Origin of the sequence: Pontibacter indicus (genome assembly GCF_900156345.1) — a bacterium.
Taxonomy (GTDB): domain Bacteria; phylum Bacteroidota; class Bacteroidia; order Cytophagales; family Hymenobacteraceae; genus Pontibacter; species Pontibacter indicus.
Genome location: NZ_FTPP01000001.1, coordinates 1960514 through 2015371, shown reverse-complemented (window position 1 = coordinate 2015371; position 54858 = coordinate 1960514). Strand labels below are relative to the sequence as shown.

The following is a 54858-nucleotide window of genomic DNA, read 5'->3' as shown; positions in this document are numbered from 1 at the left end:
CCTCTTCCCATCCCGAACAGAGAAGTTAAGCCCGGCTGCGCCGATGGTACTGGGGTCACACCCGGGAGAGTAGGTGGCCGCCAACCCCAACAACCCACAGCCCCTGATTCTCAAAAAGAGTCAGGGGCTGTGCCCGTTTTAAACCAATACCTATATGAAAGGGGGGAAGCAAAGGGTGTAATCGGGGAGAAAATCACAGACCAAAGAATTGAGCTCGGTAGGAAGTAAAATTGTTTTCCCTTGAATTCACCTCAACAACGAGCTGGAGCGTATGGTAATGTTCAACCTATACGTTGTATATTACAGTCATCCTCTCTAACTTGTTGACATGGCATTTCTCTATCCCTCGTTCCTCTGGGCTCTTGCTGCGATCTCTATTCCAATTGTGTTGCATCTAATACAATTACGTCGCGCAAAACGTGTAGAGTTCAGTAATGTTAAGTTCATACAGGTTTCTAAAGACCTTACAGCAAGTCAGCGGAATCTGAAAGAATTGCTTATCCTTGCCTCTCGTATTTTATTTATTGTATTTCTCGTTCTGGCTTTTGCACAGCCTTTCCTGCCTGCTTCTGAAAAAGTACAGCCTATTGATTCCTCGCAGGTTACCATCGCCCTCGACAATTCCTTGAGTATGCAGAACCTGCATGCTGATGAAGACCTTACTCTATTGACAGTAGCTGCTGATCAGGCAAAGCGTGTGCTGGACATCTTTCCTTCCACTACAGCTATCAGCGTAAATACAAATTCAAACTACAATATGGCTGCTACCATTGGTTCTGCTGATGCAGTAAATACGTTGGACCAATTGTCGCATTCTACCCGACCTTTTGTAAGTCAGCAGGTGATGAACGCCAACCAGGCTGGTGCTGAACATGTATTTCTTTTCTCTGATTTTCAAAAGTCCTTCTTCGAGCCTTCACTGTTAAGTCAGATTGACAGTAGTCGTATTTATCACCTGGTGCCTTTAAAGGCGCAGGGCACTTCTAATGTGTTCGTAGACTCTGTATACCTTGCTGATGAATTCGTCCGTCCTGGCACGGAAGGAACGCTTTATGTCAGGTTATATAACGCAGGGGAGAAAGCTATACCTGACTGTCCTGTAAAACTGGTGGTAGACAATGTACAGCTTGCAGCTCTAAGCATTGACCTGCCTGCAAAGCAGATTACAGAAACAGCGATCAACTTTACAATCCGAGGGGAAGGGAGTAAGCAGGCTTGGGTAGAGGTTGAGGACTATCCGGTTGAATTTGACAACCTCTATTATTTTGTACTCCAGCCCTCCAGCCGACTTTCTATTACAGAAATCAGTGGAGATGACTCGAGTCCACTGCAGCGTTTGTACCGTAATGAGCCTTTGTTCCAAACGCAACGCTTCTCACCCAATAATATCGACTATGCGCATCTCAATGGCTCTGACATTATTGTATTGCAAGGTATAGAAGAGGTGCCTACCGCACTCGTTTCAACACTTGAAACATTTGTGCAATCGGGCGGAACGCTGGCCATCATTCCGCCCGCGACGGAGCGAGGTAATTCCTATACGGCCTTGCTGCAGTCGCTTGCTATACCTGCCAGCCTCAGTGCGGGGAGTAGCACAAAGACTTCGCTAGCCATTCCAAACCGTGACAATCCTTTTTTTAAAACCATTTTTGCTGATTACGACCCTAAGATGCAGATGCCTGCGTCTGTCAGAAAGCTGGTATGGTCGCGTTCTTCGGAAGACATCCTGAAATACAGAGGGGGAGCACCATACCTGTCGCGTTTCGATAGAGGACAGGGAAAGGTATACCTGTTGGCCGCGCCGTTGCAACCTGATCAGAACGAGTTGGTGAATCATGCGCTCTTCGTGCCCGTCATGTACCGATTGGCTATTAGTAGCTACAAGCAGGAACAGCAATTGGCTTATCGATTGCAGAATATGACGATCACTATACCTGTTCAAAAGCAGGCAGGCGGTGAGAATATTTACAAGTTGGTGAAAGACAGCACAGCTTTCATACCGGAGCAGCAAGTAAGGGGAGGACGCCTGGTTTTCAACGTGCCGCCAGACCTGGAAGAGGCTGGTTTTTACCAATTGCAGCTTCAGGACAAAACAGTGGGCAGCTTCGCATTCAACTACGATAAACAAGAGTCGTTGCTGGAGCAGTATAGCCCGGAAGAGCTGAGAAACTTTCTGCCCAAAGATCAACGGCAAGTACACATTTACGACTACAGCGACACCTTTACGGTAAAGAGCGAGTTTGAAAAACGATTTTTTGGCGTCACGCTTTGGAAATATTGCCTAATATTGTGTCTGATTTTCTTGATGGCAGAAATAGCCCTAATCAGATTCCTCTAACATGAAACTTCTTCTCAAAGCAGTCCGCATTTACGATTCCACGTCACCTTTTCACCTTCAGCGCCAAAACATCCTCATTGAGAATGGCACAATCACTTCCATTGGAGGTGATGATCACGAGGCCGACCAGACCATTGAAATGGAAGGGCTTTGCGTGTCGGCAGGCTGGGTTGATTTGTATGCACAGGTAGGGGAGCCGGGGCTGGAACACAAAGAGGATATAGAATCTTTGGCCGCCGCTGCCGCAACGGGTGGTTTTACGGATGTACTGTGCATGCCGAATGTGCAGCCCATCGTGCAATCCAAGGGCGCCATCAATTTTATCAAGGCAAAGTCAGCAGGCCTTCCGGTTAATTTACTGCCGGCCGGTGCTGTAACAGTAGATACGCAGGGCAAGGAACTGACCGAGATGATCGACCTGCAGCGAGCCGGTGCCGTAGCGTTCAGCGATGGTGCTAAACCAGTGCAGGGAGCCGAGGTAATTGTGAAGGCACTGCAATACCTGCAGCCCTTTGACGGCGTGCTGATGAACCGACCGGAACACACACGCCTGACAGAGTACGGGCAGATGCACGAAGGGATTGTGAGCACCCAACTCGGCATGAAAGGTATACCTGCGCTAGCCGAGGAAGTAATGGTAACGCGTGACTTGCAACTGTTAGCGTATACAGGAGGACGGTTGCACTTCTCGCTTGTATCGACTACTGCTGCTGTGGAGGCTATTCGTCAGGCCAAAGCCAAAGGCCTGCAGGTAACCTGCGATGTAGCGAGTTACCAGGTTGCCTACACCGACGACACCATCGCACCTTTCGACACCAACTTCAAAGTATCTCCTCCTTTCAGAGGCGAAGCGGATAGAGCGGCTATCCTGCAGGGACTTGCTGACGGCACCATTGACGCGATCGTGTCCGGGCACCAGCCGCAGGACACGGAGAGCAAGAAGCTTGAGTTCGACCTGGCTGAGTTTGGGATCATCAACCTCGAAACCGCTTTTGCTGTGGCCAACAACAGCATGGGCGATGCACTTCCGTTGGAAAAATTGATCGAAAAGTTAACCAATGCTCCCCGCCAGATCCTGCGTCTGCCTGCCTGTGGAATAGCGGAAGGTGAGAAGGCTTGTCTGACCCTGTTTCATCCGGACCTGACCTGGACCCCTACGCCGGAAAGCACCCGCTCTAAATCCAGAAACTCTCCTTTCCTGGGGCGTGAACTCACAGGCAAGGTAATAGGCCTTGTTAATAAGGGACATTTAGTACTTAATCATTCTTTTTAATATATTTATAGCTATATTCTTGTCAGCAGTCGGCCTGACCCGAATAAGCGAATAACAAAACTGGATCAAATGATTGGAAGAGTGGGAGTGCGCTACGGCGTACTGTGCGGATTAGCTTCTTTTGCCATCATCCTGGCCTTATACCTGATGGGGTATAACGCACTGGGGGATGCAGGGCGCTGGAGTTACCTGCCTTTGCCTATCTTTATTTTTATGGGACTGCGTTACTTCAAATTATTTCACGATGCCGAAATTGGTTTCTGGAAAGGAGTGCGCGTGAGCCTATCGGTTACTTTTTATACCGCCCTCAGTGCTGCCATGCTGCTATACCTGATGCTATACCTGGTAGGTCCCGAGATCATACAGCAGCATGTGGTGGAGCTGAGGGCGCTGCTTGACCAGAGCCGGGAAGCGCAGATTAAACTGATAGGCGAGGAAAACTTTGAGCAGGCTTATAAAGAGTTGGACAATTTATCGCCAAGTATGTTGGCTACACACGATTTTTTGAGCAGGATGGTAGTAGGGACGTTATTTTCGATAGTAGCTGCTGTATTTTTCAGAAAGTAATTCATCTTCACATAAACCCTACACTAACATGACTGAAACCCAACCTTCTTTATCCTCTGTAGCGCTTAAGTATGGCCTGATGGGCGCGCTGGCATCTGTTGTTTTCACTGCTATCCTGCTAATCGCTGGCGTGAACGTAAGTGGCTGGATAGGCTCTTTAGGCTATCTTATCCTGATTGCCTTTATGGTGATTGCCATGAAGGAATACAAAAAGCAAAACCACGGTTATATGTCCTATGGCCAGGGCCTGGGTATAGGCACGCTGGTAGCACTCGCTTTCGGTGTGTTGGGCGGTGTGTTTATGTATATCTATACCTCCTTCGTTGATCCGAACTACACTGCCACCATGATGGACAAGCAGCGTATCGAGCTGGAGGAGAAAGGTATGAGCGACGAGCAGATCGAGCAGGCAATCGCCATTGGCGAGTCCGTGTCCAGCCCTGTAATGATGATTGTGTGGTCTATCGTGGGCTATCTGGTAATCGGTTTCCTGATTTCGCTTATAGTATCCGCCGTGATGAAGAACAATCGTCCGGAGTTTGAATAAAAAGCATGCAATACCCTTATGATATATCAGTGGTGGTTCCTCTTTTAAACGAAGAGGAATCGCTGCCTGAACTGGTCCGTTGGATCAAGCGTGTGATGCACGCGCACAGTTTCACTTACGAGATCATCCTGGTAGACGACGGTAGCACCGACCGTTCCTGGGATGTGATCACAGAATTGAGTGCCGAAGACAATACTGTCAAAGGTATCAGCTTTAACCGCAACTACGGCAAGTCTGCCGCTCTCAACGAAGGCTTCAAGCGCTGCTCGGGCGAAGTAGTCATCACCATGGACGCCGACCTGCAGGACAGCCCGGAGGAAATCCCTGCCCTGTACGATATGATCAAGCACCAGCGCTATGATCTGGTGTCCGGCTGGAAGCAGAAGCGCTTCGACCCGATCAGCAAAACAATTCCAACCAAGTTATTCAATGCGGCAACCCGGAGCTTGTCCGGTATCCAGCTGCACGATTTTAATTGCGGGCTCAAGGCCTACCGCCAACTGCTCGTAAAGAGCATCGAGGTGCACGGCGAGATGCACCGCTATATACCTGTTATCGCCAAGTGGCACGGCTTCACCCGCATCGGCGAGAAAGTGGTGCAGCACCAGGAGCGCAAGTACGGCACCACCAAGTTCGGGCTCGAGCGTTTTGTCTACGGCTTCCTCGACCTGCTGTCTATCACGTTTGTGAGCCGTTTCAAGAAGCGCCCGATGCACTTTTTTGGCACATTGGGCACGCTTTCCTTTGTAGTTGGTCTGGGCATTACGCTCTGGTTAATTATCCAGAAAGTGTTCACGCTATACCCGGAAGGCCGTGTGCGCGATGTGGTAGACCAGCCTTTGTTCTATTTGTCGCTGGTGGCCGTTATTCTGGGGGTGCAGCTTTTCCTGGCAGGCTTCCTGGCCGAGATGATGTCGATGACGTCCAGCAAAAAGAATGAATACCTGATCCGGGATCGGGCAGGATTGATCAAAAAATAATGGCAGGAAGGCGTATCGTGCTAGTAGGGCCTGCGCACCCTTTGCGGGGTGGGGGTATGTCTACGTTCAACGAGCGCCTGGCCGTAGCCTTTCAGGAGGCTGGCGACAAAGTAGAAATCGTATCGTTCAGCCTGCAGTATCCTTCCTTTCTGTTTCCCGGCAAAAGCCAGTTCACCGATGAGCCCGCGCCACAGGGCATCACCATCAAATCGCTGATCAACTCCATCAACCCGATCAGCTGGATTCGCGCCGGAAACTACATTCGGCATCAAAAACCGGATCTGGTCATTTTCAGGTACTGGCTACCCTTCATGGGGCCAGCCCTAGGCACTATTGCCCGTATCGTGAAGCGCAACAGGTATAGCCGCATCCTAGCCATTACCGACAACGTGGTGCCACACGAAAAGCGGCCGGGCGATGTGCCTTTCACGAAGTACTTCCTAAGTGCTTGCCATGGTTTTTTGACCATGTCGCGGGCGGTGCAGCAGGATCTGCAGCGTTTCGAGCCAAACAAACCCAACCTATACCTGCCGCATCCGCTCTACGACAACTTTGGGCCTGCCGAAAGCAAAGCAGAAGCCTGTGCTGCTCTGGGGCTGGACCCAAACGTGAGGTACCTGCTCTTCTTCGGTTTTATCCGGGCCTACAAAGGACTCGACCTGTTGCTGGAGGCGATGGCTATGCCTGCGCTGCAGGCTGTACCTGACCTGAAACTGCTGATAGCAGGTGAGTTTTACGAAGACGCAAAGCCTTACTACGAACTGATCGAAAAGCACGGGCTACAGGACCGGCTCGTGCTCCGAACAGATTTTATACCCAATGCCGAAGTGCGTCACTATTTCTGCGCAGCAGATTTGGTGGTGCAGCCTTATAAGCACGCCACGCAGAGCGGCGTAACACAAGTTGCCTACCATTTCGACAAGCCGATGGTGGTGACCAATGTGGGTGGCTTAGCGGAATTGGTGCCGGCCGGAGAGGTGGGATATGTAGTGGAACCTGATCCCCAAGCAGTAGCGTCTGCCATTTCTGATTTCTATACCTCAGCGAAAGCGGAAACCTTTGTCCGAAACATCGCCAGGTATAAGGCGCGGTTTAGCTGGAGCCGCTTCGTGGAGGCGGTATACGAACTAGCTGCGAAGGTATAGTGAGAATGCTTTAACCGGGCCATCAGCTACCAGATTGGCAAAAATCCGTGCGCAGGGCAAATAGGACAAGTGCAAACAGGATGACCGCCCGCTATGGCCTATTATTTCTATACCTGTTAAAAACAGTACACGGTAAATCATTTCTAAAGACGGCATGCACCATGACTGGTCCAACAAGTAAATACTACTTGGTACCAGCTTGCTGGCAGAAAATTTATTCTGGATCGCTCTTTCGTTATATTTCCTGATAATATCAGTGTCCATATCTGGAAAAATAGGCTGTAATATTTTATGGATTAATTTACCCTTACGCTTGTCATAACATCAAACATACTTTATATTTAATGTCTGAACTCGCTGTGAAGCTATTTGATAACTATGCGTAAACGCCCCGCTTACCTCACTCTCGTTCTTTTTCTAAACCTGCTGCCTTTCACCATTCTTGCACAGACTGACACCAGTTTCGTAAGCAATGCGGTTTCGGACGCTCTCAGGCAGTACCGCACCGCGGTTGGGGTGCACGCACATCTCTATAACGGACCAGAGTACTTTGTGCCTGTTAAAACCTATGTAAAAGGGCATCAATTCTATCAGGACAAAATCTACCAGAATGGTGCCGTAAAGTATGACGGGACCTGGTTTGAGGACGTGCCGATGCTCTATGACCTGGTGCTGGACGAACTCGTGATTGTAAACCATGGCAGCGGCCAGGCCCAGCGACTGGTGAAAAGCCGGGTGGATGCCTTTAACCTGCATGGGCACAACTTTGTCAGGTTGCAGGCCGACAGCACAACTAGCGTTTCTATTCAGCCAGGTTTCTACGATATGCTCCACAGCGGTAGTGTGCAGGTGCTGATGAAGCGTGAAAAGATACTCTTTGAACGGGCTAGCACCGAAGGTATGGAGGGAGAGTACAGGGATATCGATAAATTTTTCCTGGTGAAAGACGGTGTATACCACCAGGTGAGCAGCAAGCGCTCCGTGATGCGGGTACTGCAGGACCAGAAGAAGCCCCTGAATAAATTTGCCAGCGCCAACAAGCTCCGCTTCCGCAAGAACCGGGAAAATGCGATCGTGAGAATTGCAGAGCACTACGACTCGCTCCAGCAATAACCTGACGCGACACCAGTCTATCTCAACATCTGTTTAAGCTCTCTCACTACATATGACCCATTTTTACAGAGTATTTTTGCTGGTATTGCTGTACTGTATAACAACGGCAATGCCTGCAGTGGCCCAACAGCGGACTGAGGCTCCGCTTATCAGCGGTTCGTTCCGTAACATGACTTTTCAGGAATTTGCGCAGCGGCTGGAAACCCGATTGCCTTACAAGTTCTACTTCGAACAGGCAGTGGCCGACAGCATCAAGGTGGATCTGGAGGTAGAAGGAGAGCCGCTCAATCTGGTGCTTGCCCAAATTCTGAAGGACACAGAATACAAATTCGCCATCACGGAGCAGCGCCAAATCTTCATCACGCGGCAAAACCCGATCATGACCAGCCTGCCTTCCAACTTCTTCAAGGATGAGGAGGAGGCGAGGAGAAGCAGCCAGCTTGCCGCGCCAGCCTACCTGCCGCAACAGCAGGAAACCAAGAAACGAATTCAATCTGAGATAAAGCTTTATGAGATCGGCACCCCGAACGGAAACAAAACCGGCCGGGCGAACCTGGCAGGCACGCTGCGCGACGCCAATACCGGAGAGCCGATCATTGGCGCCCATATTTACATCGAGTCTCCTTCCATCGGCACCGCATCAGACCAGTATGGTTATTACTCCCTGTCCCTCCCAGTGGGGCGACACGAACTGAATATCCGCGCGGTTGGGCTTAAAAACACAAAGCGCCAGGTAATTCTGCACAGCGACGGTAAACTCGACATTGAAGTGGAAGAAGATATCCGCACTCTGAAAGAGGTACTGGTGGAGGCCGAAAAAGACCGCAACGTAACAGGTTTGCAGATGGGCATGGAGCGACTCGACATCCGCACGATTCGGCAGGTGCCAACAGCATTTGGCGAGACGGACATTCTGAGAGTAGTGCTGACGCTGCCGGGCGTGAAATCGGTGGGTGAGGGCACCACGGGTATGAACGTGCGCGGCGGCTCTACCGACCAGAACCTGATCTTGCTCAACGATGCTACCGTTTACAATCCCTCGCACCTGTTTGGTTTCTTCTCCGCTTTCAACCCGGATGTGATCAAATCAGTGGAGCTTTACAAGAGCGCCGTGCCCGCCCGCTACGGTGGCCGCCTGTCGTCGGTGCTGGAAGTAACCTCACGGGAAGGCAACAAAAAGCAGTTTAGCGGAACAGGAGGTATCGGACTGCTGACAAGCCGTCTGACACTGGAAGGGCCGATCATCAAAGACAAAACCTCCATTCTGGTAGGGGGACGCTCCACCTACTCTGACTGGCTGCTCAAGAAGATTCCGAACAAGTCCTTCAGTAACAGCGAGGCTTCTTTCTATGACATCAACACGCACATTAGCCACGAGATAAATGAAAAGAACACCGTATACCTGAACGGTTATGTTAGCAAGGACCGTTTCAAGCTCGCGGCCGACACGCTGTACCGCTTCCAGAACCAGAACGCCAGCATCAAGTGGAAGCACAACTTCCACAACAAGCTCTACAGCGTGGTGACGGGCACCTACAGCCATTACGGATACGACATCTCGAACGAGGAAAACGCTGCAAACGCTGCTACTATGGACTTTGGAATCAGCCAAACGGGTATGCAGGTTGACTTCAACTACTTCCCGGACTCCAGGCATACCCTGGATTTCGGTGCCAGCGCCATCCGGTATGAGGTGAACCCAGGCAGCCTGAAGCCCAACCACAGCGAGTCGCTCATAGCGGCAGACAAGCTGCAGCAAGAGAAGGCCGTGGAGAGTGCCTTGTATATTTCAGACCGCTACGACATCAACCAGAAACTTTCTGTATCGGCAGGTCTACGCTACTCTTTCTTCACGGCGCTCGGTGAGCGCGATGTACTGCAGTATGCGCCAGGTATACCGATGTCGGTATACACGATCGTGGACACGGTTTCCTATGGCAAAGGCAAATCCATCGCCACGTACCACGGCCCTGAGTTCAGGCTCTCGGCCCGCTACGTGCTGTCCGATAACTCCTCCGTGAAGGCGAGCTACAACAGACTGCGCCAGTACGTGCACATGCTCTCCAACACCGCCACCATGGCCCCTACCGATACTTGGAAGCTGAGCGACAGCAACATCAAGCCGCAGGTTGGCGACCAGGTAGCCATCGGTTACTACCGCAACCTGCGCGCCAACACCATCGAGTTCTCGGCGGAGGCCTATTACAAATGGATGCAGGATTTCCTTGACTACAGGAGCGGCGCCAACATTATCATGAACCACCACATCGAAACAGATGTGGCCAATGCGGAAGGCAAGGCTTATGGCGTGGAGTTAATGCTCAAGAAAGCAACCGGCAAAATGAACGGCTGGATAAGCTATACCTATTCCCGCACCCTTGTTCGCCTCAACGACCCAACCATCTCGGAGGTGATCAACAGAGGGGAGTGGTATGCGAGCAATTACGATAAGCCCCACGACTTGACCATGATCAGCAACTACCGCTTCAGCCAGCGTTTCAGCACCTCGCTTAACTTCACGTACAGCACAGGCCGCCCGATTACGCTGCCGCTGGCCAAGTACTACGACGGTGGCTCGCACCGCATCCTGTACTCTGACCGCAACCAGTACCGCATCCCGGACTTCTACCGCGTAGACCTTGCCTTGAACATTGAGGGCAACCATAAGATCGCGAAACTGGCGCACAGCTCCTGGACAGTGGCCGTGTACAACCTGACGGGCCGCAAGAATCCTTACTCTGTTTATTTCAAGTCACAGAATGGACAGATCAGAGGGTATAAAATGTCCATTTTCGGGAGTCCGATCCCTACCATCACCTATAATTTTAAGTTTTAATCTCCATGAAGATCCGGAACTGGAAAAACCCAATTGTCTGGCTTGTGATGCTGCTTGTGAGCGGTTGCGTCGAACCCTATTTTCCTGAAGTAAAAGAGTCGACCAGCAACTTTCTGGTAGTCAATGGTTTTCTGAACGCCAATGGCCGCACCTCCATACAGCTGCTCCGATCCCAGAGCCTGAACGAAACCGAAGCCCCGCCCGCCGAAGAAAGTGCCACTGTGGTGGTGGAATCGGAGAATGGTGAGCGCTACGGTCTGCATGAAACAGGTTATGGCACCTATACACATCCTAACCTGCAACTCAGTACAGACACGAAATACAGGCTGTACATCCGCACCAAAAACGGTAATGAGTATGCATCGGATTTTGTGGAGGTAAAGACAAGTCCTGTAATAGAAGACGTCAATTGGAAGGCAGAGGACGGCGAGGTGAAAATCTACGTTAGTTCTCAGGACTTAAACAATAAAACTCACTATTATAAATGGGAATATGAACAGACCTGGCAGTTTAGGACTGCTTTTTATTCTGTCTTTATATATGAAAATGGGCAGATACGACAACGGTTGCCAGATGATAGTCCTATCTATGTTTGCTGGAAATCAGAAAACTCTACCCGGGTAGAGATAGGTTCGTCCGTAAAGTTGAGCGAGGACAGGATCAGCAACTACAGATTACTTTCTATACCTTACAATTCAGAGAAAGTAAGTATGAAATACAGCATACTGGTCAAGCAGTACGCGCTGACACGTGAGGCATACGAATACTTGGAAATGCTTAAAAAGAACACGGAAAATATCGGAACGCTGTTCGATCCACTTCCTTCGCAGTTGACAAGCAATATTCGGAGCCTTTCAAACCCCGATGAAAAAGTTATCGGTTACATATCGGCTACCACCATGGAAACAAAAAGAATATTTGTTGACAGCCGTGATCTTCCGCGCGATTGGCGACTATATTACCCAACCTGTGAAATTGATACCGTTATGAATAACATGTTGCACGAGCGGTTTGAAGGAGGTAGTCTGGTACCAGTAGACGCGATATATGGCAGTACACCGGACCCAATTGGCTATACCGCTGCTGCGCGCCCCTGTGTAGATTGCACTGTGCAGGGTACCAATGTGAAACCAGCTTTTTGGGAATAATGCTATACCTGAATCAAATGCCCGAAATGATGAAAAAACCGCGATATAACCAACCTCAGTCTGGCAGAAGAAAGTATGCGCTGCGCACGCTGCTCTGCCTGGCCATAGGTATAGCAGGTATAGGAAATGCAAGCGCACAGGCTAGCCAGGATAATGAGGCCGTGAAAAGCCTGCAGAAGCATCGGCAGGCCTCGCTGCAGGAGAAGCTATACCTGCACATCGACAGGCCGGTGTACGCCTGCGGCGACGAGCTGTGGTTTAAGGTATACAACGTAGACGGCAGCCTGCACCGCCCGCTCGACATGAGCAAAGTAACGTATGTGGAGCTGCTCGATGCGGACCAAAAGCCTGCCTTACAAGCCAAAGTAGCGATGAAAGACGGGGCAGGGAGCGGCTATTTTCAGCTTCCCAGCACGCTCCAGACGGGCAGCTATACCGTGCGGGCCTATACCAGCTGGATGAAGAATTTCGATCCGGCCTTCTACTTCCAACAGCAGGTTACCATCATCAACACCTTTGAGCAGCTCCCAAAGCAGGAGGCTCCGAAAGCCAAAGGCTACACCTTGCAGTTTTTTCCGGAAGGCGGAAATTTAGTGACAGGTATAGCAGGTCGTGTCGCTTTTAAGGTGACAGAAAGCCAGAACGGGAAAGGCGCTGCGCTGACCGGCCAGGTGCTGGACCAAGAGGGAAATGCAGTGGCAGCGCTTACGCCGCATAAGTATGGAATGGGCCGTTTTAGCTTCACACCAGAACAGGGCAAGCGCTATACTGCAAAACTGCAGTTGCCGGATGGAAGCACGATGGAACAGGCGCTGCCACAGGTACACGAGCGCGGCTATACCTTGCAACTGGCCGACAGCACAGACCAGCACCTGCATCTAGCGGTGCGCTCAGCAGGCAGACCGGACGAACACGTATACCTGCTCGGGCATACCCGTCAGCAGGTAGTCAGCTCAGAAAGAGCATTGCTCCAAAACGGAAAGTATGTGTTTAGAGTGGACAAAGCGACGCTGGCAGACGGCATCACGCACTTCACGGTATTCAACACAGCGGGGCAGCCCGTAAGTGAGCGCCTGTACTTCAAATACCCCACAAAAGAACTGGCCCTTCAGGTATCGGCGCCACAGCAGTACAACCTGCGTGACAAGGTGAGTGTGGAGTTGCAGGCCTCTTCCCAAACGCCGGCCAGCCTGTCTATGGCCGTGTATAAACTCGACTCGCTGCAGCTACAGCCACAAGGGCACATTGCCAGCTACATCTGGCTCGAGTCGGACCTGAAAGGCGCGATCGAGAGTCCCGCTTACTATTTTTCGGACGCAGGTAGGGAAGATCGTCAGGCTATGGACAACCTGATGCTGACCAATGGCTGGAGCCGTTTTAAGTGGGAGAATGTGCTGGAGAAGGACGTGCCGAAGCATGCCTATTTGCCGGAAAACCATGGCCACCTACTCTTTGGGAAAGTCACGCATAAAAGCTCCGGACAGCCCGCTCCGGGTATTATGACCTATCTGGCATCGCCGGGCCGTCCCATCCGCTTTTACAATGCCCAAAGCAATGCCGATGGCAAGTTGCTGTTTGAATTGAAGGACTTTTATGGCAACAAAGACCTCGTGCTGCAAAGCGATTTCACCAAAGACAGTACCTATCATTTTGAGTTGCTCAGCCCTTTTTCTACTCGCTATACCTCGGGGCCGCTCTCTCCGCTTCAGCTAACAGAGGCGAGAAAGGCAGATATTACAGAACGCCACATGCAGGTCCAAGTGGAGCATGCTTACTATGGCGGTTACCGCAACAGGTTCCATACGCCAGGTATAGACAGCACGGCATTTTACGGGCAGCCATCGGAGAGCTACCTGCTAGATGATTACAAGCGCTTTAAGGTGATGGAGGAAGTGATGCGAGAATATGTGCAGGCCGTTCAGGTGCGTACACGAGGCCGAAACTTTCACTTCATGGTCATGAATCGGCCTTACAAATCGATTTTCCGCCAGGATCCGATGGTGCTGCTGGACGGTGTACCCGTGTTTAACATCAATAAAATCATCGCCTTCGATCCGTTGAAGGTGAAGCAGCTGGATGTGATTGCCAGCCGTTTCTTCCATGGCCCATTGTCCTACGACGGTCTGGTGAGTTATCATACTTACGGAGGTGATCTGGCGGGCTTTGAGCTGGATTCCAGGGCGCTGATGCAGGCATACGAAGGACTTCAGCAGCAGCGCGAGTTCTACGCACCAACCTACGAAACACCGGAGCAGAAGAGTAGCCGACTGGCAGATTTCAGAAACCTGCTGCACTGGGCCCCGGACATCACGCTGGAGCCTGGCAAGGAAGAACAGGTGAGCTTCTATACCTCCGATCAGCCGGGGACTTACCTGGTGGTGGTGCAAGGGCTGACGGCGACAGGCGAGACCGGCTACCAACTGCTGCAGATCAAGGTAAACGGACCGGTTGCGCAAAAGCATTAATCAAATCCTACAGGTATAAGAAAGCCCCTGCTGGTATCAACCGGCAGGGGCTTTTTATGTGGAGTCAGCTATACCTTAGAGCATTTGCACACCGGTGTAGGTATAAGGACTTATCTTTTTCAGCTCGGCCTTGATGGCATCACTCACCTGCAGTGTGTCGATGAAGTTGGAGATGGTCTGCTCGGTAATCTTTTCGTTCTTGCGGGTCAGGTCTTTCAGGGCCTCGTACGGCTGCGGGTATCCTTCGCGGCGCAGCACGGTCTGGATACCTTCTGCCACAACAGCCCAGTTCTCTTCCAGGTGATGGCGCAGCGCCGCCTCGTTCAGCTCCAGTTTGCCAATGCCGCGCTCCAGCGACTTCAGAGCGATCACCACGTGCGCCAGCGGCACACCGATGTTGCGCAGCACAGTAGAGTCAGTGAGGTCGCGCTGCAGGCGGGAAATGGGCAGTTTGGCCGACAGGTGCTCCAGCACGGCGTTGGCTATACCTAGGTTTCCTTCGGCGTTCTCAAAATCAATTGGGTTTACCTTGTGCGGCATGGCCGACGAACCAACTTCGCCTGCTTTGATCTTCTGCTTGAAATAACCCATCGACACATACTGCCACACATCACGCGAAAAGTCGATCAGGATGGTGTTGAGGCGCTTGATGCCATCAAAGTAGGCGGCCAGGTTGTCGTAGTGCTCGATCTGGGTAGTATACTGGCTGCGGCGCAGGCCCAGTGCCTCCTGCACAAAGCGGTTACCAAACTCCGGCCAGTTCACATCCGGGTAAGCCACGTGGTGTGCATTGAAGTTACCGGTAGCTCCGCCAAACTTGGCTGAGAACGGAACCTGGCGCACTTGGTCCATCTGTGCTTCGAGTCGCTCGGCAAACACCATGATCTCTTTGCCCAAACGGGTAGGGGAGGCCGGCTGCCCGTGAGTGTGGGCCAGCATCGGGATGTCCTTCCAGGTGTGCGCCAACTCTACTAGTGTTTGGTGCAACTGCTGGTAAAGCGGCATCAGCACACGGTCGTCAGCCTCACGCAGCGAGAGCGGTATGGCCGTGTTGTTCACATCCTGCGAGGTGAGGCCAAAGTGGATGAACTCCTTGTACTGGCCTAGGCCAAGTGCGTCAAACTTCTCTTTGATGAAATATTCGACCGCCTTCACATCATGATTCGTGGTCTTTTCCGTTTCCTTGATGCGCAGCGCGTCTGCTTCAGAAAATTGCTCGTAAATTGCCCGCAGTTCCTGAAACTGATAAGGGGCTACACTGGCCAGTTGTGGCAGCGGCAGCTCACAGAGCGCTATAAAATATTCCACCTCTACCAGCACACGGTAGCGGATCAGTCCGAATTCAGAAAAGTAGGCGGCTAACTCTGTTGTGTTGCGGCGGTAGCGACCGTCCACCGGAGATATGGCCGTGAGTGATGTCAGGTTCATGCAAAGAGAATGTTTCGTTGTTCAAAGATAAGCTTAAAGCCATCGTGCGCCAAATCGCGCAGGAGCTATTTAGCAGTCACTAAGCTTAAAACAGCGCAAAAATACCCGGCTTTCTGCAAAAAGAGCACGATTGTCTCTTTTACTAACAATTTGCTGTAAGGTGCTGCAAATGAAATGATTGGCCCTGTTTTTGTAAGATGGAGTGCTGTTAAGCCCACCTCCGTACATCCAAATCCGGCTATGGTCGTATGCGGGTTAGATAACACAAACCACACGCTGTTACGTATGCGTGATGAAGTACTATATTATAGTGGTACTATATTTTAAAACTTAATCTAATTAGCGTAATTCGCATCCTGATATTTTGAACCAGCGATTGAAACAAAGCATACTGATTGGGGCCGGCGTTGTCGTGGGCCTTTTCCTGATCCTCCTGATTTCCCTGTTTGCATTTAGAAGTAGCCTGCTGAGCTATACCGTGAATCGTGTGGTGGAGAAGGTGGAGAGCCGCTACCCAGTAGATTTAACGATCGGGAGCGCTAAGTTTAACGGACTTACTTCGGTCGTGCTGAGCGACATAAGCCTTGTGCCGCACGGGCAGCCACAGCTCTTTAAAACAGACAGCGTGCACGCCTCGGTGGGTTTTCGCTCCCTTTTTAAAGGGCGCATCGTGCTCCGCGGGCTCAATGTTTCCAACGGCTACCTGACGGCTATCAAGGACGGGGACCGCAACAACTTCTCGTTCCTGTTTAAAAATGGCAGCGCGCAGCCAGTTGACACCACTGCCAAGGGTGGGCGCAATTACGGCGCACTCCTCAACCGCGTGCTCGAAACGGCTTTCGATAACGTACCCGACCAAGTGGATTTCAACAACCTGAACGTCTCCTATACCTCTCCCAATCGCAAGATCGACATCAAGATGCCTTTCCTAACGATCGAGGATGGCAAGATAGCCTCGGAGGTTTCCATTCGCACCGATTCGCTTACGAACAACATGTTTGTGAAGGGGACGATCAACCCGCGCGATTACAACATCAAAGCCAGCCTTTATACCTCCGACACGCTGGGCATCCGGCTGCCTTATATCCAGGAGAAATTCAGCGGAACGGTGGCCTTCGACACCCTGCACCTGGGCATGACCGATAAGCGCTTCCGGCGTGACAAGCTCACTGTTAAAGGCACTGCCATGGTGAATAACCTGACCGTGAACCACGAGAAGCTGGCCGACGAGCCGATCTTCCTGCGCGAGGGTGCCGTTAACTATGTGGTTTCGCTTGGTCAGAACCTGTTTGTGGTGGATAGCCTGACAGAGGTGCGGGTGAACAGGGCCCGCGCCAACGTATACGCTTCCTATAGCAATGCCAATTCCAAGGTCATCGACCTGAAAGTGCGCACCGAAGAGTTGCCTGCCAACGACTTTTTCGAGTCGCTGCCAACCGGACTTTTCGAAACGCTGGAAGGTATACAGGCAGAAGGAAAATTGCAGTATAAAATGAAATTCCACGTGGACCTCGACAGTGTGGAGCGGGTGGTATTTGACTCAGACCTGGATGCCTCAGAAGACTTCAAGGTGGTGAAGTGGGGGAAGGCGAACCTCGACAAACTGAAGGGACCCTTTATGCACACCATGTACGAGTACGGCAAGCCAATTCGTACGTTCATGGTTGGTCCGGCCAACCCCTTCTACGCACCGCTCAACCAGATTTCGCCCTACCTGCGCAACGCTGTACTCACGGCAGAGGACGCAGGATTCTACAGTCACAAAGGGTTTCATGAAGAGGCTTTCCGCCAGGCCATTGCTACAAACATCAAGAAGCGCGAGTTTGTGCGCGGCGGCAGTACTATCTCCATGCAACTGGTCAAGAACGTGTTCCTGACACGCAAGAAAACTGTGTCTCGCAAGGTAGAGGAGGCCATCATTGTGTGGCTGATTGAGAATGAGCGGATCATTTCGAAGAACAGGATGTTCGAGATTTACCTCAACATCATTGAGTGGGGGCCGGATGTATACGGTGCCAAGGATGCCTCGCGTTTTTATTTTGGCAAGCAGCCTTCCGAACTCAACCTGGCCGAGTCCATTTTCCTGACCAGCATCATCCCGAGCCCAAAGCGCTACCGTTCCTCTTTTGACAGCTACGGCAACCTCCGTAGCTGGAAGTCCGGCTACTACCGCCTGATCGGGGGCATTATGGCGCGGCGCGGGCTGATCTCGCAGGCGGAGTACGAAAACCTGCAGCCGAACGTGCGGCTTTACGGACGTGCCCGCGACCTGATCGTGACGGCGCCGGACGCAGAGTACGAGGACACAACGGAATTTGAACTGGAAACAATCGATATGCTGGGCTTTTAGGCCTGCGCTATACCTGAAACAACGGCCGGTGCTTGTAATTGCGCCGGCCGTTGTTTTGTTTTGAGCCGGTAACATCGGCCATCTTTCTCAACAAATTAAACATACCTGTGAGTACACCCCAGATACCCTTGCCTGAAGATCCTAATCACCAAGAGAACAAGCCTCGTTTTGGGCTGCGAAGCGTGCAGGAGCTACTTGTGCGTGCCAGCTTCGACTGGTTTCTGCTGGCGCTGATCGGCATGATCGTGCTGGCCTGGCTCTGGCCGGAAGGCGGTATAGATCGCGAACCTGTCTCACTCAGTGATGTGGCAGGTATAGGTGTCTCACTGATCTTCTTCTTTTACGGACTTCGCCTGAGCCCAGAAAAGCTTCGGGCTGGCCTTGGCAGCTGGCGACTCCACCTGGTGGTGCAGGCCTCAACCTTTTTGCTTTTCCCACTGCTCATTATGCCCCTGCACGGGTTTTTTGAAGGCACTCAATATGAACTGCTCTGGCTCGGGGCTTTCTACTTGGCGGCTTTGCCGTCTACGGTTTCTTCTTCGGTGGTAATGGTGTCGATAGCGGGGGGCAATATTCCGGCGGCTATCTTCAATGCCAGTATTTCGAGTTTGGTAGGCGTGTTTATCACACCGCTGTGGATGGGGCTATACCTGACGGCCGGCTCCGGTGACTTCGACATGGGGCAGGTGATGGGCAAGCTGGTGCTGCAGGTGCTGCTGCCGGTTGCGCTGGGCATTGTGCTGCACCGGTATTGGGGAGCTTTTGCAGAGCGCAACCGCAAGCAACTGCGCCTGTCCGATCAAATCATCATCTTGCTCATCGTATATACCTCTTTCTGCGAATCTTTTGCCCGCGATATGTTCAGTGGCTATAGTGTTGGCAACCTGCTGTTACTCGGGTTGGCTATGATTGGCCTGTTCTTGTTGGTGTACGGCATTGTTCATGTCATCAGTCAGATGATGAACTTCAGTCCGGCTGACCGTATCACGGCTATTTTCTGTGGCTCCAAGAAGTCGCTGGTGCACGGTACGGTTATGGCCAAGGTGCTTTTCCCTGATGCCAACATGGTAGGCATCATGCTGCTGCCGATCATGATCTACCACGCCCTGCAGCTCCTGGCCTCCAGCGTGATCGCGCAGTCCATCGCCCGCAGGTATGGCCTGTCGGTGAAAGGCGAGTAGATCCAAATAAAAAAAGGGCTGCCCCATGCGGACAGCCCTTTTAGTTTCTTTTTGGCTAAATAGTTGAGGGTTATTGCTATGCAACCTGCTTGACAGGCTTTTCTTTCTTGATTTCCTCTTCTTTCAGTAATTTCTTATCCAGTATGAACGGTCCGAACGGCAGGAGCGATGCAACCACGGCAGCCGCTACTTTCTTGATAGACCAGTTATGCGTCAGGGTTACTTCCAGCACCGACATCATGTACAGCACAAACAGCACTCCGTGTGCCCAGCCTGTGTACTTCACGGCCTCAGGTATACCGGCCATGTACTTCAGCGGCATGGCGATGCCCAAAAGTAGCAGGTAAGATACACCTTCATAAATACCAATGGTGCGAAGTCTTGAAATAGGGGTTCTCATATTGTAATGCTTTTGTTCTGCTGCAATTTAGCACTTAACAGCCGAGTAACCTTAATCGTGCCATCGGAATGCAGAAAATTACGACAGACGGCAGGTATGGCCGCCAGGGGAAAAGCAAACAGGCTGCCTTTGGGGCAGCCTGTTGTGATTAGAAGCAGTTGATAATTAGTTTACAGATATTGGGGCAGCTAGAAATTCAACTTTTTCTCCAGCATCATTTGTGCCTTCAACAGACCAGTCACCTGTAATTTCGCCTTCCTGGTTCTTTTTAAAGTTCTTGAAGGTAATGGTGAAAGAATTGCTGTAATTGGAAGCTATATCGCCTAACTGCCATGAAATATTGCTATTGCTTTCGTTATTTCCTTTCGCAGTTTTTCTTATTTCAGCTGTATTGCCATTTTTATCAGTAGCTGAAACAAACTCAGTAAATGCTGTCAAGCCTCCCTGGATTTTAGCTCCTTTAATGTTAATACATGCATTGAACGAGTATCTTACAGTGTATAAAGTGTAATCAGTGTTAACAACTGTATTTATTAATTGGCCTGTAAGCTCTGTATTTGCGCATCGTGCTACCACTACTATATCTGCAGCGGTTTCTGTGCCTTCAAATGCTGAGCCGCCTCCTGTGTATCTTACGCGCCAGCCAAATGTGCCTACCGCATCAGGAGTATAAGTATGATTGAAACTTAAACCAGTTTTTTGAATCTGAGTTGTTACCACATCTTCCCAGTACGTAGCACTGGCGGCGTCAGTGTAAGGACCATTTTCACCTAGCTTGGCTCTTTGCAGGTTCATTGTGCCTTGTGTCGGAAGTGATCCACCTCCGGCAGGAGCGCCCACTGTAACTGTAATAGTTACTGGAGTACCAACTACAACAGGTGATTCAGAAAAAGTTAGCGAAAGGGTTGGAGTCGCTTTTTGGTTACCCTGTCCTCCAGCATTGTTGTTAGGTGTCCCATTACCTGCCTGCGCTTTAACTTTAGCCGCATCAATAGACGAGGCATTCAGGCCCACATCATCAAGATCTTTTGTACAGCTTGTGAAAGTACCGGCTAACATGAGTAGCGCTGTGGTGAAAATGTACAGTTTCTTCATTTTGATTTTTTATAAAGGGTGAGTAGTTGGATATAGATATATTTTAATCTTTCTGCTTTAACTTCTGTTATGGTAAAATTGTTTCATTAAATTTTATTATTCAAATATTTAAGTAAAAATATTTTAATATAAAATTTATATAATCATATCCAGGTCTGCGTAAATAGGATTGAAAAATCGCGGTTCCCATGGGCGTTGAAGTATTATTTATAGACAGAATTAATGGAAGTAAAGCAGCGGCAGACCTGCAATTGCACAAAAAAAACAGCCTGACAGCTCTCGAAAAGAAGCTGTCAGGCTGTGCTGTTATGCTCAAAAATAAACTACGAACTCAGACCATAGTTGTAAAGGTGGGTTCGGGCGTATTGGGAACGAACTTCTTGGAAGATAGTCTTCACAAAAGCCTGGTCTATACCTGCGCTGCTGGCTTGGTGCAAGAGGTTTTCCAATACCAGATCCCAGCGCACCAGGTCAGGCGTCTCAGAGCCCCTTTCAACCGGCTTGCTGTAGTCACCAAGCTGTGCTGTCACCTTGGTGCGGCGCGACAGTAAAGTCAGCAACTCGTCATCCAGATTCTCGATCTCCTTACGCAGTTTTTCCACCTGGGCATTCTGCTTTAGCTTTTCGGCCGGTGTGTGCTGCTGCTTCAAAGCCTGCAGGAGCATGTGCAATTCCTGCGGCATGATCTGTTGTTGGGCATCGCTCAGAGCAGCGGCCGGGTTATGGTGCGACTCTACCATCAGGCCATCGTAGCCCAGGTCGAGGGCGCGCTGGCTTACCGGGCGCAGCAAACTGCGGCGGCCCGCAATGTGGCTGGCATCGCAGTACATGGCCAGGTCGGGCAACTGCTGCCGCAGTTCCAGGGCGTGCTCCCACTTGGGGTGATTGCGGTAAGGGGCGCTGTCCAGGGTAGAGAAACCACGGTGCATGGCACCAAGATCCGTAATGCCACTATTGTGCAAGCGCTCCAGGGCTCCCAGCCACAAAGCCAGGTCGGGGTTTACAGGGTTCTTCACAAGCACAGCCACTTGCACGCCTCTCAAGGCGTCGGCTATTTCCTGCACCAGGAAAGGGTTTACAGTCGTGTGGGCGCCAATTAGCAGAATATCCACATCCTGCTTCAGGGCCTGTTCGGCCTGTGTGGCATTGGCTACTTCGCAGGCGGTGTGCAGGCCTGTTTCCTGTTTCACAGTGCGTAACCACTCCAGCCCAACATTACCTACTCCCTGAAAGCTTCCCGGACGGGTGCGTGGCTTCCAGATGCCCGCTCTGAACACCGACACGCCTTTCACCTTCTTCAGGCCAAGGGCGGTTTGCAACATTTGCGCTTCACTCTCAGCGCTGCACGGACCAGCAATAACCATTGGTCGCTTGTTGCCTACCAACTGGCTTTGCCGTCCTGCTAACTTCTTGCTGCTTTGTGCTGCTGTACTCATGGATTTATGAAATTTAGAATATGCCTTAAAACAAAAAAGCCCCGCTTGTGGCGGGGCTCCTGTGGTACCTGTGTATGTAGATGTTTTACCTAACGCACAAAGTTCTACCAGGGAGCCCCGTCTGAGGCACCAGCTTAGAATTTGTAAAAATATAGGCGTTAGCAAAAATCATTTCTTCTCAATTATTCTGCAATTGAAAGTGTTTTAACTCACAAAAGCAAATATAGTGTATTTATTTTTCTAAAAATCTTAAAAAATCTACCTTAAGACATGTTCGTGTCAGGCGGTGGCGGCAATTCGTTCTCCTTTTTCGGGAAGAGGAGCGAAGCCACAATGGACACTGTCAGTATACCGGCCACCACCAGCAGGGCATAACGCATATCCATATGATAAATATCGCTCAGCAACAGCTTGGCCCCGATGAAAACGAGGATCAGCGACAGGCCATAGTGCAGGTAATGGAACAGCTGCATGATGCCGGCCAAGGCAAAGTATAGCGCCCGCAGACCGAGCAGGGCAAACACGTTGGAGGTATAGACGATGAATGGGTCTTTCGAAATAGCCAGAATGGCAGGTATAGAATCGGCCGCAAACACCACGTCGGTGCTCTCTACCATGATGAGCACCAGAAAGAGCGGCGTAGCGTGAAGCTTGCCGTCTATGCGGGTGAAGAACTTGCCTCCCACGGCCGTTTTTGTGAAGCGCAGCTTCTGGCTGGCCCACACAATCAGCGGATTTTGCTCCGGGTGCAGCTCATCGTCACTTTTGGTGAAGGCCATTTTGATACCCGTGTATACCAGGAAGGCCCCGAGAATGTAGATGATGAAATGGAACTTGGCAATAAGCGCCACACCCACCAGGATAAAGATACCCCGCAGCACCAGAGCGCCGATGATACCCCAGAACAGAATTTTGTGCTGGTACTGCTGCGGCACCTTGAAAAAGCTGAATATCAGAATGAAGACAAACAGGTTGTCAACGCTCAGGGACTTCTCGATCAGGTAGGCCGTCAGGAACTCCATGGCGGGACCGGAGCCCTTCCAGTAGTAAATGCCCACATTGAACAGAAGCGCGAGCATGATCCAGAAACCGCTCCAGAGCAGGGCCTCCTTTATCTTGACCACATGTTCCTTGCGGTGAAACACAAACAGGTCTAAGCCCAGCAGCAGCAGGATGAACGCGTTGAAGATGACCCAGAAAAATATGTCGTTCATAGGTTAAAAAAACTTGACGAGTTTAGACCGGCTCCTTGGGTAGGAGCTATACCTAATTCGTAAAGTTATTTATTTGGCGCGGGATATATTGAGTTGCGGCGAGAATATATTTCAAAAAAAGAGGGAGCTAGCCAGGTATAGCCAGGAGCTAGTAGCGGTCAAAGTGGCGGAAAAAGCTGTTCACTTTCATGCGGATCACACCCAGCACAGCTTCCTTAAAGATGCCCTTCGACATCTTGGATTGGCCTTTGGTGCGGTCGGTGAAAATGATCGGCACCTCCTTTATCTTGAAACCATACTTGAAGGTAAGGAACTTCATCTCGATCTGGAAAGCGTAGCCCACGAAGCGGATCTTGTTGAGCTGGATGGTTTTGAGCACCCTGCGACGGTAACACACAAAACCAGCGGTGGTGTCGGCAATGGGCATGCCGGTGATGAGGCGCACGTACAGGCTGGCAAACCACGACATCAGCACCCGGCTCATAGGCCAGTTCACCACGTTCACGCCCTGCACATAGCGGCTGCCGATCGACATGTCGTACCCTTCTTCGGCGCAGGCCTGGTAAAGGCGAACCAAATCATCGGGGTTGTGCGAGAAGTCGGCGTCCATCTCAAAAATGTACTCGTAACCCTGGCGCAACGCATACTTAAAGCCGTGAATGTAGGCCGTGCCCAAACCCAACTTGCCGGTGCGCGACTCCAGGTGAAGCTTCTCCGGAAACTCATGCTGCAAAGTGCGCACTATATCGGCGGTGCCATCCGGGGAGCTGTCGTCCACGATCAACAGGTCAAACGGATGGGGGAGTGACATCACCTTCCTGACAATAGCCTCAATATTCTCCTTTTCGTTGTAGGTGGGTATGATCACCAGCGAGTCATTCATACCGCAAATATAGCTATTCGGCTATTGAGCGGGAAACGGTGTCGGTATTAATTTTAGCGGCAATGGTTTTAGCCTCGCGCACGCAGGCGGGTACCGAAACGCCGGCATACCAATTGGCGGCTATAAACAGTCCGTCATCTTCGAGCACCTCAGCCATTTGATGGGCATCTTCAATGTAAAGGTCGAATTGGGGCATGGCGTTGCACCACAAGTGCAGGTGCTGGTACACGGGCGCCAGCGCCTTGATCTGGTATGTTTCGCTGAGCTCCTGGTGCACCTGCCGGAGCAGGGCAGCTTCGTCGAGCGGGGCTTGCCCGTTCAGGCGGTCTCCGCTGATATAGGAGGTAAGCAGCACCTCGTGCGGACGGCAGCGGTTCTCAAACAGGGAGCTCGTCCAGATAGAACCTGAGGTATAGGACTGCTCTTCCCAGGGGTGCAGCGCCCCAAAGCCCTGCAGCGGGTGCCCTACTTCGGCGCGGTTGTACACCGTATGCACTACGGCCATGGGCGGATACTTGATGTTCTGCAGCGCGGCCGATAGGCCAGGGTAGGTGAACTCGATCAGTTCGGCAGCCTGATGGGCAGGCAGGGCAAGCACCAGTTTGTCGTACTCTTCATTGTCGTGGTCACCGTTGGTGTTGCAGCTGATAATGTACTTGCCCCTGATGCGGGAGATGTACTCTACTTTGTGGTCCAGGTGCAGTGAGATCAGCTTGTCGGCAATGGCCTGGGGCAGCGTGGACATGCCGTTGCGGAAAGAGAAGGCACGCTGAAACACACCCCGCTTTTTTCTCTGTACCATACCTTCCAATACTGAACCATACGCTGCTTCGAGCTCTTTCAGCTCCGGGTGCGCCTTGTTGACGAGCAGCTGCCGGGGATCGCCGCCGTAAAGGCCGCTGATCAAAGGGGCGGCCAGGAAGTCCATCTGCTTTACGCCGAAGCGGCGCTCAAAAAAATCTGATACGGTTTCGTTCTCCACCTCGGCAGGCGGCTGCTTCCTTTCTTGCAGGATGCGGTATTTGTCTTCCTTCGAGAAAAGGCCATTGGATAGAAACGACTTTGGGCAGGACGGGACGGCATGCAATTGGCCATCGTGCAGCACATACCTTTTGTTATTGCGCGGCGTCAGGGGCAGCAGTTCGGTCTCCAGCTTGAGTTCGGTGATGAGCTGCAGGAGGTCTTCGTTCATTTGCAGGGTGTTGGGACCCAGCTCGAAGGTATAGCCATTTTTCTGCAGCGTCCGCATGTTGCCGCCCACCTCGCTTCCAGCCTCAAACAAGTCGTAGGCTATGCCTTGCCGCTGCAGGTAATAGGCCAGTGACAAGCCTGAAATTCCCGCTCCAATTATCGCTACTCTCATACGCTTTACTTCCTGTAAGCTCTTGCTATTTGCGGCTTTGTGCAGCAGTATTCCTGCCGGGCCGTGCATATCAAACGTAATAATTCTAATTTTAGCGCCTGAACCTATCAACTGACCATGCTGCAAAAGTGCGTATTCCTGGACCGTGACGGTGTGCTTAACCGCGAACGAGGGGACTATACCTATACCTTGGAAGATTTTGAAGTGCTGCCGGGCGTGCCGGAGGCGTTGGCGCTTTTGAAGCAAAACGGCTATTTCCTCATTGTGGTTACGAACCAGGGCGGAATAGCCAAAGGCCTGTATACCAAGGCTGATGTCATGGCCTGCCACCAGAAACTGCAGGAGCGCTGCAACCATCTGATCGACGCGATCTACTACGCCCCCTCGCACCCGCACTACTCCGAGTCCCTCTCCCGCAAACCCGACAGCCTGATGCTGGAGCGCGCCATGGCCAGGTATAGCATTGACCCCGCCCAGAGCTGGATGGTAGGCGACTCGCACCGCGACCTGGAAGCAGCTGAGAAAGTTGGCGTGCGCTCTATTATAGTTGGCGATAAGTATTCACCCGGCAGCTATACCTGGCAAGTGGAAGATTTGTGGCAAGCAGCGCAGCTTATAATTAGCAGTAGGCTGGAGGTGGACGTTCAGGTATAGCTATACCGTTCCGTTATTTTCTTTTCGCTATCTTTCTATCTATGGGACCGCAAACCTCTAACGCAGGTATAGCAAATGACTACGTAAACAAAAACTCAATATTACAACCATGATGGACCTGATCGCAAAAGCAGCCATTCAAATTCAAAAACCGGCCGATGAGGTTTTTGAGGGGATCGTCGATCCCGCGAAAATGACAAATTACTTTATTTCGGAAAGTAGTGGGCGCATGGAAACTGGCAGAGAGCTGGTCTGGAAATTTCCGGAGTTCCCGGACGAGTTCCCGGTGAGAGTAGGAAAGGTTGAGCCCAACCGATCCGTCTCATTTGTGTGGGATGAGGAAACCACGGTGGACATTGTGCTGGAAGCGCAGCCTGACCAAAGCACGGTAGTGAGAGTGACAGAAGGGGCAAAAAAGTACAGCGAGGAAAACTTGAAATGGGCTCTGGGAAATACCGAGGGCTGGGCCAACTTCCTGGCCTGTATGAAAGCCTACCTGGAGTATGGTGTACAGCTTCGAAAAGGGGCATTCAATTTTATGAAAGCCAACTAAGTACCGTCAAGTTTTACCTTGCTATATCTTGTTGCGGCAGGGGAAGGCCGGTAATAGTAAGTTATCAGGTATAGCAAAACAAAAAAACCGGCCTTCAAGCCGGTTTTTTTATATCCAGAGGCAATCGCTCAGATTAGCCTTTGATCACTTCAGTCTCCTGCACAAGGTCAGTTGCCGGGGCGTTCTGCTCGGACACCTCTACACTGGCAAAGTTGTAGGCTGGGCAGTAGGTCTTGCAGGAAGTCATACCCAGAGCCAGGATGAATGCGCCGAATGCTGCTAATTTCTTCATGGTAAAATATTTAGATAAACGATGGTAAACCAAAAATACAATTTTTACTATAAATGCAAAACAGTATACGCAAATTTAACGACCGCAGCCTTAAATTTCGTATCCCAGTATGTTCAGCATCGATTCATAGCTCTGTTCCGGCGCAAATTGCCAGCTCTTGAGCGTGCCGTCTTCCTGGCGGTCCACTAAAATGTGCTGTGGCGACGGGATCAGGCAGTGTTTGATGCCACCGTATCCGCTCAACTGCTCCTGGTAAGCACCCGTGTGGAAGAAACCAATGTAGAGCGGCTCTTCCTTCGGCACTTTCGGCAAGAACACCTGGAACGAGTGCATCTCAGAGTTATAGTAGTCCTGGCTGTCGCAGGTCATGCCGCCCAGCTGAATCTTGCGGTACTCTTTGTCCCAGTGGTTCACGGCCAACAGCGGCCAGCGTTGGTTCAGGGCCCAGGCATCCGGCAGGTTGGTAATGAACGAACCGTCGATCATGTACCAAAGCTCCTTGTCGTTCTGCAGCTTCTCGTCCAGGATGGAGTAGATGTTGGCCGCGCTTTCGCCTACCGTAAAAATACCAAACTCGGTGAAGATGTTCGGCTCCGGTACACCCTCTTCCGTACAAATACGCTTGACGGTGCGCAGGATCTCCTCGGTCATGTACTGATAGTTATAATCCGCCTGAATGGAGGTCTTGATCGGGAAGCCGCCGCCGATGTCGATGGTGTCCAGCTCCGGGCATACCTTCTTGAGTTCGCAGTACTTGCGCACAAAGCGGCTCAACTCCGACCAGTAGTAAGAGGTATCCTTTATACCTGTGTTGATGAAGTAATGCAGCATCTTCAGCTCGAAGCGGTCGTCCGGCTTAATCTGCTGCTCGTATAGGTCAATCACGTCGTTGTAGCGCACACCCAGACGCGAGGTATAGAACTGGAACTTCGGCTCTTCGTCGGAGGCCAGTCGCATGCCCACCTTCGTCTTCACTTTCACGTGCTCTTTGTAGTAATCGATCTCGCCCAGGTGGTCGAGTATCGGCATGCAGTTCACGAATCCGTCGTTGATGAACTCCGTAATCCACTGGCGGTAGCGTTTGCGCTTGAAGCCGTTGCAGACGATGTAGGTGTCTTTGGTGATCTTACCCTTTTTGTAGAGCGCCTTCACGATCTGCATGTCGTAACCCGAGGAGGTTTCGATGTGGATGTCATTTTTGAGGGCCTCTTCCATCACAAAAGAGAAATGCGAGGCCTTGGTGCAATAGCAATAGGTATAGGTGCCCTGGTAGTCGAGCTTCTCGATCGCATCGTTGAAAAGACGTTTTGCCTTCTGAATCTGCGAACTAATCTTGGGCAGGTATGTTAATTTTAAAGGAGTCCCGTACTGTTTGATGAGATCCATCAGCGGAATGCCGTTGAAAAACAACTCATTGTTTTCTACAGTAAACTCTTCAGTGGGAAAATCAAAAGTCTGGTGAATCAGGTCGGTGTATTTATCCATTATGGTGCTTGGGCTCTTAAGAAAACATGCAATATTGTTCGTTATTTACCATCTTTGCAAAAACTTGGTTCAAATTATATGAATCGTTCATGAAATTATTCCAATCAGGCTCTTTTGGGCCGGGAAATTTTATGACAGAAGGTAGCTAGCGAGACAGAACGATTATATCTATGAAAAAAATCAAACTGATAGAAGTGCGCTCGGAGTTGGGGGCCGGTACTCGCGGTGCGAGTATGGGCATAGATGCGTTGCGGGTAGCCTGCTTAGACAAAGGCTGTGACTACTTCAAGCGATTCAACTCTATCAGCGTACCTGATCTGAACTATACCCTGTTCGACAAAGATCTGTTTCCAAATGCGCATCATATCGACAGCATCCTGTCGGTGCATAAGAACATTGCCAACGCCGTGGAGCAGACGCTGGAGCTCGACATGTTTCCACTGGTGCTCTCGGGTGACCATTCCAATGCCCATGGCACCATCGCCGGTATCAAGGCAGCTTATCCGGACAAAACGCTGGGCGTGATCTGGATCGACGCGCACGCCGACATCCACTCGCCTTATACCTCGCCTTCGGGCAATGTGCACGGCATGCCGCTGGCCATGGCCCTGAACCTCGACAACCTCGAGCGCCAGATCAACGACCCGGAGCCGGAGACCATCTTCTTCTGGAACTCGCTTAAGAAACTGGCCTATCCGGGTCCGAAGATGAAGCCCGAGCACCTGGTCTATGTGGTGGTGCGCGACACCGAGGAGCCGGAAGACTACCTGATGGAAAAGCACGGCATCAAGAACTTTACCTATGCCGAGTTTACCCAGAAGGGGGCGGCACGGGTAGCGGCAGAGGCCCTGGAGCGCCTGCGCGACTGCGACATCATCTACGTGTCCTTCGACGTGGACAGCCTCGACTCCAAGTTTTCGAAAGGCACGGGCACGCCGGTAGAGGTGGGCCTGAGGGTGGAGGAAGCGCAGGAGCTGAACTATCACCTGCTGCAGGACCCGCGCATTGTCTGCTACGAGATGACGGAGATCAACCCGACGCTCGATACCGAAAATACCATGGCCGAGAACGCCTTCGATATTCTCGAAACTGCCACCGACGCCATATTACACCGAGAATTCAATAAAACAGCTATACATTAATCTACTTAATGCAACTTCAATACGCCATCAGCCAAAGCATTAGCCAGGCACTGGAGGCTCTGTTTGGCCTTACTGTTGACGCTTCTACCATCGCCCTGCAACCTACCCGCAAGGAGTTTGCCGGCAGCTTCACCTTCGTCACTTTCCCTTATACCAAGCAGGCCGGCAAAGGGCCGGAGCAGATCGGGGAGGCCCTGGGCGCCTACCTCAAGGAGCACGCTGCCGAGGTAAAGAACTACAACGTGGTAAAAGGTTTCCTGAACCTGGAGATAGAGGAGGAGGTATGGGTACGCCTGTTCCGCGACCTGATGACCAACCCAAGCCATGGACAGGGCGCGGAGTCTGGCAAGAACGTGATGGTGGAATACTCTTCGCCAAACACGAACAAACCGCTGCACCTGGGCCACCTGCGCAACAACTTCCTTGGCTACTCGGTGGCCGAGATTATGAAGGCCAACGGGCACAACGTGATGAAGGCGAACCTGGTGAACGACCGCGGCATCCATATTTGTAAGTCGATGCTGGCTTACCAGAAAATGGGCAACGGCGAAACACCTGAGAGCAGCGGCATCAAAGGCGACCACCTGGCTGGCAAATATTATGTGCTCTTCGACAAGGCTTACAAAGAGCAGATCGACGAGTTGGTAGCCGGAGGTATGGACAAGGAAGAGGCGAAGAAGAAAGCTCCACTGATACTGGAGGCACAGGCCATGCTGCAGAAATGGGAGCAGGGCGATGAGGAAGTAGTATCGCTGTGGAAGCAGATGAACAGCTGGGTGTACGCTGGCTTCGACCAAACTTACCGTAACATCGGCGTTGACTTTGACAAATATTACTACGAGTCTGAGACCTATACCCTGGGCAAGGAGCGTGTGGAGGAAGGCCTGCAGAAAGGCGTATTCTTCAAAAAGCCGGACGGCTCGGTATGGGTGGACCTGACCGACGAAGGGCTGGACGAGAAGCTGTTGCTGCGTTCCGACGGCACTTCAGTCTACATCACCCAGGACCTCGGTACGGCTGAGCTCAAATACAACGACTTCCCCTACGACCAATCGGTATACGTGGTGGCCGATGAGCAGAATTACCACTTCCAGGTGCTGAAGGCTGTTCTGAAGAAGCTGGGCAAGCCTTACGCGGAAGGTATCTACCATCTGTCTTACGGCATGGTAGACCTGCCATCGGGCAAAATGAAATCGCGGGAAGGTACGGTAGTGGACGCGGACGAACTGGTAGCTGAGATGATCGACACGGCCCGTCAGCAGACAGAGGAGTTGGGCAAGATCGAAGGCTTCACGCCCGAAGAGGCGCAGCAGCTGTACCATACCCTGGCGATGGGTGCCCTGAAGTACTTCCTGCTGAAAGTGGACCCGAAGAAACGCATGCTCTTCAACCCGCAGGAGTCGATCGACTTCCGTGGCAACACCGGCCCGTTTGTGCAGTACACGCACGCCCGTATCTCCGCCATTTTGCGTAAGGCGGCAGAGATGGGGATAGCCGTGGACGCCGCCTCATTTGGTGACTTCAGCAACCTGCACGAAGCAGAGCAGGAGGTGATTGTACAATTGGTGAACTACCCGGAGGTGGTGAAGGAAGCGGGCAAGCTGTATGCTCCGTCCGTGATCGCCAACTACGCCTACGAGCTGGCCAAAGCCTACAACCGTTTCTATCAGGAGATCTCGATCTTCAACGAAACCGACGAACAGGCCCGCAACTTCCGTATCGCCCTCTCTGCCATGGTAGCCCGCTTCGTGCGCGAAAGCATGAGCCTGCTGGGGATTGAAGTGCCGGAGCGAATGTAGGGTTGAGGTATAGGTATACAGGTATGGCGCGAGCGTCCTCGCTCGTGCCCATTATAGTGGGGCCTCTGGCCCAGTTGAGTTAGGCTTAATTAATCTATAGGGGCCAGAGGCCCCGCCATAGTAGACACGAGCGAGGACGCTCGCGCCATAGTTTTAAGAAGTTAAAACAAACCTAATAAATTCAGGTTTATCAGCCGGAATCTATACCTTAAGCAAAGCTAACATGAAGCGCATCGCACAACTTTTGACAGTAGCCATGGTACTAGGTGTATCGACAGCCTGCACAGGCGGATCATCTAACGCAAACCAAACCAATGATATGGCAACAGAGACGAATCAAACGGCACAGGCCAACGGCTTTTACTCCTTCAAAATAGAGAGCCTGGACGGGAAAGAGATCGATTTCTCGAAGTTCAAAGGCAAAAAAGTGTTGGTGGTGAACACCGCCTCGGAGTGCGGCTATACCCCACAGTACGCCGACCTGCAAAAGCTCCACGAGACGCACGGCGACAAGGTAGTGATCCTGGGCTTCCCGGCCAACAATTTTGGCGGACAGGAGCCGGGTTCGAAAGAGCAGATTGCTGAGTTCTGCCAAAAGAACTATGGCGTGACTTTCCAAATGATGGAGAAAGTATCGGTGAAAGGCGATGACCAGCACCCGCTCTACCAGTGGCTGGCCAAAAACAGCCCGAACCAAGAGGAGCCAAGCTGGAACTTCAGCAAGTATCTGATCGACGAGAACGGCAAAGTGGTCGCCTTCTACCCATCCAAAGTAAAGCCGATGGGCGAGGAGATCCTGGCGGCAATTCAGAAGTAATTTTGTCAGGTATAGACCTTTGCTATACCTGCTTTTTTGAGAAATACATTGGACACAACACAACACATTCCGCAGAATCCAGGTCTGGTCAAGGCCTGGATTTCCGCTTTTAGGCCGCGCACACTGCCGCTGGCTTTTTCCTGCATCGGCATGGGCGGCTTCATGGCCGCTGCATACGGAGCTTTTGATGCCCTGGTGGTGGGCCTGTGCGTACTCACTACGCTCTTTTTGCAAATCCTTTCCAACCTGGCCAACGACTACGGCGACTCCATACACGGGGCCGACAGTGAGCACCGGGAGGGGCCGAAGCGGGCGGTACAGGCAGGCATAATTAAGGCCGAGCATATGAAGAAGGGGATGGCCGTGTTCAGCCTGCTCTCGCTGGTGTCGGGTTTGCTGCTGCTGTGGGTGGCATTTGGCACGGAGGGAATCTACCTGTTCCTTGTCTTCCTGGGACTGGGCCTGGCCTCCATTTGGGCGGCCATCAACTATACCGCCGGTTCCAAACCCTACGGCTACGCCGGATTGGGCGATATCTTCGTGTTCCTGTTCTTCGGACTAGTAGGGGTACTGGGTACCTTCTTCTTGCAGTCGCAGTCGCTACCTGCTTTAGTTATCCTGCCGGCCATGGTCTGTGGCTTCTTCGCGACTGCGGTGCTCAACGTGAACAACATCCGCGACATTAAGTCTGATGTGCTGGCCGGCAAGCGGTCTATACCTGTGCGGTTGGGACCAAAGCGTGCGCGCATTTACCACATCATATTGTTGATTGGTGGGGTGACGAGTGCCTTTACCTATGTGCTGCTCCACTTCTACAGCACCTGGCAGTTTCTGTTTGTGCTGACATTGCCGCTGCTGATCTCAAACGGTGTGAACGTGTGGCGCAAGCAAACCTCCGCTGAGCTCGATCCATACCTGAAACAGATGGCCATTACGACCATGCTGTTTGTGCTGCTCTTTGGCATCGGGCAGGTGCTCTAGCAACCTATACCTGCTATACCTTCAGGCATTGCTCCCGTAAGAAGGAATTTACCTTTTAACTCTGATAACATGGAAAAACGCAAGCTTGGTAATTCCGGCCTTGAAATAGCGCCTTTGGTATTTGGCGGCAATGTGTTTGGCTGGACTGCCGACGAGCAAACCTCTTTCAAATTGCTGGATGCCTTTGTGGAGGCCGGTTTTAACTGCATCGATACGGCTAACTCGTATTCTTCCTGGGTGCCGGGAAACAAAGGCGGCGAGTCTGAAACCATCATCGGCAACTGGCTGAAGCAGCGTGGAGGACGAGAGCAGATTATCATTGCCACCAAAGTAGGGGCCAAATTGGAAGGCAAGGGTGGCCTGGGCAAAGACTACATCCGGCAACAGGTAGAAGCCTCCCTCAAACGACTCCAGACCGATTATATTGACCTGTACCAGTCACACTACGACGATCCGGAGACACCCCTCGAAGAAACCTTAGAAGCTTACACCAAACTCATACAGGAAGGGAAAGTGCGGGCAATCGGGGCATCGAACTTCAGCGGCGAACGCCTGGAGCAGGCTTTGAAAGCAAGTGAACAAAATAACCTGGCACGTTACGAGAGTTTCCAGCCGGAGTACAACCTCTACGACCGCGAAGCCTACGAAAAGGAAATAGAACCCATCTGCACAAGGTATGGACTGGGCGTGATCAACTACTACGCACTGGCCAGTGGTTTCCTAACGGGCAAGTATCGCTCGGAGGCAGACTTTAGAAAGAGCCCACGCGGCGGCGGCATGAAGAATTACCTGAACGAGCGAGGCATTCGCATCTTAAAAGCGCTGGACGAGGTGGCCGAGCAGTATAACACCACGCCGGCCAGTGTTTCGCTTGCCTGGCTGATGGCACGGCCCAGCATAACGGCTCCTATCGCCAGTGCCACGAAGCTAGAGCAACTGGAGGATCTGGTAAAAGCTGCCGGGCTCAGGCTGGATCAAGCTGCCATTAAGAAGCTGGACGAAGCGAGTGCTTATTAAAGCAAAACACAGGTATAAGCATAAAACAGTAAGAGCCACTTTTAATGTGGCTCTTACTGTTTTATGGTGTTGCTGGAAGGTCTCCCGGTTGCCGGAATAACAAATACTGCTACTTTCTCAAATCAGCTATACCTGCATTGTTTATAGACAAACAGGTATAGCTCTTAAGAATAGACTGTTGATGAACAATTGGATTAACGTAGAAATAAGTCACTGCTCTGGATGATCTTGCCGCCTCTTTCTAATATGTCCTTTCGGGCGGTTTCGTAGCCTTCGGGGCTGATGGCGCGGACGGCGTCTTCCAGCACAAAGGTTTCAAAGCCTTCGTCCAGCGCGTCTTTGGCGGAATAATACACGCAATAGTCGGCGGCCAGTCCTGCCAGGTAGATCTGCGTCACGCCTTTGCCACGCAGGTAGTCAGCCAGCCCGGTGGACTTGAGGCGACCGTTGTCATAAAAGCCGCTGTAGCTGTCTATTTCCGGGTTAGTGCCTTTTCTGAAAATCGCCTCAATCCTCCGGGATTCAAGTTCTGAAGAGAAGTCGGCGCCGGATGTGCCCTGCAGACAGTGGTCTGGCCAGAGTACTTGCGGCAGCCCGAGTAGCTCGGTCGTCTCGAATGGGTTTTTGCCTTCATGGTTGGAGGCAAAGCTCTTGTGGTCAGCCGGGTGCCAGTCCTGCGTCGCCACCACCAGGTCCAGGTGGTCATGTAGTTGGTTTACGATTGGGATGATCTGGTCGCCTTCCGCCACAGCCAATGCGCCGCCAGGCAGGAAATCGTTTTGTATGTCGATAAGCAGTAGCGCTTTCATGGTTCGGGTTTATTTAATGACAAAGGAAAGTTAGACAAAGGACGAGTGACTTGCAAAGCAGAAACGGATTTCATGCTTTGCTATGGGCTTATTCATTCACAAGTATGCTTCAAGTCCATTTCTCAGACCGTCCCGTCTCCTTTTTTGTCATCCAAAAAGGAGCTTGTGGACCCATAGCTATCGACTTTTTCTTCCCTTTTACCAGGATGCTTAACAGCATGACATAGTAGGTTTCTCCCAATTCTTTTGTCCTTTGTCAAACACTCCTTTGTCAAAAAACTACAGCCCATCCGTTAGGTTGGCCAGCGGCGGCTTGTGATCCTCCTGGTAGATTTCAAAGTATACGGTATCGCCGATCGACTCTACTACGTTGGCCTGTTTGATCACGTCCTGGTAGGTATCGTAGCAGCTGAGTGCCTTTTTCATGACCTCGAAATCCTCAGGGCGTAGTTTGACTTCGCAGTCGATCAGGTCAGGCCTGCTGTGCTTCATTACAAACTTGCCGGACTGCAGTGGTTGTTCCGTTTTGTTTGGGAGCGTGAGGAAGGCAAGCCGTTTCAGGTAGTTGGCTCCGCTGTCTTTCAACTCCAGGTATACGCGTTTGACTACAGCATGCATCACCAGGTGATCGTGAAAGCCGCTCACCCCATGCACCGGGTACGAGACGACAACCTGCGGCTCTAGCTGCCGGATGTGCGCCTGCACTACTTTCTCAATTTCTCGCGGGTCCATCTCAGCCATGCCGCTGTCGGGCAGGTCGAGTACCGTCATGCCGGTCAGGCCCAGCACACGCTCCACAGCCAGCATCTCCTTATACCTGACCTCGCCCATCTCAGCCACGCTTAGTCCCAGCTCGTGCCGCACTTTGGTCGCGCCACCGCGGGTGAGCGTGAGCAGGTATACCTGGTGCCCTTGCTGCAGCTGCTGCCACATAACAGGGGCGGGGCCAAACGATTCGTCGTCCGGATGGGGGAAGATGTAGAGGATGCGCATGGTATGGCTGGCTTTAGTGACTGACTCTGTACTTAAACGGGCGAAGGTGCGGGAGCGGTTTAGAAAAAAGAAGCGTCCCCGCCTGTACCAATTTAAGAGGTACAGGCGGGGACGCTTCACGTGTTCAATAGCTGTGATTCAGGAAGAGCTTAATTCACACCGCTGCCCTGGCTCTCGCCGGCCTTCATGTCGTCGTTTTTGATGCCGCGTTTCTTACGGGCGATGTCTCCTTTCAACTTACCGAAGCGGTAGTTGAAGCCAACACTGTAGCGACGCATCACATTAAAGTTCTCCTGTGTTTGTGTAAAGCGCGGGTCGTTGATCTCGTTCAGGAAACGGCGGTTTTTCTGGAACGGACTGTTCACAGAGAAACTCAGCGTCGCTTTGTTGTCTTTCAGGAACTGCTTGCTAAGCGAGAGGCTATTCCAGGTATAACCGGCCGAGCGACCCTGCAACAGAATGCGGGAAGAGTAGTAGCCAATGTTGCCGCTCGCGCGCCAGCCTTTCTCGAAACGGTAGCTGGTGTAGCCGAATACATTGTAGGTAAAGCCCTCGTTGTTCTGAGGCACACCGTCTATCACACTGGTCAGCTTCACATAGTTGGTTGTCGTGTTCAGGTTGATGCTCAGTTTCTTGAACAACGTGGTGTTGCCGCTCAAAGAGAAGCCATAAGTCTGGTTGCGGCCAATGTTGCCGTAGGTCGTGCGCGCTACGGTGTCTGCACCAAGCGTGGTAAAGCTCTGGATGGAATTGTTGGTGAAATTGTGGAAGATGCTCGCATTAATGGATGTTCCCTTCACAAAGGTATTATAGGCCAGGTTGAACACATTGTTCGTTGCCGGGTCTAGTTTCGGGTTGCCAAAGCTGATATTTCGCGGGTCGATCTGGTTGATGTAAGGGTTAAGGTAGTAGAGGCTTGGCCGCTCGATGCGCTGGGTATAGGATAGGCGCATGGTGCTGGCCCCCTTCAGTTTGCGCGACAGGGTGATGTTCGGAATCAGGTTGAAATAGTCCGGGGTGGCCACCGTGCCGGACGACTTAAAGTTGGCATCAAGTATGGTCTGTTCCAGTCGGGCACCCGTTTTCAGTCCCCAATCGCCTTTCTTGAGACTCAGCGAGGTATAGGCAGCGTAAATATCCTGGCGGTAGTCGAAGTTATTGCTCAGGCGCTCGTCGATCACAAAATCGCCAGTTTCAGGGTTTTGGTTGCTGTAGAAATAATCGCTGCTGTTGAGGCGGAAGATCGTTTTCACCCCTAGTTCGAGCGTGTGCTTTTTGATCGGCTGCACATAGTCGGCCTGCATGGTGTGCTCCACAGACGTGCCCTCGTTGTCGGTCTGGCTTACCTGGCCGTTGAAGTTGAGCACCGGGTCCAGTATAAAATCAGAGCCACTGCCGGTGCTGCCGTTATTCAGGCGATAAGAAAGTGTGAACAGTTGGTCTTTGCTTTTCTTGAACGAACGCTGGTAGTCCGCTCCCAGGTCGTAGCCTTTCCAGGTAAAGTCACCGTAGTTCAGGCGGGTATAGGCCTGTGTCAGCGCTCCGGCAGCATCAAACAGATCGGCACGCTGCGTCAGGAAGCTGTTGCCATTGTTTGTGTTCATGCTGAAGTTAGCCGTGAACAGGTTGAGCGTGTCCATTTCGTAGCTGAACTCGGCATTGGCATACTGGTACGTGTTGTCGTTGCGGCTTTCACCGACTTGCTCCAGCAAGGTCTGGCGTACTTTGTCTTCCCTGAACAGGTTGTTGCTATTGGTAGGACTGTAATAGGAGCCTGTTCCGAAATAACCGGAAAAACCCGCTTTGCCTGCTTTGGCGGTCACGTAACCACCCAGGTTGGTTCCTTTCGGGCTGGATACCTGCGCATTCACCGAGCCGTTATACCCGCCAATGTTCTTCTTGTGCGTGATAATGTTGATGATGCCGCCAACGCCCTCAGCCTCGTACTTCGACGGCGGATTGGTGATCACTTCGATGCTTTTGATGGTATTGGCCGGCATGCTTCTGAACACATCTTTAGGGCTGCGCACAAACAGCGATGAGGTTTTGCCATTCACGAGCACGCGGTAGTTACTGTTGCCGTTCAGTTTGATGTTGTCCTCGGCATCCATGCTCAGCAGCGGCACCTTGCGCAGCATGTCCAGCGCCGTCATGGTCTGGCTTTCGGGGTCCGCATCCACGTTATAGGTAATTTTGTCGATGTCCTGTTCCACCAGCAACTTCTCCGTCACGATCTGGACTTCCTTCAGTTGCTTGGCCGACGACACAAGCGTTAACTTGCCCAGATCGATAGTGTTTCCGCTGAAGGCTGGCAGTGGCAGCACCCTGGGTTTGTAACCCACATAGGAGAGTACCAACTGGTACTGCTTCAGTTCTAGGCCCGTCAGTTCAAAGGCGCCATTGTCTTTGGTAAAAGTACTTTTGATGGCTTGGTTCTTCCCAGCCTCCTGCACTACTACAGTTACATAGCCCAGATTTGCCTGTGTGGCCGAGTCGGTTACGATGCCCTTGATGGTGCCTGTCGGGATTGGTGACTGGGCAAAAGCGCCGCATGTCAGGCACCAGAGCAGTGCCAGCAGTAAAGTTTGTTTCATGTTGTAGTAAAGATGTTTAGAATGACACGATCAGTTACCAACAGGCTGGAAAGCCTTGCCTCTACCATTGCATTAGCCGGAACCGACCATTGGAGCAGGGGGTTGAATCAATAACGAAGAGAAAGATAGTAAATATTATATATAACGGAATAAATATTATATGAAACTCCTTTTTTTCTAGACGAAAGGTAGAGTTGAGCTAGGCAGAACTGCGTAATGGCTATACCTGGCAATAAAAAAAGCCACTCTGGTAGGAGTGGCTTTTTTCGTTTAATTATTGTCTTGTGGAACCGGCGGGTTGCTGTTTTGCGGGTTTGCATTGCCCGGCTTGTTCTTACTGCGATTCCGGTTTCGGTTCTTGTTGCGGTTGCGGTTCGGTTTCTGGCTGCCTTCCTGCCCCTCTACTCTTGGAGCACCTTGCTCTGCCCTGTGTTGCGGGTTGGCTGCCTTTACAGGTCGGCTGTTTCCGTCAGGGTGTGGAGCAGTGCCTTCCGGCTTTGGCCCTCTGCGTCGGTTGCGATCTCGGCCGCCACCTGCGCCTGCACGCTGTCTGCCGCCTTGTCTCGCTCCGCCGGTTCTTCCACCGCCCTTGCCGCCCCGACCGAAATCACGGCGGGTCGGGTCGAAGACCGGTGCCGGACCAAAGCCCTCCGGAAGTGGAAGCTTTGGCAGTTCGCGCTCAATCAGGCGCTCCACTTTGTGCACGCGGTACATATCGTTCTCGTTCACGAAGGTGATCGCCATACCTGTAGAGGCGGCACGAGCCGTACGGCCCACGCGGTGTACATAATCCTCGGCATCCTGCGGCATGTCGAAGTTCAGCACATGGCTCAGGCTGTCAATGTCAATCCCTCGGGAGAGAATGTCAGTGGCTACCAGTATTTTGTATTTTCTGTTCTTAAAGCCCTGCAGTGCCTTCTCGCGCTCCTCCTGCGTCAGGTCCGACATAATGCCCTCGGCCTCAAAACCCATTTTGCGCAGCGAGCGCACGATCTGGTTCACATTCGACTTGCGGGACGTGAAGATGATCATGTTCTGCACTTCCAGTTCCCGGATCAGATGCTCCAGCAAAGGAAGCTTCTGGTTGTCGTAGGTCAGGTATAGGCGCTGGTCTATCCCCTCGGCAGGCTTGGAGATGGCCAGGTTGATTTCGGCAGGCTGCTGCAGGATCTGCTGCGCCAGGTCGCGTATTTTCTTCGGCATGGTGGCCGAGAAGAGGAGCGTCTGGCGCTCTGCAGGTAGGGCACGCACAATCTTCAGGATGTCATCCATGAAGCCCATGTCCAGCATCTTGTCGGCCTCGTCGAGCACCAGGTACTTCAGTTGGTCGAGCTTTACATAGCCCAGTGCCATGTGCGACATCAGGCGGCCGGGCGTGGCGATGATGATGTCGGCGCCGCTGGTGAGGGCACGCTTCTGCTGCTCCCACTCGTCGCCTTTGCTGCCGCCGTAAATGGCAATGGAGCTCACCGGCGCGAAATAGCCCAGGCCTTCCACCTGCTCATCTATCTGCTTGGCCAGTTCGCGGGTCGGAACCAGAATAAGCGTGCTGGTGAAACCGAAATTGGCATGTGAGATACGATCAATCAGCGGCAGCAGGTAGGCGGCTGTTTTGCCTGTACCCGTTTGGGCGCAGGCGATGATGTCTTTTTGCTCCAGTATGAGCGGAATAGCCTGTTGCTGTACCGGGGTCGGGGTGTTGTAGCCCATCGACTCGATTCCGGTGATCACGTCTTCGTGAAGGTTGAATGAACGAAAATCCAAAGTTATCTTTTTAAAATTATTTTTATGGCCTAGCGGCCTCTAAACCGCATTTATAGGGGTAAAGATACGATTTTTATACCTTATTTGAGAAAAATTTAAAAGTTGATGTTATTTATATTGAAAATTATATTAATATTGCATCATCAATCAGTCAAGAATATAACTATATATCTATAAACTTGACATGGCATTCAAAAAGTTCAAAGCATTAAAAAATCGCTATATAGATAAAATGCTTTAAAATAGAACGAAAATCAAGAATACATTTTTTATTTATAGTACTTAAATAATATTTAGTTTTAATTACATAGATTTTTTTATATTAACGCCGAAACATTTGTTTAAAGGCGGCGTAAACAAGCCCAAAGTGATATAAACAATCATCTTAAAACATATAAAAGACAGATTTATTTAAAATAAAAATGAAAAAAGCTATACAAGAATCGCCGAATTTCTATCTTCTACTGGGTGTTAATATTATTAATGCTATATTTATTTTGATGTAGCAAACCCTCCTGATCGGAATCCTTTACTATACATAGCGAAAACATACTGGCAGCTCTTCTTAGGAAGGGCTGCTTTTTTTATGTCCTTTTCGATAGCTTTGCCAACAGGTCGGCAGGCAGGACAAATCTGTAAGCTATACCTTATACCTGAAAACGATGGCACAACCTGTTTTTAAAGAGATGCTGGTGCTCGAGCTGGCCAGTGTGCTGGCAGGACCCAGCGTGGGACAGTTTTTTGCAGAGCTGGGCGCCACGGTGGTGAAGCTGGAAAATGCGGTAACCGGCGGCGACGTAACCCGCAACTGGAAACTGTTCGGTGAACAGGGAAACCAAGGCGTGTCCGCTTACTTTTCGGCCGCCAACTGGGGCAAGCGCTCGATCGGGCTCGACATTACACAGCCGCAGGCGCTGGAGGTGGTGCACCAGTTAGCGGCCAAAGCCGATCTGGTCATCGCCAGCTACAAACCCGGCGACGCCGAGAAGTTGCAGGTAGACTACCGCACATTGACCCAACTGAATCCACGTCTGATCTACGGGCACATTACAGGCTATGGACCGGAGGATGAGCGGGCCGGCTACGATGCCGTTATTCAAGCTGAAAGTGGGTTTATGTTTCTAAATGGATCTACGGACGGACCACCCACCAAAATGCCCGTGGCGCTGATAGACGTGCTGGCGGCGCACCAACTGAAAGAAGGCATCCTGACAGCGCTATTGCAGCGAGAACGCTCCGGAAAGGGGAGCTATGTGCAGGTCTCGCTTTTTGATGCGGCCGTGTCGGCGCTGGCCAACCAGGGCACGAACTACCTGGTGGCGGGGCACAATCCGCAGCGCATGGGCTCTGAACACCCCAACATTGTGCCTTATGGGCGTGTCTATACCTGTAAGGACGGTCTGCCGCTGGTGCTCGCCATCGGCGACGACCGGCAGTTCAGGCGCCTGTGCCAAGCGCTGGGGGATCCCTTATTGGCCGAGAGACCCGAGTTTGCCACCAACAGCGCACGGGTGCGGTACCGGGAGGCGGTGAATGAGCAACTGGAGAAGCTGATCAGCCAGCATGAGCGCCAACGTCTGCTGGCGGAATTGCACAGGCTGCATGTGCCGGCCGGCGCCGTCAATAGTGTTCCTGAAGTATTTGAACAGCCGCAAGCCAGGCGTATGCTGCTCACCCAGCCTCATGGACCGAGCGGCATCCGGCAGGTGGCGTTTGTGATGGAAGGCACAGGCGTTGATACCATGACACCCCCACCAACCTTTGGGCAGCACCAGGCTCAGATACTGGACATGCTCACAGATCCCGCCAGCGGACCTGCTTCGGAGCATTAGGCTATACCTGCAGGTATAGCTTCCGGCATTGGGTAAATAACTATTTCTGGTGGATTAGAGTAAAAAATACAGCACCCGAAAAATAACGCAACGATGAAAGATAGACTCGACGATATAATACAAGGCTTACAGCAAAAGTCAGTTACCAAGCAGGCGATCTACCGCAATACGTATCAGGCCTTTACACGCATGAAGGAAATTTCGCAGGAAATTGTGGAGGATCTGACTAACCGGATCACGGCGCACAATGCCGATGTGGTGATCGAGTACAAGGCCATCAGCGATTTGGAGTTCCAGATCAAATTCTCAGGCGACCTGCTTGTCTTTGTGATGCACTCCAACATTATCACCTTTCCTGACGATTACGAGATCATGCGCAACGAATACGTGGACGAGGACTTCCGGCGCCGCTTTTTCGGGCACATCATGGCCTACAACTTCATGGCCGACACCATCAAGTACAACCGCCTCGACGACCCGGGTTACCTGGTGGGCCGCATGCTAATCAACATTGAAAACCACTTTGTGATAGAAGGGGTGAAGCAGATGGACCTGCACTACGACCGCATCGCCCGCAACGTCATTAGCGACGACATGCTGCGCCTGATCGTGGAAAGCGCCATGATCGCGGCCGTGAACAACGACCTGATGGGGCAGGATGTCTCGGACATCGAACGCATCACCTACAAGCAGAAACTCGAAAACTCCCAGCTGTCGAAACCACGTAAACTTGGTTTCATGATCAGCCACGAACTCACGCACTAATCTTACAGGTATAGCAAAAAGAATCCGCCTGCGTTAGGTATAAACCATCTGCCGCAGGCGGATTCTATTTAGGGGCTATAGGGAAGTGGCCAGCGCATCTTCGGTGCGCAGTTTCTGCAGGGCTTCTTCCAAGGCTGGCAGGCTCTCGAGCAATTGCTCAAAGCTCTGGATGCAGAAGTACTGGCTTTGGAACGTCTCCTTAATGTATGGCGTGTCCAAAATGTGGCTCACATCAAAGTCCAGTTTCACGCTCTCGTCAGATACGGACAGGTTGCTCTCACCAACAGACGAAAGGATGCCGGCTCCGTAAATCTGGGCCTGCTGACCCGGCTTGCGAAACAGACCGAACTCGATAGTGTACCAGTAAATGCGCGTGAGGCGGTCGATGATGTCAGGGCGGTCGAGGTGGGTGAGGGCCAGTTCGGAGAGCTTGGCCAGGAACTCGCAGTACACGGGGATGGTGAGCAGGGGCACGTGGCCGAATACGTCGTGGAACATGTCGGGCTCCTCCAGGTAATCGAGCTGGTCCATGCGTCGCACCCACACTGTGGCCGGAAACTGTTTGTTGGCAATTAGTTGAAAGAACAGGGCATCGTCGACAATGCCTGGCGCTGCTACCACCTCAAAACCTGTCAGGGGCTTTAATTTTTGGTTGATTTCATTAAAATCAGGTATACGCTCGCGGCTGAAGCCTACTTTCTCAAGTCCTTTCATAAACTCAGGTATAGCCTTGCCGGGTAGGTTGCGCACCTGGCGGTCGTAGAGGATGGCCCATACCTGGTGGTTCTCGGATGTGTAGCTGCTGTAGTTCTGTGTCAGGTTCATGGCTGTCATATCAATTGTTTTTAAAATTTTCGGGATAGGTATAAATGAAAAAAGCAGAGCTTTCGCTCTGCTTCAGTTGTATCAGTTCAGGTATGCCGTGGTGGGTTTTTCCTGTTTAGGTGCGGTTTATGAGTCGCCTGATTGCCTGAGAGAGCGCAGTAGAGCAGCGGTAATAATAACCGTAGCAATAATAAGCGGCGCGATAGCAATCAGCGGAAACAGCATGCAGCAGCACAGTGCCGAGTGGCAAAGGCAATGAGAGGGTCGCTATGGCTGCTGGTGTATGCATTTGTCTTTTGATGTTGGCAAGTAGCGTATTCTTGAGCGTAAACGCAAATTATTCAGCCGGGTTTTTTGAAACTATCCGATTACCCCGGCGGCTTGCCTGAACTTTTGTGGGATTCGTATACCTAAGGTATAGGATTATCTGTTCTTTTACTTGTGTCAGGTATGGACGCACCCCTGGGTTTTTTGAAGCGGTGGCAGGTAGGTTGGCAACAAACGATGCTGATCCTGTCCGTTACGGGGCTGCTCAGTTCCTGCGCTGCATCCGGTGCAGGAGGAGGGGCCGGCGGCCTGCGCTCCGAGAATGTGATCATCCTGGTGATTGACGGTGTGCGCTATTCTGAAACCTGGGGAGCCGTGCCGGGCGTTATCCCGAACATGTCGCAGAAAATGGTGCCGCAGGGTACCTTTTGCAACAATTTCCGGAACGAAGGCTATACCTACACCAACTCCGGCCATACCGCCATCACGACAGGCATAAACCAGGCCATCGACAACTACGGCGCCGAACTTCCCGCCAATCCTTCTTTCTTTCAGGTATGGCGCAAGCAGACGGGCAAGCCCGCCACAGCCGCCTGGATCGTGTCGAGCAAAGATAAACTAGACATCCTGGGCAACACCCTGCACCCCGACTGGCACGACCAGGCGCTGCCCTCCCTCAACTGTGGCGTCAGCGGACCGGGCAGCGGCTACCGGGCTGACTCGCTCACTCTGGTTGAGGTGCTGAAAGTGCTGAAGACTGAGCGGCCGAATCTGATGCTGATCAACTTCATGGAGCCCGATGGCTATGCCCATGCGGGCAACTGGGAGTACTACCTGCGCGGCATCTCCCGCAGCGACCGCTATGCAAAGCAACTCTGGGACTTCCTGCAGAAAGACAGCCATTACCGCAAAAAAACAACCCTGCTGATTACCACAGACCATGGCCGGCACCTGGACTCTGTGCAAAACGGCTGGATTGACCACGGCGATGATTGCGAGGGCTGTCGGCGCATCAGCCTGCTTGCGCTGGGGCCAGACTTCCGGAAGGGCGGCTTTGTGGAAACCAGGTATACGCTGGTGGATATCTCCGCAACCGTAGCGCCCATGCTGGGGATTGCTTTTCCGCAGTCGCAGGGCACGGTGATGAAAGAACTGTTTACGCGTCGCAGCCTGCGCAGGCTGCCGGCGGGCACCGCGCCAGTGCCCTGATGCCATACCTGAGTTGAGCTTTCGAGGTATAGCTTACATCTGATTTGTGTTGATACGGGCTGCATCGTTTATTATCCTGTCCTATGGCAGCTTCCCGATTTATTGATGGCTTTTGGTGTCGGCTATACCTGGTTGTTTGGGTCGCACTGCTATACCTGCCGCCACAAGGTATAGCGCAGGTATACACAGCCAATCTCTACAGTTTAGGAACGCGCCAGGAAGGGCAGGAGGCAAAACAGAAAGACCTTTTTTCGGAAGACTCACTGCTGAAGTTCACCCTCGTGGCCAATTACCAGCGGCTGCTGAAAGACCGTGGCGATGAAAGGAAATACCACTCGGCCACCCTCTCGTATGCTGACCAAACAGGGGCTATGGTGAACGTGCCGCTGAAGGTGATGGTGCGGGGAAACCGCCGTCGCGATGCCAACGTTTGCCGTTTCCCGCCGCTTATGCTGAACCTCATCCGGAAAGAAATGCCCAAAGGTACGCTCTTTGAGGGGCAGAACAAATTAAAGCTGGTAACCCACTGCATCGGGGAGGACTATGTGCTCCGGGAATACCTGGTGTATAAGGTATACAACATTCTGGCGGAAGAGAGCTACCGGGTACGGCTGTGCCAGGTGACGTACCAGGACAGCACCGGCGACCGGAGAGAAAAAGTGCGCTATGCCTTTCTGATTGAGGATGACAAGACACTGACCAAACGCGCCAACATGAAGCGCATACCTGAAAAGAGGAACATCACGATGGACCAGACCGAGCAGCGCGCGATGGCCCGGTTGGCGCTCTTCCAGTACATGATCGGCAACACCGACTGGTCGGTGCCCTACCGTCACAACATTGACCTGCTGGCCCCTGACTCTCTTTCGCCGTCCATTCCGGTGCCCTTCGACTTCGACTACGCAGGTATAGTAGGCGCGCCTTACGCTGTGCCGCCGCCTGAGCTAGGTATAAAATCGGTGAAGCAGCGCCTGTACCGAGCGTACAGTTTTCCGGAAAACGTGCACCGCGAAACGGTCAATACCTTTAACTCATACCGCACGCCGATCTATGCGGTCTACCGGCAATGCGAGCCATTGAGCAAGACTGGGCTGCGGCAGTCGCTCAGCTACCTGGACAGTTTTTATGACATCATTAACAACCCGCGCAAGTTTGAGCGGGAGATCGTAAAGGTGGGAGCCCGCAACGAGAAAGGCTACGTGACGGTGCGGGGGTTAAAATGAAATGGCCGGAACAAAAGGCTTGCTCCGGCGATTGCAAGGTATAGCGGCTGCGTGGCTTACATGATCTCAGAAAGTTCGAGCCAGCGCATTTCTTTTTCCTCCAGTTGCTCGCTTAACTGCTCCAGTTCTTTGGCCCAGGCGTTGAGCTGCTCGTGGTCGGTAGTGGTGCCGGCGTTCATGGTCTCGATCAGCTCGGCCTTGCGCGCCTCCAGTTTTGGCATTTCCTTCTCCAGTTCCTCAAACTCCTTTTTCTCCTGGTAGGTCGGTTTGCGCTTGCCTTCCGGCTTTTCCTGCTTCTTCTCTACAACAGGAGCGGCTGGCTTGGTTTCCTGCACGGTTTTCTCCTGCTCCTTCAGCCACTCGCGGTAGTCGGTGTAGTTGCCCGGGAAATTGCGGATCTTGCCTTCGCCCTCAAAAACAAACAGATGCTCCACCAGGCGGTCCATGAAGTAACGGTCGTGCGACACCATCAGCAGGCAGCCGCCAAAGTTGAGCAGGAAGTCCTCCAGTATGTTGAGTGTGATGATGTCGAGGTCGTTGGTCGGTTCGTCGAGGATCAGGAAATTGGGGTTTTTGATGAGCACGCGCAGTAGCTGCAGTCGTCGCTTCTCGCCCCCACTCAGCTTGCTAACGAAGGTATACTGCTGTGGCGGCGCAAACTGGAAGTGCTGTAAAAACTGACTCGCCGTGATCACCTCGCCATTGGCCATCTCCACCACCTCGGCAATCTCCTTCACGATGTCGATCACGCGCTGGTCTTCTTTGTACTCCAGTTCATCCTGGGTATAGTAACCGAACACAGTGGTCTGGCCGGGATCGATGGTACCGCTGTCGGGTTGCAGCTTGCCGGTAAGCATGTTCAGGAAGGTAGACTTGCCGGCCCCGTTTGGCCCCACAATACCGATGCGGTCTTTTTTCTTGAACACATAAGAGAAGTCGTCGACAATCTTTTTGCTGCCAAATGACTTCGAGATATGATCTACTTCGATGATCTTGCCGCCCTGGCGCGTTGTTTTCACGGAGAGCTCGAGTTGCGGACCTGCCGTTTTCTTAGCGGCTTTCTCCTTCAGTTCCTCAAAGGCGTCCACTCTGTACTTGGCTTTGGTGCCACGGGCCTTTGGCTGACGGCGAATCCAATCAAGTTCTTTGCGCATCAGGTTGCGGGCCTTCTCGGTTTCAGCGGCGGCCATCTCCTCGCGGGATGCTTTTTTCTCCACAAAGTAGCTGTAGTTGCCCTTGTAGGTATAGAGTTCGCCGTTGTCGAGTTCGGCAATCTCGTTGGCCACCTTGTCGAGGAAGTATCGGTCGTGGGTCACCATCAGGATCGTGGTGTTCTGCGTCGAGAGAATGCCTTCGAGCCACTCAATAGTATCCAAGTCGAGGTGGTTGGTGGGCTCGTCGAGGATGAGCATGCTGGGCTCTTCGATGAGCACGCGGGCCATGGCCACGCGCTTGCGCTGTCCGCCTGAAAGGTGCTTGATCTGCTGCTCGAGGTTGTGTATCCCCAGTTTGGAGAGAATCTGCTTCACTTTGATCTCGAAGTCCCAGGCCTGCAGCTCGTCCATGCGCTCCATCAGTTTTTGCATCATCTCGGCGCTGGTGTCGGGGTGGGAGATGGCCACTTCGTACTCGCGAATGGTGTCGAGCACATCGCCCTGTCCGCCAAAAATGGTTTGCTGCACGGTCAATTCTTCGTCAAACTCCGGGTTCTGGCCAAGGAAACCGATGGTGACCTCCTTGCGCACGCTCACACTGCCTCCGTCGGGAGGGAGTTTGCCTGCCAGCACATTGAGCAGGGTGGTTTTGCCGGAGCCGTTCACGCCCACAAGCGCCACGCGCTGTCCCTGGCTGATGCCGAAATTCAGGTTTTTGAAAAGCCAGCGATCGCCAAAGCTCTTGGATATATTTTCTGCGGATAGGAAATTCATAATGCAAATTTAGGCATTTCTGCGCTATGAAAGAGGCAAAATAAAACAGGCCGACCTGTTGAGGTCAGCCTGTTCCTTGGCACATGATTTATGTGGATTATCTCAAAGGCTCTTCGTGCACCATGTTGGTTTTATAAGCTCTGCTTGGTGTACGGTGCGTGGTCAAAGCGGCCAGCATCGAAAAGATACCGAAGATCAGGTGTGGCGAATACACGCGGTCTGCAAAACCAAACAACCAGGGCGAGAGCGCCAGAATGACACCTATACCAAAGTCGAGCATCAGGTGGGTCTGCATCGGGATTTTTCTTATCAGGCCCACTTCAAAGTCTGTAAAGATTGTCTGCAGAAGCACCATCGCACCGATCACAACAGGTACCCACGTCTCGGCACCTCCGGCTGCAAAGTCGAAGAGCCAGGGCGCTGCGATCAATAAAATACCATATACATAGTCCAATATGCCGTGAAAACGGGTTGGGATAAAACGCATCATTACCTCCTTTCTATTTGGTTTACAAGGTATAGTATACGCTTTGGGATAGAGGGTGTTTGATATATAGCAGGAAAATAGTGCAATTTACTGGTCCGTCATCACCACAGTGCGGGCCACGTAATCGTGCAGGGCCTGCCGGCGGCGCTGGAATATGATGAGCACAAAGCCCAGCAGCAACGGCAGCGCTGAAAGGATGCGGGAGAAGTAGCGCACATTCGACTGCAGAAAAGAAATGCGCTTGCCACGCAGATCCGTCACCTTCAGACCCAGGGTAAACTTGCCGATGGTGGCCTGCTTGGGCGAGGCTTCCAGCAAGGTATAGTACAGCCAGTGCAGCACCGGAAAGTAAAGGCTATAGAAGAACAGCTGCATAACCGCTTCAAACTCCAGCATGCTGATGCCGCCGTCGTACACGACCTGCTTCCAGGTGTTGAATTGCAGCGAATACTCGGCCATGGAGTATAGTATGATCGAATACCAGAACACGAGGATGGTCGTATCGATGAGGAACGCCACGAAGCGGCTGATAAAACCACCATACAGGGGAGCGCGTTTCACCACCGGTGAAGCGGGCGACATGATGAATGCGGAGTTTGTGATAGCTGTAGACATAAGGGCCGTGCTAGGAGGTGGATGAATCTGCTTTACCCGCTCTGTTGATAAAGCCAACGTAGTGTCAAATACAGCTGCTGCCTGAAAATCAGCAATATTCTTCAAATGAAGTAGTTAAATATAAGAAGGTAAAATTTAATTACAAAATATATTGTAAAAATAATATTTAATATTTTTTTGAGTTCTTAATCTGAATCCTAACTCAATTATAAGCCTGAAAAATCCATCTGGAAACAGATAATAAGTGAATGATCTTAAAATGATGGTGAACATCTTATTTTGCCTGCTTTCGCCTAACTTAGCGCCGTATGGGAGACAAGAAAAATACATCCCCGATCGGGGTTTTTGATAGTGGTATTGGTGGACTCACCGTTGCCCAGGCAATTGTAAAGGAGCTGCCGCAGGAACGGCTGGTATACTTTGGCGACACAGCCCATTTACCCTACGGCGACAAGTCAACTGCCGCCATACAGGCCTATGCTGTTAAAATCTGTGATCTGTTGCTTCGCCAGCACTGCAAAGTGATTCTGATTGCCTGTAACTCGGCCTCGGCAGCGGCCTACGAACTTGTGAAGGAGTACGTGGGCAGCAAGGCGCGCGTGCTCAATGTGATAGACCCTGTGGTGGAGCACATCGGCAAAACCTACGCGGGCAAGACCATCGGACTTATCGGTACCAAGCAGACTGTCAACTCGAACGTATACCTTAAAAAAGTGGACGAGCTGGATCTCGATATCACCTTGAGGTCGCATGCCACGCCACTGCTCGCCGCCATGATCGAGGAGGGCTTTTTCAATGACTCCATCTCTGAGAATGTGATCCACGCCTACCTGTCGGCGCCGGAGCTGCAAGGTATAGAGGCTCTGATCCTGGGCTGCACGCACTATCCGCTTATCAAGAAACAGATCGAGAACTACTACCAGGGCAGAGTGGATGTGCTGGACGCCAGCCAGATCGTGGCAAAGCACGTGCGCACGTTCCTGGAAGCCAACAACCTGCTGTCTGCTGAGCTGCAGGGCGACCATGCCTTTTATGTGTCGGATTTCACCCGCTCGTTCGAAGAAAGCACCCGCATCTTCTTCAAGCGAAAAGTACACTTGGAGCATTATCCGCTATGGGAGTAGGAATTTTGAGGGTTTGGAAGTTAGAAAGGTATAAAGTTAGAAAGTTGGTGACGACGTTGTAGTATAACGTCGTGGTGCTACGCAGCATGGCCTTTCCCTTGGTAGGCGCAGGTCGCGACCTGTCCAAACGTGCACCGGTAATCGTGTAAACTGTACACCTATTCGACCCGTGCAGGAAAAACGCTCCTCGGAGGGGCAGGCCGACCGTACACCTATCATGAAAAAATTTAACCATCCAACAATTTAACCTTTCAGCCATTCGGCCGGCAATCTGAAGCCCCATACCTGCCAAAATCCCGTAAAAAAGCGTACCTTTAAACTGCAACCGAAAAGACTTATGAAAAAGCGATATTTGACCATCGGGGATTTTAAGCGCAACGCCTTTATCGTGGCGGCTGCTGCTACCATGGGCTTGACCAGCTGCGATCCGAACACGCAGCAAACTGACGAGAGAACCGCAGGCACAGAAGTTCCGGCACCAGACGGTGTGATAACAGAACTGACCGAAGAAGCGCCGGACGAGTGGAAGATCACCGACGAGCGCACCACGGCGCCCGGCCACAGCATGGCCATCCTGAAGTACAACGACGGCCGTGTCGACACGCTGCAGGGCCTGGCGCTCGAAAACCAGATGCGCGACCTGGCCAGCAACCAGCAGCAGCTCAATCAGGGCGGTTTCGGTTTGAGTAATGTACTGTGGTGGAGTGCCATGGGCTACATGGCCGGTCGCATGATGTCACCGAGGCCTGCTTACTACGCCAACCCCGGCGTGATGAACAATACGGCGGCCTGGCGCCAGAACGTGCAGACGTATCGTCAGCAGGCTACGGCACCACGCACGGGCCAGAGCGGCTACTTCCGCGGACGCAGCAGCGGAGCGGGAGCCTAGTCAATCCAAAACAGGCAGGGATTTACTTTCCTTACAGGTATAGCTCAGGTATAGCTTTGTACCACTGACAGGGTTATACCTTGTCGAAGGCGTCAGCAGGAGCCGCTGTGCTTTTGCTGATGTCTACCTTTGCGATTCATTCTTTTAGATCAAAGCATTTCATGTTAGAAAACCAGAAGACGAGCATACAGATAAAACCCCACACAGGCGATGTAGAGAAGGCCGTGCGCGGACTGGGCTGGGAGTGGTGCGTGGAAGACGGTTGCGCCAATTACGTGCCCGGCGAGGCAGTAGTGATCACCGAAGACGAGGCCGAAGAGTTGCTTGATGCCGCCAGTTCGCTCTACACCATGATGGAGCAAGCCATCCCGAAAGATCTTCCGGACGCTTTCCTCAACGTGTTGGGTATACCTGAAAACCTGTGGCAACTGGTGCGCCTGTCCTGGAACGACGAGCGGCAGGTGCACCTGTACGGACGTTTTGACCTGGCCATGACGCCGGACGGACCCAAATTGCTGGAGTTTAATGCCGATACGGCTACGTCTATACCTGAAACGGCGGTGGTGCAATGGGCCAGCCTGGCTGCTGCCGGGAAGAATGACGCGCTACAGTACTCCGGTCTGTACGAAGCCCTGGTAGAGCAACTCAGGGTATGGCGCGAGCGCAACGCGGACCTGGCGCCCGCTTTGCTGGTCACTTACCTCGGAGCAAGTGCCGAGGACGAAGCCAACTGCTCTGTGATCACCCAGGCTGCTAACGAGGCCGGTTTCGAGGCGCATCTGTGCCCGATCGAGGACGTGACCTTTACATCGGAAGGCGAGGAGAAAGGCGTGTGGGCGCAGGTAGAGGCGGGCCAGTGGCGCCAGTTCCCGTTCTTCTTCAAACTCCTGCCCTGGGAGCAGATTGCCTGGGAAGAGCCCGAGCTTCTGAAAACCCTGACCTTGCTTGCCCGCTCCCGCACCGTCACGATTGCCAACCCTGCCTATACCTTGTTGTTTCAAAGCAAAGGGATGCTGGCCTGGCTTTGGAAAGCGTTCCCGTACCACCCGCTTTTGCTGGAGGCCGATATCGAGCCGCTGACGGGGAAATACATCAAGAAGCCCTACTTCGGTCGCGAGGGGCAGAGTGTAGAAGTGGTGGACCGTGGGCACGTGACAAAAGTGCGCGGCGAATACGATCAGCAGCAGCAGGTGTACCAGCGCTGGTGCGAACTGCCCGAGGATAGCAAAGGCTACCAGTACCAAGCCGGCGTATTCTGGTCAGGCGAGGGGGCAGCCATCGGTTTTCGCCGCGAAAAAGGCATTATCACCAACTTGTCGCAGTTTGTGCCGCACTTGGTGGAAGGGTAAAATTTATAAAAGGTATAGCTATGTCAATAGACTCAGCAGAGGATCTGGAGGGGATGAAAAAAGTGAGTGAAGCCGTGGCGTTCACCCTCAAACAAATGCGCGAGCACGCCCGGCCAGGTATGACCACAAAGGAACTGGACGAATTTGGCTACAGCATTTTGCAGTCCTACAACGCGCAATCGGCACCGAAGATCACCTATGATTTTCCCGGCTATACCTGCATCAGCGTCAACAACGAAGCGGCCCACGGTATACCTTCTGACAAGACTGTGCTGAAGGAAGGCGATCTGGTGAATATTGATGTGTCGGCCGAACTCAACGGCTATTATGCGGACAACGGCGGCTCTTTTATATTGGGTGAGGATATCCAAGGCCTGAATAAGCTGGTTGAAACATCTGTTATGGCACTGCACAAAGCCCTGAGGGAAATAAAAGGCGGAAAGAAGATTGCTGAAATCGGGCGCATCATCGAGACGGAAGCAAAGAAAAATGGCTTCAAAGTGATCAAAAATCTTGTCGGCCATGGGGTGGGACGCAGCCTGCACGAAGAGCCCCACGAAATCCCGTGTTTCTATGACAAACACGAGACCCGGAGGTTCCGCAAAAACACCGTGGTGGCAGTAGAAACCTTCATCTCCACGAAAGGAAACTATGTGCAGGAGCAGGAAGACGGCTGGACACTCCTGGCCGATCCGGGGGCTTTCGTGGCACAGCACGAACACACTATCCTGATCACGGACGGAGAACCGATCATCCTGACAGCCGCCAATGGTATTTGAAAAAGCCATGTGCTATACCTATTAGCAGATTAGCGCATTAAGAACTACCTTTGCCCGTCTTTTAAACCCTGACCTCTTATGCTCGCCTTTCTGCTGACACTTATGCTTTTGCTGGGGATCGTCATCGTGCTGGCGTATGCAGAGCGCAAAGTGGCAGCCTTTATGCAGGACCGCATGGGGCCAACCGAGGCCGGTCCGTACGGCTCGTTGCAATCAGTGCTGGACGTGCTCAAGCTGTTGCAGAAAGAAGACATTGTGCCGGCCGCCGCTGATAAGAAGCTGTTCAAGCTGGCACCTATTCTCATCTTTGCCGCCGTTTTCGCGGGCTTTGCTGTTATACCTTTTACCCCGGATCTTATACCTGCCGGCATCGGCATTGGCGTGTTTTACCTGCTTGCCATCATCTCGCTGGATGTGGTGGGCTTGTTGATGGCGGGCTGGGGCTCTAACAACAAGTACGCGATGCTGGGCGCCATGCGCTCTGTGGCCCAGATTGTTTCCTATGAAATACCGGCCGGCCTGGCCATCCTTTCTGTTGTGATGATCTGCCAGTCGCTTGACTTTCAGGAGATCAGCTACCAGCAAGGTGTTCTGCTGAATCGCTTCCCCGGGCTTGAGTTTGAAACGAACTGGCTTTTCGGCATCGAGGCCCTGGGTATAAACACCACGAACATCGGCGGAATTACGACCTGGAATATCTTCCGCGCACCACTTCTGCTGGTCGCTTTTGTGATCTATTTCATCGCATCGCTGGCCGAGAGCAACCGGGCGCCGTTTGATATACCGGAAGCCGAGTCGGAACTGGTAGCGGGTTTTCATGTGGAGTACTCGGGTTTCCGGTTCGCTATCTTGTTTCTGGCAGAGTACAGCATGATGGTGCTGGTGAGCCTGGTGGCTGTAATCC

The 54858-nt window shown here is 52.1% G+C and carries 45 protein-coding genes and 1 rRNA gene (1 of these 46 running past the window's edge); 29 read left to right on the top strand and 17 right to left on the bottom strand.

Annotated features, from left to right (window positions below):
- The 11 genes from rrf to B0B12_RS08590 all read left to right on the top strand — a co-directional run.
- Positions 1–86, top strand: a 5S ribosomal RNA gene (gene rrf, locus B0B12_RS08640); the annotation flags it as partial.
- A gap of 242 nt (positions 87–328) precedes the next feature.
- Positions 329–2338, top strand: coding sequence for a BatA domain-containing protein (locus tag B0B12_RS08635; protein WP_076667510.1), 2010 nt, complete (start codon positions 329–331; stop codon positions 2336–2338).
- A gap of 1 nt (position 2339) precedes the next feature.
- Positions 2340–3611, top strand: a complete 1272-nt coding sequence (locus tag B0B12_RS08630; RefSeq protein ID WP_076667507.1) for a dihydroorotase — start codon at positions 2340–2342, stop codon at positions 3609–3611.
- A 69-nt stretch (positions 3612–3680) separates the two neighbouring features.
- Positions 3681–4178: a DUF4199 domain-containing protein gene (locus B0B12_RS08625; protein ID WP_076667504.1), complete on the top strand. Its 498-nt coding sequence runs from the start codon at positions 3681–3683 to the stop codon at positions 4176–4178.
- Between the two features lie 28 nt (positions 4179–4206).
- Complete coding sequence (locus tag B0B12_RS08620) at positions 4207–4725, top strand: DUF4199 domain-containing protein (RefSeq protein WP_076667501.1); 519 nt, start codon at positions 4207–4209, stop codon at positions 4723–4725.
- A gap of 5 nt (positions 4726–4730) precedes the next feature.
- Positions 4731–5705 carry a glycosyltransferase family 2 protein gene (locus tag B0B12_RS08615; protein WP_076667498.1) on the top strand — a complete coding sequence of 325 codons (975 nt, stop codon included), beginning with the start codon at positions 4731–4733 and terminating at the stop codon, positions 5703–5705.
- A 56-nt stretch (positions 5706–5761) separates the two neighbouring features.
- Positions 5762–6850, top strand: a complete 1089-nt coding sequence (locus B0B12_RS08610; RefSeq protein ID WP_244554645.1) for a glycosyltransferase — start codon at positions 5762–5764, stop codon at positions 6848–6850.
- 378 nt (positions 6851–7228) lie between these two features.
- Positions 7229–7963: a hypothetical protein gene (locus B0B12_RS08605; protein WP_076667493.1), complete on the top strand. Its 735-nt coding sequence runs from the start codon at positions 7229–7231 to the stop codon at positions 7961–7963.
- 109 nt (positions 7964–8072) lie between these two features.
- Positions 8073–10799, top strand: coding sequence for a TonB-dependent receptor (locus B0B12_RS08600; RefSeq protein WP_244554644.1), 2727 nt, complete (start codon positions 8073–8075; stop codon positions 10797–10799).
- A 5-nt stretch (positions 10800–10804) separates the two neighbouring features.
- Complete coding sequence (locus tag B0B12_RS08595; RefSeq protein WP_083704114.1) at positions 10805–11947, top strand: DUF4249 domain-containing protein; 1143 nt, start codon at positions 10805–10807, stop codon at positions 11945–11947.
- 29 nt (positions 11948–11976) lie between these two features.
- Positions 11977–14412 (top strand): hypothetical protein, encoded by a 2436-nt coding sequence (locus B0B12_RS08590; protein ID WP_076667849.1) that lies wholly within the window; start codon positions 11977–11979, stop codon positions 14410–14412.
- A 75-nt stretch (positions 14413–14487) separates the two neighbouring features.
- Here B0B12_RS08590 and purB read toward each other — a convergent pair whose 3' ends face one another.
- Positions 14488–15840, bottom strand: a complete 1353-nt coding sequence (gene purB / locus B0B12_RS08585) for an adenylosuccinate lyase (protein WP_076667488.1) — start codon at positions 15838–15840, stop codon at positions 14488–14490.
- A gap of 376 nt (positions 15841–16216) precedes the next feature.
- On the opposite strand from purB, the gene B0B12_RS08580 reads away from it, so the two are divergent.
- Together B0B12_RS08580 and B0B12_RS08575 are read left to right on the top strand one after the other, a co-directional pair.
- Complete coding sequence (locus B0B12_RS08580) at positions 16217–18190, top strand: biosynthetic peptidoglycan transglycosylase (protein ID WP_083704162.1); 1974 nt, start codon at positions 16217–16219, stop codon at positions 18188–18190.
- A gap of 173 nt (positions 18191–18363) precedes the next feature.
- The gene (locus B0B12_RS08575; RefSeq protein WP_076667844.1) at positions 18364–19371 is read left to right on the top strand and encodes a bile acid:sodium symporter family protein; all 1008 of its coding nucleotides are present in this window, start codon (positions 18364–18366) and stop codon (positions 19369–19371) included.
- A 76-nt stretch (positions 19372–19447) separates the two neighbouring features.
- On the opposite strand, the gene B0B12_RS08570 is transcribed toward B0B12_RS08575, so the two are convergent.
- The 6 genes from B0B12_RS08570 to hemG all read right to left on the bottom strand — a co-directional run bounded on the left by B0B12_RS08570 (position 19448) and on the right by hemG (position 25762).
- Entirely contained in the window at positions 19448–19771 is a 324-nt protein-coding gene (locus B0B12_RS08570; RefSeq protein WP_076667486.1) for a DUF3817 domain-containing protein, read from the bottom strand.
- Positions 19772–19936: 165 nt separating this feature from the next.
- Positions 19937–20866 carry a hypothetical protein gene (locus B0B12_RS08565; RefSeq protein ID WP_076667484.1) on the bottom strand — a complete coding sequence of 310 codons (930 nt, stop codon included), beginning with the start codon at positions 20864–20866 and terminating at the stop codon, positions 19937–19939.
- A gap of 323 nt (positions 20867–21189) precedes the next feature.
- Entirely contained in the window at positions 21190–22302 is a 1113-nt protein-coding gene (locus B0B12_RS08560) for a bifunctional 3-deoxy-7-phosphoheptulonate synthase/chorismate mutase type II (protein WP_076667481.1), read from the bottom strand.
- A 263-nt stretch (positions 22303–22565) separates the two neighbouring features.
- Positions 22566–23516 carry a TerC family protein gene (locus B0B12_RS08555; protein ID WP_076667478.1) on the bottom strand — a complete coding sequence of 317 codons (951 nt, stop codon included), beginning with the start codon at positions 23514–23516 and terminating at the stop codon, positions 22566–22568.
- 148 nt (positions 23517–23664) lie between these two features.
- Positions 23665–24399, bottom strand: a complete 735-nt coding sequence (locus tag B0B12_RS08550) for a polyprenol monophosphomannose synthase (protein ID WP_076667475.1) — start codon at positions 24397–24399, stop codon at positions 23665–23667.
- Positions 24400–24412: 13 nt separating this feature from the next.
- Positions 24413–25762, bottom strand: a complete 1350-nt coding sequence (gene hemG / locus B0B12_RS08545; RefSeq protein ID WP_076667842.1) for a protoporphyrinogen oxidase — start codon at positions 25760–25762, stop codon at positions 24413–24415.
- 117 nt (positions 25763–25879) lie between these two features.
- Between hemG and B0B12_RS08540 the strand changes: the two genes are divergently transcribed.
- On the top strand, positions 25880–26416 hold the full coding sequence (locus B0B12_RS08540) for a D-glycero-alpha-D-manno-heptose-1,7-bisphosphate 7-phosphatase (RefSeq protein ID WP_076667472.1): 537 nt from the start codon (positions 25880–25882) through the stop codon (positions 26414–26416).
- 109 nt (positions 26417–26525) lie between these two features.
- A complete protein-coding gene (locus tag B0B12_RS08535) occupies positions 26526–26969 on the top strand; it encodes an SRPBCC domain-containing protein (protein WP_076667469.1) in 444 nt (147 codons plus the stop codon).
- Positions 26970–27102: 133 nt separating this feature from the next.
- Here the strand turns inward: B0B12_RS08535 and B0B12_RS20270 are convergent, their stop codons facing one another.
- Positions 27103–27261: a hypothetical protein gene (locus tag B0B12_RS20270; protein ID WP_155800585.1), complete on the bottom strand. Its 159-nt coding sequence runs from the start codon at positions 27259–27261 to the stop codon at positions 27103–27105.
- 90 nt (positions 27262–27351) lie between these two features.
- Positions 27352–28746: a type III PLP-dependent enzyme domain-containing protein gene (locus B0B12_RS08530; RefSeq protein ID WP_076667466.1), complete on the bottom strand. Its 1395-nt coding sequence runs from the start codon at positions 28744–28746 to the stop codon at positions 27352–27354.
- Between the two features lie 170 nt (positions 28747–28916).
- Here B0B12_RS08530 and B0B12_RS08525 point away from each other — a divergent pair, with 170 nt between their 5' ends.
- The 5 genes from B0B12_RS08525 to B0B12_RS08505 all read left to right on the top strand — a co-directional run bounded on the left by B0B12_RS08525 (position 28917) and on the right by B0B12_RS08505 (position 34502).
- Complete coding sequence (locus B0B12_RS08525) at positions 28917–29888, top strand: arginase (RefSeq protein WP_076667463.1); 972 nt, start codon at positions 28917–28919, stop codon at positions 29886–29888.
- Between the two features lie 8 nt (positions 29889–29896).
- Complete coding sequence (gene argS, locus B0B12_RS08520; protein WP_076667460.1) at positions 29897–31687, top strand: arginine--tRNA ligase; 1791 nt, start codon at positions 29897–29899, stop codon at positions 31685–31687.
- A 223-nt stretch (positions 31688–31910) separates the two neighbouring features.
- Entirely contained in the window at positions 31911–32504 is a 594-nt protein-coding gene (locus tag B0B12_RS08515; RefSeq protein ID WP_076667457.1) for a glutathione peroxidase, read from the top strand.
- Positions 32505–32540: 36 nt separating this feature from the next.
- A complete protein-coding gene (locus B0B12_RS08510; RefSeq protein ID WP_244554643.1) occupies positions 32541–33485 on the top strand; it encodes a 1,4-dihydroxy-2-naphthoate polyprenyltransferase in 945 nt (314 codons plus the stop codon).
- Positions 33486–33554: 69 nt separating this feature from the next.
- Positions 33555–34502: an aldo/keto reductase gene (locus B0B12_RS08505; RefSeq protein ID WP_076667454.1), complete on the top strand. Its 948-nt coding sequence runs from the start codon at positions 33555–33557 to the stop codon at positions 34500–34502.
- A gap of 194 nt (positions 34503–34696) precedes the next feature.
- Here the strand turns inward: B0B12_RS08505 and pncA are convergent, their stop codons facing one another.
- The 4 genes from pncA to B0B12_RS08485 all read right to left on the bottom strand — a co-directional run bounded on the left by pncA (position 34697) and on the right by B0B12_RS08485 (position 40608).
- Positions 34697–35311, bottom strand: a complete 615-nt coding sequence (gene pncA / locus B0B12_RS08500; RefSeq protein ID WP_076667452.1) for a bifunctional nicotinamidase/pyrazinamidase — start codon at positions 35309–35311, stop codon at positions 34697–34699.
- Between the two features lie 279 nt (positions 35312–35590).
- Positions 35591–36304, bottom strand: coding sequence for a PIG-L deacetylase family protein (locus B0B12_RS08495; RefSeq protein WP_076667449.1), 714 nt, complete (start codon positions 36302–36304; stop codon positions 35591–35593).
- A 149-nt stretch (positions 36305–36453) separates the two neighbouring features.
- Positions 36454–38898: a TonB-dependent receptor gene (locus B0B12_RS08490; protein ID WP_076667446.1), complete on the bottom strand. Its 2445-nt coding sequence runs from the start codon at positions 38896–38898 to the stop codon at positions 36454–36456.
- Positions 38899–39168: 270 nt separating this feature from the next.
- Positions 39169–40608, bottom strand: a complete 1440-nt coding sequence (locus B0B12_RS08485; RefSeq protein WP_076667836.1) for a DEAD/DEAH box helicase — start codon at positions 40606–40608, stop codon at positions 39169–39171.
- 716 nt (positions 40609–41324) lie between these two features.
- Between B0B12_RS08485 and B0B12_RS08480 the strand changes: the two genes are divergently transcribed.
- Both B0B12_RS08480 and B0B12_RS08475 read left to right on the top strand, forming a co-directional pair.
- A complete protein-coding gene (locus tag B0B12_RS08480; RefSeq protein ID WP_076667444.1) occupies positions 41325–42494 on the top strand; it encodes a CaiB/BaiF CoA transferase family protein in 1170 nt (389 codons plus the stop codon).
- A gap of 93 nt (positions 42495–42587) precedes the next feature.
- Positions 42588–43259 (top strand): hypothetical protein, encoded by a 672-nt coding sequence (locus B0B12_RS08475; protein ID WP_076667441.1) that lies wholly within the window; start codon positions 42588–42590, stop codon positions 43257–43259.
- 75 nt (positions 43260–43334) lie between these two features.
- Here B0B12_RS08475 and B0B12_RS08470 read toward each other — a convergent pair whose 3' ends face one another.
- Positions 43335–44093 (bottom strand): phenylalanine 4-monooxygenase, encoded by a 759-nt coding sequence (locus B0B12_RS08470; RefSeq protein WP_076667438.1) that lies wholly within the window; start codon positions 44091–44093, stop codon positions 43335–43337.
- A gap of 441 nt (positions 44094–44534) precedes the next feature.
- Here B0B12_RS08470 and B0B12_RS08460 point away from each other — a divergent pair, with 441 nt between their 5' ends.
- Complete coding sequence (locus B0B12_RS08460; RefSeq protein ID WP_244554642.1) at positions 44535–45560, top strand: alkaline phosphatase family protein; 1026 nt, start codon at positions 44535–44537, stop codon at positions 45558–45560.
- An 83-nt stretch (positions 45561–45643) separates the two neighbouring features.
- The gene (locus B0B12_RS08455) at positions 45644–46783 is read left to right on the top strand and encodes a hypothetical protein (protein ID WP_244554641.1); all 1140 of its coding nucleotides are present in this window, start codon (positions 45644–45646) and stop codon (positions 46781–46783) included.
- 56 nt (positions 46784–46839) lie between these two features.
- Here the strand turns inward: B0B12_RS08455 and B0B12_RS08450 are convergent, their stop codons facing one another.
- From B0B12_RS08450 to B0B12_RS08440, 3 genes are all read right to left on the bottom strand, one after another.
- Complete coding sequence (locus B0B12_RS08450; protein ID WP_076667433.1) at positions 46840–48711, bottom strand: ABC-F family ATP-binding cassette domain-containing protein; 1872 nt, start codon at positions 48709–48711, stop codon at positions 46840–46842.
- 97 nt (positions 48712–48808) lie between these two features.
- The gene (locus B0B12_RS08445; protein ID WP_244554640.1) at positions 48809–49201 is read right to left on the bottom strand and encodes an SPW repeat domain-containing protein; all 393 of its coding nucleotides are present in this window, start codon (positions 49199–49201) and stop codon (positions 48809–48811) included.
- Positions 49202–49285: 84 nt separating this feature from the next.
- Positions 49286–49813: an RDD family protein gene (locus B0B12_RS08440; RefSeq protein WP_083704111.1), complete on the bottom strand. Its 528-nt coding sequence runs from the start codon at positions 49811–49813 to the stop codon at positions 49286–49288.
- Positions 49814–50121: 308 nt separating this feature from the next.
- Between B0B12_RS08440 and murI the strand changes: the two genes are divergently transcribed.
- The 5 genes from murI to B0B12_RS08415 all read left to right on the top strand — a co-directional run.
- The gene (murI, locus tag B0B12_RS08435) at positions 50122–50937 is read left to right on the top strand and encodes a glutamate racemase (protein ID WP_076667430.1); all 816 of its coding nucleotides are present in this window, start codon (positions 50122–50124) and stop codon (positions 50935–50937) included.
- A gap of 337 nt (positions 50938–51274) precedes the next feature.
- Positions 51275–51826 carry a Cj0371 family chemotaxis-regulating polar lipoprotein gene (locus tag B0B12_RS08430; RefSeq protein WP_076667427.1) on the top strand — a complete coding sequence of 184 codons (552 nt, stop codon included), beginning with the start codon at positions 51275–51277 and terminating at the stop codon, positions 51824–51826.
- A 161-nt stretch (positions 51827–51987) separates the two neighbouring features.
- Complete coding sequence (locus B0B12_RS08425; RefSeq protein WP_076667424.1) at positions 51988–53175, top strand: glutathionylspermidine synthase family protein; 1188 nt, start codon at positions 51988–51990, stop codon at positions 53173–53175.
- 20 nt (positions 53176–53195) lie between these two features.
- Entirely contained in the window at positions 53196–53954 is a 759-nt protein-coding gene (gene map / locus B0B12_RS08420) for a type I methionyl aminopeptidase (protein WP_076667422.1), read from the top strand.
- Between the two features lie 78 nt (positions 53955–54032).
- Positions 54033–54858: the 5' portion of a complex I subunit 1/NuoH family protein gene (locus B0B12_RS08415; RefSeq protein ID WP_076667419.1), read on the top strand. The gene runs 278 nt beyond the window's last position; 826 of the gene's 1104 nt are visible here — the first part of the coding sequence; the start codon lies at positions 54033–54035; the stop codon falls past the right edge of the window.

Coding starts and splice junctions, on each gene's coding strand:
- B0B12_RS08635 (WP_076667510.1), top strand. CDS start 329: ATGGCATTTCTCTATCCCTCGTTCCTCTGGGCTCTTGCTGCGATCTCT.
- B0B12_RS08630 (WP_076667507.1), top strand. CDS start 2,340: ATGAAACTTCTTCTCAAAGCAGTCCGCATTTACGATTCCACGTCACCT.
- B0B12_RS08625 (WP_076667504.1), top strand. CDS start 3,681: ATGATTGGAAGAGTGGGAGTGCGCTACGGCGTACTGTGCGGATTAGCT.
- B0B12_RS08620 (WP_076667501.1), top strand. CDS start 4,207: ATGACTGAAACCCAACCTTCTTTATCCTCTGTAGCGCTTAAGTATGGC.
- B0B12_RS08615 (WP_076667498.1), top strand. CDS start 4,731: ATGCAATACCCTTATGATATATCAGTGGTGGTTCCTCTTTTAAACGAA.
- B0B12_RS08610 (WP_244554645.1), top strand. CDS start 5,762: ATGTCTACGTTCAACGAGCGCCTGGCCGTAGCCTTTCAGGAGGCTGGC.
- B0B12_RS08605 (WP_076667493.1), top strand. CDS start 7,229: ATGCGTAAACGCCCCGCTTACCTCACTCTCGTTCTTTTTCTAAACCTG.
- B0B12_RS08600 (WP_244554644.1), top strand. CDS start 8,073: ATGCCTGCAGTGGCCCAACAGCGGACTGAGGCTCCGCTTATCAGCGGT.
- B0B12_RS08595 (WP_083704114.1), top strand. CDS start 10,805: ATGAAGATCCGGAACTGGAAAAACCCAATTGTCTGGCTTGTGATGCTG.
- B0B12_RS08590 (WP_076667849.1), top strand. CDS start 11,977: ATGAAAAAACCGCGATATAACCAACCTCAGTCTGGCAGAAGAAAGTAT.
- purB (WP_076667488.1), bottom strand. CDS start 15,840: ATGAACCTGACATCACTCACGGCCATATCTCCGGTGGACGGTCGCTAC.
- B0B12_RS08570 (WP_076667486.1), bottom strand. CDS start 19,771: ATGAGAACCCCTATTTCAAGACTTCGCACCATTGGTATTTATGAAGGT.
- B0B12_RS08565 (WP_076667484.1), bottom strand. CDS start 20,866: ATGAAGAAACTGTACATTTTCACCACAGCGCTACTCATGTTAGCCGGT.
- B0B12_RS08560 (WP_076667481.1), bottom strand. CDS start 22,302: ATGAGTACAGCAGCACAAAGCAGCAAGAAGTTAGCAGGACGGCAAAGC.
- B0B12_RS08555 (WP_076667478.1), bottom strand. CDS start 23,516: ATGAACGACATATTTTTCTGGGTCATCTTCAACGCGTTCATCCTGCTG.
- B0B12_RS08550 (WP_076667475.1), bottom strand. CDS start 24,399: ATGAATGACTCGCTGGTGATCATACCCACCTACAACGAAAAGGAGAAT.
- hemG (WP_076667842.1), bottom strand. CDS start 25,762: ATGAGAGTAGCGATAATTGGAGCGGGAATTTCAGGCTTGTCACTGGCC.
- B0B12_RS08540 (WP_076667472.1), top strand. CDS start 25,880: ATGCTGCAAAAGTGCGTATTCCTGGACCGTGACGGTGTGCTTAACCGC.
- B0B12_RS08535 (WP_076667469.1), top strand. CDS start 26,526: ATGATGGACCTGATCGCAAAAGCAGCCATTCAAATTCAAAAACCGGCC.
- B0B12_RS20270 (WP_155800585.1), bottom strand. CDS start 27,261: ATGAAGAAATTAGCAGCATTCGGCGCATTCATCCTGGCTCTGGGTATG.
- B0B12_RS08530 (WP_076667466.1), bottom strand. CDS start 28,746: ATGGATAAATACACCGACCTGATTCACCAGACTTTTGATTTTCCCACT.
- B0B12_RS08525 (WP_076667463.1), top strand. CDS start 28,917: ATGAAAAAAATCAAACTGATAGAAGTGCGCTCGGAGTTGGGGGCCGGT.
- argS (WP_076667460.1), top strand. CDS start 29,897: ATGCAACTTCAATACGCCATCAGCCAAAGCATTAGCCAGGCACTGGAG.
- B0B12_RS08515 (WP_076667457.1), top strand. CDS start 31,911: ATGAAGCGCATCGCACAACTTTTGACAGTAGCCATGGTACTAGGTGTA.
- B0B12_RS08505 (WP_076667454.1), top strand. CDS start 33,555: ATGGAAAAACGCAAGCTTGGTAATTCCGGCCTTGAAATAGCGCCTTTG.
- pncA (WP_076667452.1), bottom strand. CDS start 35,311: ATGAAAGCGCTACTGCTTATCGACATACAAAACGATTTCCTGCCTGGC.
- B0B12_RS08495 (WP_076667449.1), bottom strand. CDS start 36,304: ATGCGCATCCTCTACATCTTCCCCCATCCGGACGACGAATCGTTTGGC.
- B0B12_RS08490 (WP_076667446.1), bottom strand. CDS start 38,898: ATGAAACAAACTTTACTGCTGGCACTGCTCTGGTGCCTGACATGCGGC.
- B0B12_RS08485 (WP_076667836.1), bottom strand. CDS start 40,608: ATGGGCTACAACACCCCGACCCCGGTACAGCAACAGGCTATTCCGCTC.
- B0B12_RS08480 (WP_076667444.1), top strand. CDS start 41,325: ATGGCACAACCTGTTTTTAAAGAGATGCTGGTGCTCGAGCTGGCCAGT.
- B0B12_RS08475 (WP_076667441.1), top strand. CDS start 42,588: ATGAAAGATAGACTCGACGATATAATACAAGGCTTACAGCAAAAGTCA.
- B0B12_RS08470 (WP_076667438.1), bottom strand. CDS start 44,093: ATGACAGCCATGAACCTGACACAGAACTACAGCAGCTACACATCCGAG.
- B0B12_RS08460 (WP_244554642.1), top strand. CDS start 44,535: ATGGACGCACCCCTGGGTTTTTTGAAGCGGTGGCAGGTAGGTTGGCAA.
- B0B12_RS08455 (WP_244554641.1), top strand. CDS start 45,644: ATGGCAGCTTCCCGATTTATTGATGGCTTTTGGTGTCGGCTATACCTG.
- B0B12_RS08450 (WP_076667433.1), bottom strand. CDS start 48,711: ATGAATTTCCTATCCGCAGAAAATATATCCAAGAGCTTTGGCGATCGC.
- B0B12_RS08445 (WP_244554640.1), bottom strand. CDS start 49,201: ATGATGCGTTTTATCCCAACCCGTTTTCACGGCATATTGGACTATGTA.
- B0B12_RS08440 (WP_083704111.1), bottom strand. CDS start 49,813: ATGTCTACAGCTATCACAAACTCCGCATTCATCATGTCGCCCGCTTCA.
- murI (WP_076667430.1), top strand. CDS start 50,122: ATGGGAGACAAGAAAAATACATCCCCGATCGGGGTTTTTGATAGTGGT.
- B0B12_RS08430 (WP_076667427.1), top strand. CDS start 51,275: ATGAAAAAGCGATATTTGACCATCGGGGATTTTAAGCGCAACGCCTTT.
- B0B12_RS08425 (WP_076667424.1), top strand. CDS start 51,988: ATGTTAGAAAACCAGAAGACGAGCATACAGATAAAACCCCACACAGGC.
- map (WP_076667422.1), top strand. CDS start 53,196: ATGTCAATAGACTCAGCAGAGGATCTGGAGGGGATGAAAAAAGTGAGT.